Raw genomic sequence first — 57,671 nt, forward strand, 5'->3', positions numbered from 1 at the left:
CACCGACCTGCCGCTCGAGGACAAGGAGCGCGTCGAGGCATTGAAGGGCGCGTCGGCGCTCTATTATGGCTTCACGACGCCGTCGGGCATCATCAACCTGACGATGAAGCGGCCGACGCAGGATCCGCTGCTCGCGCTGAAGGTTTTTGGCAACAGCCACGGCCGGATCGGCGGGCATGTCGATTTCGGCGGCACGACCGGCATCCTCGGCTACCGCATCAACGCGGTGTACGACCGGCCGGATTCGGGCATCGATCATACGCGCGGAACGCGGACGTTGATCGCGGGGGCGTTCGACATCAAGCCCACCGACAATCTGACGATACAGCTCGACGGCGAACATATTTTCAAGAAAATCAACGAGCCCGGCATCTATCGCTTCATTTCGGTGCCGGCTGCGACGCCGACGAACCTCAATCCTGCGATCGCTATCCCGGACCTGATCGATCCCAGCACCAACTTCGGCCCCGACTGGGCATATAACCGCACCGAGTCGACCAACCTGCTCGGCAAGGCGATCTGGAAATTCAGCCCGGCGTGGGAAATCGTCGCGAGCGCCGGCATTTCGAAACTCGAGCGCGCGCGTCACTTCAACACGCTCGATCCGAATGTGATTAACACCAATCCGGCGACGGGCCCGGTCGGCGAATCCCCGCTGTCGATCAGCTATCAGCCGGTCGCGAAGTTCAAGAACCAGAACTACCGCATCGAGATCGCGGGTGCGCTCGATACGTTCGGTGTCGAGCATGAGCTGCTGATCGGCGGCTCGATCAACATTCGCGCGAACCGCTCGTCGGCCAGCACGGCGCAGACCTGTTTCTACAGCGCGACCGGCGCGCTGCTCGGTGCAGGCTTCCCGACGACGCCGATCCCGGCCGGCGCGACGCGCCAGACCTGCCGTCAGAGCATCACCGATCCGCACGATATCCCGCAACTCGGCGAACCGCTCGCGGCCGAGAACAATCCGACGCAGATCACCGACAAAGGGATATTCATATTCGACCGCATGAAGGTTACCGAATGGCTCCAGATCCTCGGCGGGGTCCGCATTTCGGACTATCAGGAGAAGCGCCTCGACACGGGTCTAAAGACCTTCTCGGCATCGCCGGTGTCGCTGTCGTTCGGTGGCGTGCTCAAGCCCGTGGAATCGGTGAGCATCTATGGCACCTATATCGAGGGGCTGGAATCGACCCCGGGCGCGCCCACCACTGCGGTCAACGCCAACGAGCAGCTCCCGCCGAGCGCCTCGACGCAATATGAAGGCGGCGTGAAGTGGGAACCGTGGCGTGGCTTCCTGTTCCAGGCGGCCTATTTCAACATCAAGCGCGATTCAGCCGTCCTCAACGGCGCGAACCGCTGGGTGAAGGACGGCCGTTCGACGTACAAGGGTGTCGAACTGAGCGCGACGGGTAACGTCACGCCCGACTGGTCGGTCTATGCCAGCGCGCTCTTCCTCGATGCCACCTATTCCTCGGGCGCGCCGACGATCCTGACGCCAACGATCTCGCCGACGATCGTCGGCAACCGGGTCGAGAATGCGCCGAAGCGCACCTTCTCGCTCGCGACCGAATATCGCTTCACCGACATGCTGCCGGGTTTCAGCATCAACGGCGCAGTCTATCACACCGGCAACCGGGCGATTAACTCGCGCAATCAGGCGTTCATCCCGGGGCACACCCTGTTCGACCTCGGCGCGGGCTATTCGACCGACATCGCCGGCGTCGACACGATTTTCCGAATCAGTGCGGAGAATATCACCGGCAAGCGTCACTGGGCGTCGACCGGCGGGCTGCTGCTGTCGCAGGCTGCGCCCTCGACGGTAAAATTCTCGATCGAGACCAAAATCTTCTAAGGCTCCTCCACTGCCGGGGTGGGGAGCATACCCATCCCGGCTTCATTCCAATATGGAATGATAATCTTCAAAAAACTCCAAATATATTGGAGTGTATATCCTTCAAACTTGACGTTTTGGAATTTAACATAGTCGTCGCACAGCCTTTGGAGAATGCGATGACCAGCCCGCTCATGAATGTTTACGCCCGCGCCCCGCTCGCTTTCGTCAAGGGGGAGGGGGCTTGGCTTTATGGCTCCGAAGGCGGCGAACCTTATCTCGATTGCGTCGCGGGCGTTGCGTCGAACGCGCTGGGACATTGCCACCCGGCACTCGTCGCGGCGCTGACGGAGCAGGGAAACAAGCTTTGGCATGTGTCGAATATGTTCGAAGTACCGGGGCAGGATGCGCTGGCTGCGCGGCTGACCACGGCAAGCTTTGCCGACACGGTCTTTTTCGCCAATACCGGGACCGAGGCCGTCGAGTGCGCGATCAAGGTGGCGCGCCGTTATCATGCGGTGCGGGGCGATGCGCAGCGGCAGACGATTATCGGCTTTCACGGCGCCTTCCATGGTCGCACATACGGGGCGCTTAACGCCGCGGGCAATGCGGCGCACCTCGACGGCTTCGGCGCGCCCATGCCGGGCTTCGTTCATCGGTCACCCGACGACTGGGCTGCGCTGGCTGCAGCGATCGGCGATCCGACGACCGCTGCCGTACTGATCGAGCCGGTGCAGGGCGAGGGCGGCGCTCGCGCGATGACGCAGAACTTCCTCGAAAGCCTGCGCGCCGCCTGCACCGCGGCGGGCGTCCTTTTGATCTATGACGAGGTGCAGAGCGGCATGGGGCGCACCGGCCAGCTCTTCGCGCATCAATGGTTCCCAGGAGCCGAACCCGACATCATGGCGGTTGCCAAGGCGCTGGGGTCGGGGCTCCCGGTCGCCGCCTGCCTTGCCACCGCCGAAGCCGCGTCGGGAATGGCGCCGGGCGGCCACGGATCGACCTTTGGCGGCAATCCGCTCGCGATGGCGGTGGCGATCGCGGCGTTCGACGAGATCGCCAAACCCGAAACGCTGGAACATGCGCGGGCGCTGTCGCAGCATCTGCGCGGCAGTCTTGCCGTGCTCGCAGCGCGCTGGCCGGACGTCATCACGGATGTGCGCGGCAAGGGCCTGTTGATCGCGCTGAAGCTCGTGCCGAACAACCGCGCCTTTATCGCCGCAGCGCGCGATCAGCGCCTGCTCGTTGCGGGCGGCGGCGACAATATCGTCCGCCTGTTGCCGCCGCTGACGATGAGCCTTGTCGAAGCCGACGAGGTGGTCGCGCGTCTCGACGCAACATGCGCGGCGATGATGGCAGCGGTCGAGGTCGCGGCATGAGCCAACCCTTCACCTCAATCGATCCGGCGAGCGGCGAAACCCTCTGGGAAGGCGTCGCGGCGTCGGCCGACGATTGCGCGCGCGCCGTCGCCGCGGCGCGAACAGCCTTTCCCGCTTGGGCTGGGCGGTCGGCGGAGGCACGTATCGCCGTCCTTCAGCGGTACGCGGCGGTGCTGGGCGAACGGCAGGCCGCGCTTGCCGAAGCTATCGCGCGCGAGACGGGCAAGCCCTTGTGGGAAGCGCAGACCGAGGTTGCGTCGATGATCGGCAAGGTGGCGATCTCGATCAAGGCGATGGCTGAACGTGCAGGTACGCGCGAAAGCGAAACCGCGTTCGGGCGCGCGCGGCTCGATCACCGTCCGCACGGCGTTATGGCAGTGCTCGGCCCGTATAATTTCCCCGGCCATCTGCCCAACGGCCATATCGTGCCGGCGCTGCTCGCGGGCAATGCGATCGTCTTCAAACCGTCCGAAGAAACGCCGCTGGTCGGGCAATTGCTTGTCGAGGCGTTGCACGCGGCGGGTGTTCCTCAGGATGCCGCGATCCTCGTCCAGGGCGGGCGTGACACTGGCGTGGCGCTGGTCGCGCGGGATATCGACGGGCTATTGTTCACCGGCTCGGCGGGCGCGGGCGCGCATTTCCGTCGCCTGTTCGCCGACCGGCCTGCGGTTATCCTCGCGCTGGAGCTTGGGGGCAACAACCCGCTGATCGCATGGGATGGGGATCCCGATGCGGCCGCTTCGATCATTGCCGGCTCGGCTTTCATCACGGCAGGGCAGCGCTGCTCGTGCGCCCGGCGCCTGATCGTTCCCGAGGGCGCGGCAGGCGGTGCTATCGTCGATGCCGTCGCTGCGCTCGCTGGTCGCCTTCGGATCGGCGCGTGGAACGAAACGCCCGAGCCTTTCATGGGACCCCTGATCTCGGGGGTCGCCGCCGAACGCGCGGCGGCACAGGTCGAAACCCTGGTTGGGCTGGGCGCGCGGGTCATCCGCGCATTCGACGGTGTTAACGGGCGTTCGGCGGCGTTTGTGCGCCCGGCGATCCTGGACGTCACGGGGTTCGATGTCCCCGACGAGGAGATTTTCGCGCCGGTGCTGCAGGTCCGCCGCGTCGCCGATTTCGATGCCGCGCTGGCTGCGGCCAATGCGACACGCTTCGGCCTGTCGGCCGGCCTCATCAGCGACGATGATGCTCTCTGGGCGCGCTTCCGCGTCGAAGCGCGCGCCGGTGTCGTGAACCGCAACCGCGCGACGACGGGCGCATCGTCGGACATGCCCTTCGGTGGCGTCGGCGACTCCGGCAATCACCGGCCGAGCGCTTATTATGCCGCCGATTATTGCGCCTGGCCGGTCGCGACCCTCGAAGCCGACCGTGCGGTCGACCAGCTGGCGACGCTCAAGGGCGTCGCCTGACGACTATTCTTCGTCGATGCGGGTGGTGACGCCGGTGGCGATCACCGTCCGCGTCGCGTCGATCGACGCATAGGTCCAGAAGATCACCAGCGGCTCGCTGCCCTCGAGGTTGAGGAAGCAATGCGGCACCTCGGGCGGGATCCAGCTCGTGACGCCGGGCGCGACGGGCGTTTCGACGCCGTCGATATGCACCTTGCCGACGCCCGACATCACGACGACGCTTTCCTCGCAATTGTGGATGTGCAGCGGCACCGCGGCGCCGGGCGCGATGTGCGTGATGCCGTTGAGCATCGATTTCGACCCGCGGCCAGCGGTGACCAGCGGCGTCGTGACGACGCCATTGCCGCGGTCCTTAACCGGCAACCCTTCGGGCACGAGGACTTGGGGCGCGCTCATGCGGCGTCCGCCACGCGGATCGTCTTCATATTGGTAAACTCCTTCATCCCGGCTTCGCCAAGTTCGCGACCATAGCCCGAGCGTTTGATCCCGCCGAAGGGCACGCGCGGGTCGGATGCGACCATCGCATTGACGAACACCGCCCCCGCATCGATCCGGCGTGCGAGTGTGCGGCCGCGGTCGGTGTCGGCGGTCCAGATCGAGGCGCCGAGGCCGAAGCTGGTGCGATTGGCGAGCGCGAGCGCTTCGTTGGCATCTGCCGCGCGAACGATCGCGGCGGCAGGGCCAAAGGTTTCCTCGTCGAACGCTGCCATGCCGGGCGCGACATGATCGAGCAGGGTTGCGGGATAATAGAAACCCGCACCGTCGGGCATTGTGCCGCCAGTGCGGAGCTTTGCGCCCCCGGCAATGCTGCGCTGGACCTGATCGTCGATCGCCGCGCGCAGATTGCCACGCGCGAGCGGCCCCAGTGTCGTTGTGGCATGGCGCGGATCGCCCAGCTTCAGCGCGGTGATGCCCGCAAGGAAGCGTTCGGCAAAAGCGTCGGCCACGCTCGCTTCGACGATAAAGCGCTTGGCGTTGACGCAGCTTTGCCCGGCATTGGTGAAGCGCGCCGTCACCGCAACCTGTGCAGCGCGGTCGAGGTCGGCGTCGGCGAGCACGACGAACGGGTCGGAGCCGCCGAGCTCGAGCACTTGCTTCTTGAGCGCCGCGCCAGCCTGTCCGGCGACAATCGCGCCGACTTCTGTCGACCCAGTCAGGGTAACCCCCGCGATGCGCGGGTCGGCAATGACATCTGCTACCGCAGCAGGCTCGACAAACAGGTTCGCGAACAGGCCTTCGGGAAAGCCCGCCTCTGCCACCAGTCGTTCGAGCGCGAGCGCCGATTGCGGGACATTGGCGGCATGCTTCAGGATCGCGCCATTGCCTGCGGCGAGCGCGGGGGCGAGGAAGCGGACGACCTGCCACAGCGGATAGTTCCACGGCATGATCGCGAGGATCACGCCGAGCGGCTCAAAGGCAAGGGTAGTGCCGGGGACTGCCGCGATTGGCGCGTCGGCGAGCATCGCGGGGGCATGTTCGGCGTAGAAATCGCAGTTCAGTGCGCATTTCTCGACCTCGGCCGTCGCCTCGGCGATCGGCTTGCCCATCTCGCTTGTGATCAGCGCGGCGAGCGCCTCCTTTTCGGCACGCAGCTTGGCCGCGAGGCGTGGAAGCAACGCCGCACGCTCTTCGGCGGGTTGCCACCGCCACGCCGCCTGCGCGCGCACGGCGCGTTCCAGCCGTGCGTCGATTTCGGCCGGACTGTGGACGTCGAAGCGCGCGAGCGTCTCGCCGGTCGCGGGATCGATAGTCGCGATCATAGCGCGGCGATCACGGCGTCGGTGAACCCGCGCGTATCGAGCGGCCCGCCGATGTCGCGCGTGCGTGTCGCGGGATTGGCGAGCGCGACCTCGGCCGCCGCCTCGATCCGCCGCGCGACGTGGCCCAGCGCCGCATCGCCGCGCTTGCGGCCGAGCCAGTCGAACAGCATCGCGGCCGACAGGATCAGGGAGGTCGGATTGGCGATGCCTTGCCCCGCAATATCAGGCGCCGAGCCATGCTGTGCCTGCGCGACGCAAATATCGTCGCTCGCGTTGATCGACCCGCCGAGACCGAGGCTGCCGCTGAGTTCTGAGGCTTCGTCGGACAATATGTCGCCGAACATGTTGGTGGTGACGATGACGTCGAAGCGGTCGGGGCTGCGGATCAGCAGCGCCGCCGCGGCGTCGACGATCACTTCGTCGAGCGTCACGTCGGGGAAGTCGGCCGCGACCGCGCGCACTTCGCGCAGAAACAACCCGTCGGTCAGCTTGAGCACATTCGCCTTGTGCACCGCGGTCACCTTGCGGCGGCGTTCGGCGGCCAGCTCGAAGGCCGCGCGGGCGACGCGGCGCACAGCCGGCGCGGTGATCTTGCGGATCGCAAAGGCGCTCTCGGGGTCTGGCATGAACTCGCCCGGCCCCATGTGCATCGACCGGTCGGCATAGAAACCCTCGGTATTCTCGCGCACGATCACCAAATCCATCGGCTTGCGCAGGATCGACAGCCCTTCGCGCGCGCGGCACGGGCGGATATTGGCGAAAAGATTGAAGTGGGTGCGCAGCTTCGCCGACGGATTGGGCTGCCCCGCAGGGTAATCATAGTGCGAAACCGGGCCGAGGATCACGCCATCTGCAGCAGGGATTGCGTCCAGCACCGCATCCGGAAGCGTGCTCCCCTGTGCCGCAAGGCTGGCAAGGCCGATGTCCACCGTTTCGAAGCGGATCGTGTCGCCGCCTGCGGCACGGGCGATGGCGAGCGTGGCTTCGGTGATTTCGGGACCGATGCCGTCGCCTGGAAGTGTGAGGATATGGGTCATAAACGCCTGTTGCACTCCCTTGGCTGTCATATCGCTGACACGGCGCGCCGTTTTTGCTTGAAAATTGCATTTTGTCGATTCAAGTCTTTGGTATGACCGAACGTTTGGCAGACCGGATCGCGCGCCAGATCGCCGACCATATCCGTGCCGAGGGGCTGGGCGAGGGCGATCATCTGGCCGCGCAGGCGCTTGCCGACCGCTTCCGCGTATCGCGCGCGCCGGTAACTGCGGCTTTGAAGACGCTCGCCGCGGCGGGCATCGTCGAGGCACAAGCCAATCGCGGCTTCTTCGTCAGGCGCGCGCCTGACAGTGCGGCGGCAGCGGGGCAAGGTGACGACCCGCTCTATGGTGCCATTATAGAGGCGCGCCTGTCGGGCACGCTGCCCGACCGGGCGAGCGAGAATGAAATGATGCGCCGCTTCGGCGCGACGCGCGCCCGGCTTCAGCGCGTGCTTGCACAGATCGCCGAGGAGGGTTGGGTCGAACGCCTCCCGGGGCACGGATGGCTGTTTCTTGCGACGCTCCATTCGGCCGAGGCTTATGAACAGGCCTATCGGTTCCGCGCGACGATCGAGACCGAGGCGCTCCTGCAGCCCGGATATCGTTTCGTTCCCGCCGAACTGGAGGCGTTGCGCGCCGCTCAGAACCGATTGCTGGAGGGTGGTATCGTCAGCCTGTCGCGCGCCGGCCTGTATGAAATTAATTCGGGGCTTCACGAGACGCTCGTCGCCTGGTCGGGCAACCGCTTCTTCCTCGACGCGATCCGGCGCGTTAATCGCCTCCGCCGGCTGATCGAATTTCGCGCGATCGCCGACCGCAGCCGTCTCGAGCAGCAGTGTCGTGAACATCTGGCGCTGCTCGACCTCATTGAGCGCGGTGACATGCTGCTCGCTACCGACTTCCTCCGTCGTCATATCGGTCAAGCGCTCGACCAGAAGGTCGGGCTGGTCGAATAATTGCATTTTGCATTGACAAAAGTCATGTATCGACCCAGCTGAGATCGGGTAAACCGACGAGGCGCAATCATGATTCTCGACACCGCAGGCCAGCCGCTTCGCATCATCGATCTTCCTGCCCGACTGGGTGCCCGTCTGGCGACGATGCCGGTGATCCACCGGCTGGTGGCTGAAAACCTGCTGCGTGCCGGGGGCGACGATGGCGCGGCGGCGTTCGCGGCGTGGATCGACGGTGGGCAGGCGGATGTCGAACTACCGTTCTACCCCGGCCGCATCATGATGCACGACACGACCTGCGTCCCTGCGCTCGTCGACCTCGCTGCGGCGCGCGATGTGCTTGCGGCCGAGGGCGGCGATCCGGCGCGGATCGATCCAGTGGTGCCGGTCGATGTCTCCACCGACCATTCGCTCGCGGTCGACCATTTCGCCGATCCCGATGCGGCGCGGCTCAACATGGCACGCGAGCGCGAGCGTAACGCCGAGCGGCTGCGGTTGATGAAATGGGCGAGCGGGGCGTTCGAAAAGCTGACCGTCCATCCCCCCGGCACCGGCATTATGCACACGCTGAACCTCGAACGGCTGGCGAGCATCGTGCGTGTCGAATCGCGCGACGGTGCCGATTGGGCGGTCCCCGACACGCTGATCGGAACCGACAGCCACACCCCGATGGTGAATGGCATCGGCGTGCTCGGTTGGGGCGTGGGCGGGCTGGAGGCCGAGGCGGCGATGCTCGGGCTGCCTGTGATTCTGCGCGTCCCTGAAGTCGTCGGCGTGCGGCTGGTCGGCGAACTGCCGGCCGATGTGTTCGGCACTGATCTTGCGCTGCTTGTCACGCAAAGGCTGCGCGCGCATGGGGTTGCCGGCCGCTTCGTAGAATTTTTCGGCCCCGGTATCGCGACGCTGTCGGCCGACACGCGCGCGGCGGTCGCCAATATGGCGCCTGAATATGGCGCGACGACCGGCTTTTTTCCGGTCGATGCGCGAACGATCGCCTATCTGCGCGAAACCGGTCGCCCGGCGGACGCGGTGCAATTGGTCGAGGACTATTGCCGCCGACAAGGCCTGTGGTTCGAGCCCGAAGCCGCGCCGGATTACTCCGAGGTGCTGACAATCGATCTTGCCGACGTCGTGCGCGGTGCCGCCGGGCCCTCGCGTCCGCAGGACTTGCGCGCCGCCGGTGACACTCTTGCCCATATTGCCGCGGGTATCGCTGCGGGCGACGTCCCCGCGGGCGCAGTCGCGATCGCCGCGATCACCAGCTGCACCAACACCAGCGACCCGCGGATGCTTGTCGCAGCAGGGTTGCTCGCGCGCAATGCCGTTGCTGCGGGGCTAACGGTCCCCGATTGGGTGAAGACCTCGCTCGCGCCCGGGTCGCCGGCGGCCGAAGCGTTGCTGCGCCGTGCCGGGCTGATGGGACCACTCGAAGAACTTGGTTTCGGGATCGTCGGCGTCGGCTGCACGACCTGCATCGGCAATTCGGGGGCGTTGGTGCCGAGGATGTATGAGGCCATTGCCGGAGGCGTGGTGCCCGTCGCGGTGCTTTCGGGCAATCGCAACTTCCCGGGGCGCGTCCATCCCGAGGTGCGCGAAAGCTTCCTCCTGTCGCCGCCGATGGTCGTCGCCTTCGCTATCGCCGGCGATGCGGCGCGGGACATTTTGTGCGATCCGATCGGTCGTCGTAGCGACGGCACGCCCGTCATACTCGACCAGATATGGCCCGATGCCGGGGAGATCGACCGCCTGCTCGCCGATGCGCGCGCGCCGGGCGATGTCCAGCTTCGCTATGATGCCGCCGAAGCGAACCCGACGTGGGCGGCGCTCGAGGCGCCGGACAGCGCCCTCTTCCCTTGGGATTCGGGATCGACCTATCTGCGTCCGCCGCCCTTCGTTCGGGCCGATGCGCGGCCCACGCTGGATGGAGCCTTGGCGCATCCGCTGCTTGTGCTCGGCGACGACATCACAACCGATCATATTTCGCCGGCGGGTGCAATTCCTGCGGGCACGCCGGCTGCACGCTATCTGATCGAGCGCGGCGAGACGCCGGGCGACCTCAATGTCTTCGCCGCGCGCCGCGGCAATTGGGAGGCGATGGTGCGCGGACTGTTCACCAACCCCTCGGTCGACAATCTGCTGCGCCCGGGGATCGCGCCGGGCCGCACAGTGCACGCGCCAAGCGGGACGGAGATGACCCTGTGGGATGCGGCCGAACTTTACGCCGCCGAAGGCACACCGCTCGTGATCGTCGCGGGCGACCGCTACGGCACCGGATCGTCGCGCGACTGGGCGGCGAAAGGGCCGCAGTTGCTCGGCGTGCGGGCGGTGATCGCATCGAGCTTCGAGCGCATCCATCGCAGCAATCTGATCAACATGGCGGTGCTGCCGCTGACCGTCGCGCGCGAAGACGCGCTGGCGCTGCGCGAATTATCGCCCGACGCGCTGATCTGCTTTCCCGGCGCAGTGCCGCTAGAGCCCGGCGCGCCGGTCGCCTTGCGTATCGAGGATCGCGGCGCGGTTCGGGATTATGCCGCGCGCCTCGCCGCCGATACGCAGGCCGAGTGTGACATATTGGCGCGCGGCGGAATGCTTCCCGCGCTTTTGCGACGCCTGCTTCCACAAATGGAGAAAGTCGGATGAAGAGGCTCTGCCTGTCGGTACTCGCCATGCTGCTCGCCGTACCCGTTGCTGCACAGCCGCCCGTCGAGGCCGAAATCGCCGAAAAGAGCGCGCGCGAGGATGTCTTTCCGCAAGCCGATGTCGCCTTTCCTAGCGATGTCGTCGCCTGGCCGCAGGTGGAGATTTCGAACCTCGACGGCTTCCGTCCCGTCCGCATGGATATTTACGCCCCCCGCGACCGCAGCAAGCCGCGCCCTGCGGTGCTGTGGATCCACGGCGGCGGCTGGAGCCGCGGCGATGCGAGGACATCGGGCGCCTATGCCAACTGGCCGGCGGTGCTCGCATCGCTCGCGGCGCGGGGCTTTGTCGTCGCCTCGCTCGATTATCGCCTCAGCGGCGAGGCGAAGTTTCCGGCGCAGATACAGGATGTGAAGGCGGCGATCCGGCATCTTCGCACACAGAACGGCGCGCTCGGTATTGACCCGTCCCGCGTCTATCTATGGGGCGGTTCGGCGGGCGGACATCTCGCCTCGCTTGCGGCGGTAACCTGCGGCGCCGCCGAATATGAGCCGCAGCCGTCGACTGGCCGACTTTCGCGAAGCCAGATCAATGCGCTCAAGGGCACCAAGGCGCCGCCGGCCGACGATTGCGTGCAGGGCGCAGCGCTCTGGTACGGCGTTTTCGATCTCGAGCATGTTCCCAGTGTTAATGTCACGGGCTTGCTTGGCTGCGATCCAGCGGTATGCCGCGACGTCGCGCGCGCGGCGAGCCCGCTGTACCGCATCGGCAAGAAGGTGCCGCCGATGCTGCTGATCCACGGGACGAAGGACGAGACGGTCGACGTATCGCAATCGAAAGCGATGACGACCGCACTGCAAGGCGCCGGGGCCAAGGCCGAATTACTGCTCATCCCCGACGTCGATCACGGCCTGACGGGAAGTACGTCCCAAGCTACGCGCGACGCGAGTCTGCTAGCGCTCAGGCGTACCTTCGCCTTTTTTGAATCATTAGCCGCGGGGCGCTGAGAAGCCTTCTTCCATCCGCGCGAGGCGCATCAGCAGCAGCGCCGACAGCTTGGCGCGTTCGACGAGCGAATCCACGATCATGAACTCGCGGTCCGAATGGATCGCGCCGCCGCGCACGCCGAGGGTGTCGACGACAGCAAGTCCGTGCGCGGCGAGATTGTTGCCGTCGCACGCACCGCCCGTCGCCTGCCATGCTATGTCGAGGTCGAGCGCGGCACCGCAGTCGCGAACGAGGTCGAACAATCGTTGCTGATGCGCGTCCATCGGCTTGGGCGGGCGCTGGATGCCGCCGTGCAACTTGATTTCGACATCGTGGCGCGCCGCGATTTCGTCGACCAGCCGGTTCAGCGTACCCAGCAGCCAGGGCTGATCCGCCGGGTCGGCGAGGCGGACGTTGAAGCGCAGCACCGCGCGATCGGGCACGATATTCTCGGGCCCGCCGCCGTCGATCCGCGCCGGATTGGCGGTAAGATCGGGGCGTGCGCCCGTCAGCGCGGCGATCCGTCCCGCAAGCGCCGCCGCAGCGACGATCGCATTGCGCCCGTCCTGCGGATTGCGCCCCGCATGCGCCGCGCGGCCGGTGATCGCGGCGGCGAAGTTGGCGCAGCCCTTGCGCGCGCCTGCCAGCACGCCTTCGGGGGTGGCAGAAGGCTCGTACGCTAGGCCAACGGTGCAGCGCTGCGCGACTTCGGCGAGGAGGGGTTCGGAGCCGACCGACGAGACTTCCTCGTCGGCGTTGACGATCACTTCGATTCCGAGACGATCGGCCAGAGAGATTTGCGACAGCGCTTCGATCGCGGTCAGCATCACGATGATGCCGCCCTTCATGTCGGCGACGCCGGGGCCACGCACGGTCCGTTCGTCGATCCAGTCGGGAGCCTGGAACGGATGCTCGACCCCGAACACTGTGTCCATATGTCCGACCAGCAGCACGCGGTTTGCGGCGCTCGCGGCATCGCGGCGGAAATGGAGGTTGCGACCGTGCTGCACCGGCTGGAGATCGCCGCGCGCATCGGGATAGGCAAAGGGCGCAGGGTCGCGAAGCTCAACCGTCCCGCCAAGCCGGTCCATCTCGCCGCCGATGAGGTCAGCCATATGACCGAGCCCCGCGAGGTTGAAACTCCCCGAATTGATCGCCGACCAGGCGAGCGTGCGTTCGAGCAGCACCGGACCGAGCGCATCGATCCAGGCGAGGGCGTCCGCTTCGTCGCGGCTGATGTCGGCTATGGACATGATTTTGTCCTAGGTTCGGCCGCTTTCACCTCGCTGTCGCGACAGCGACAGGACAGAATGTCAGCCCTAGAGGAAGGCGAAAGGAGCCATGATGAGCAACGCTTTGGATCGCGCGGTGGGCACCACCGCATTCGGCGCCGATGTCGCGGGTTATGCGGCGGGGCGGCTCGATTATCCGGGCGAAGTTTTCGCCATCCTTGTTGAACGTGGCGGCATGGCGCCGGGCGTGAGCGTCCTCGAAATCGGACCCGGAACAGGGCAGGCGACGCGTGAGTTATTGGGGGCTCGCGCGGCGCGTGTCGTGGCCGTCGAGCCCGATCCTGAACTGTCCGCGCATCTTCGCGAATGGGGCGAGGCACGGCTCGAAGTGGCGAACATGGCCTTTGGACCTGCCGTGCCCGGTGACGGAAGTTTCGACCTGATCGTCGCCGCGACCGCCTTCCATTGGCTCGAAGCCGGACCCGCGCTCGCCGACGTGCGGCGGCTGCTGAAACCCGGCGGCCATTTTGCGATGTGGTGGAACGTCTTTAGCGAGCCCGGCGAAGACCCGTTGTTCGACGCGCTGTTCGACGGGCTGGCGCGCCCGCCGTCGATGCTGTCGGACCAGCATTATTCGCTCGACGCCGCCGCGCGCACCGCCGATCTTGCCGCAGCCGGGCTGACCGCGATCGAGCATGTCATGCTGGAACGGCGCATCGCGATGACACCTGCGTCATTGCGCGCGCTCTTCGCGACCTTCTCGGCCGTCCGGCAGTTGCCGACGGAACAGCGCGAGGCGCGGCTGGACGCGGTGGAGGCGCAGGCGCTGCGCGAACGCGGCGACCAGTTCGAACGGATGTTCCAGACGCCGCTGTACATCGCGCGTTCGCCCGGCTGAGCCGCTCAGCCAATCGTCCGCAAGAACAGATCGAGCGCGATGTTGCGGCCGCACAATACGACCGCGACCTTGCGCCCGCGGTATTTTTCGGCCTGCTGGACAAGCCCCGCGAAGGCGACGCCCGCAGCGCCTTCGATCATCCAGCGTTCGGTTTCGGCAATGCGCTTCATCGCCGCCGCGATCTCCGCCTCGTCGACGACGATCCGCGTGTCGATCGCCTTCTGGCACGCGGGGAAGGTGATCGAGCCGGGCTCGATCGCGCCGAGCGTACCGTCGGACAGGGTCGGGAATTCCTGCGTCGGGACGATCTCGCCCGCCTCCAGCGCGCGCAGCATGCACGGCGACGCCTCGGGCCACACCCCGACGACCTCGATACCGGGGCGCAGCGTATGGAGTGCGGTCCCCGCGCCGCCCATCAGCCCGCCCGCGCCGACCGCGATAAACACCGCGTCGAGATCGGGGTCCTGTTCGGCGATCTCGATGCCGATCGTGCCTTGGCCCGCCATCACCGCCGGGTCGTTATAGGGCGAGATATAGGTGCGGCCCTGTTCCTCGCCCGCGCGCCGCGCCGCCAGCTCGGCGTCGCCCGCCGGGCCGTCGATCACCACGACTTCGGCGCCACGCGCCTTTATGCCGTCGACCTTCATCTGAAGCGCGTCATTGCCGACATAGACGGTCACCGGAACCCCGGCGAGCGCACCCGCGCGTGCGACCGCCATGCCGTGATTGCCGGTCGAAGCGGTCAGCACGCCGCGGCGCCGCGCTTCGTCGTCCAGCGTGCGGACCTTGTTGGTCGCGCCACGAATCTTGAACGACCCGGTCGGCTGCTGGAAATCGAGCTTGAGCGAGACGTCGCAGCCGAGCAGTTTCGACAGGACGGGGCTCGGCTCGAGCGGCGTGACCGAAACCTGTGGTCGGATCGCCGCGTGCGCCTCTAGGATCTGGTCGAAAAGGGGGGCCATGCTGCGCTCCATCGTTCAATTGCGTAATGGAACGAGCCTGCCCAATTCTTGGGCCCCAAGCCATCCCCCTTGGGAGGGGTCAATTGGCGCGGCGGCTCCGCGCGAACAATTCGGCGAGCGAGCCTACCTGCAGCTTGCGGAAAATCTGCTTGCGATGATCCTTGACCGTGTGGCGGCTGATGCCGAGCCGCAGCGCGATCGCTTCGCTCGAACAGCCCGCGACCATCAATTCATAAACGTCGCATTCGCGCGCCGACAGATGCTCATGCGCCGGGGCAGGGCGCGAAAAGCGGCCGTGTCGTTCGAAAGCAGCGGTTACCGGCGCCGAAAGCTCACCTAGGGCGCGCAGATCGCTGGAAGGCAGCGACGTGCGCGCACGTTCGCGATAAAAGCTGAGTTCGACGACGCCGCCCCACGCCGCGACATAGAGCCCGATCTCTTCGCACCGTTCGGGCCAGCCGAGCGTACGGAAACCCATTTCCTCGTCGCTGGTCCATACAAGATAGGTGTCGGTCCGGGTGCCGCCGTCGATCGCAAAATCGCTCGCGCGCACTGCGCCAAGCATCGGGACGGGGTGCACCATCGGACTCATGCCATGCGTGTGATGGACATAATTGGCGAGGCCCTCGCCAAAACCCGCAGGAGCGAAACCGTCGAACAACAGTTCGGCACGGGTATCGGCGCGGTGGAGCACGGCGGCCGCAAGGTCGAAGCCGATCGCCGTGCGCACGCTCTCGGCGGTGACGGCAATGAAGCCCTCTTCGCCGATCACGCCGATCATGTCGGTCAGTGCGGATTGCATCGTCACGGCCTCATCCCTCCACGGGGGGATGGACTATCGTGCGAAAGCTGACACGAACTTGTCGCGTAGCAGCAGGAAGGATGCCATGCGGATCGTCGAATTGCCCGAGATACTGGACGCGCTGGACGAGGCGGCGGCGCTTGCCGCGGTCGAGGACGGGTTTCGCCGCCTTCATCGCGGTGGCGTACAACTCGCCGAGGTCGCGCATCTCAATTTCGAGCATCCCCCCGGCGATTGCCACGTCAAAGGCGGTTATATCGCCGGCGACGACGTCTTCGTCTTCAAATTTGCAACAAGCTTCTATCGCAATCCCGAACAGGGTCTGTCGTCGAGCAACGGCTGCATGATCGTCGTGAGCGCGAAGACCGGCGAACAGCTTGCGATGCTTAAAGATCAGGGCATACTCACCGACACGCGCACCGCGATGGCGGGCGCAATCGCCGCGCGCGCGATCGTGCGCCCGGGGTCAAAGATACTGGGTGTCGTGGGCACGGGCATTCAGGCCAAGATGCAGGGCGAAATGATCGCGCGTCTGCTCGGTCTCGATGAAATACTTGTCTGTGGACGTAGTCCTGACAAGGCCTTGGCGCTCGCTAACGACCTGGGCGGTGAGGCGGTCGATCTGGCCGAACTGTGCGCCCGCGCCGATCTGATCGTCACCACGACGCCGTCAACGTCGCCCGTGCTGACGGCCGATATCGTGCGGCCGGGGACGAGGATCGTTGCGGTCGGCGCCGACACGCCGGGCAAACAGGAACTCGAAACCGCGCTGACCGCGAAGGCGCGACTGATCGTCGATTCCGCAGTGCAATGCGCCCATCATGGCGAGGCCGGCTGGCCGATCCGCGCGGGGCAGATTGCGCCCGAAACGCTCGTCGAACTCGGCGCGCTGCTCGAAAATCCGGTCGCATTTCCCGACGACGAGATCGTCGTCGCCGACCTCACGGGCGTCGCAGTGCAGGACATCGCGATCGCCAAGACGGTGTGGGAACGGCTCGCGAACTAAGGCGCGCAAACAAAAGGGGCGGCCGATCCGGACTCGATCGGCCGCCCCTTTTGTTTGCGCGCCCTGCGCCTTGTCAGCCGCGCAACGCCGCCGAGATGGCGACCAGCCCCGCTTCCATCTCCTCGCGCGTCGGCCAGCCATAGCCAAGGCGGAAATAGGTATCGGGCAGGTCGAACCAGTGGCCGGGCGCCACATAGGTGCCATGGTCATTGAGCAACCGCTCGTAGAAGGCCGCGACGCCGCCTGCGGGTTCGCTGCGCATCCGTACGAAGCCGACAACTCCGCCTGACGGCTCGTTCCATTCGAGCATATCCTCGCCCGCCATCCATTCGATCGCGCGCGCGCGGCGCTGCCCCATCTCGGCGAGTGTTTCGGCGAGGACCTTGTCCTTCTGCGACAGAAGCTGCTCGGCGATCCACTCGTCGACGACGCTGCCGCAGATCGCGATCTGCTCCTTCGCCGCGAGGAAAATCTCGTGCAGTTCGGGGTTCTGGACGATCAGCCAGCCCATGCGCGTGCCGGGAATGCCATAGGCCTTCGACAGCGACGACACGCTGATCACATGCCTGCCGAGCGTCGCGGCGAGCGGGGTCAGCGTGCCGAAGCACAGCTCGCGATAGGTTTCGTCGACCACCAGATAGGCGCCGGCTTCGGCGGCGATCTGCGCGAGGCGGCGGAGTTCCGCCTCGTCGGACAATATGCCGCTCGGGTTGTGCGGGTGGGTGATGCTGATGACCTTGGTCTTCGGCGTCACCGCGGCGGCAATCTGGTCGACGTCGGTACGAAAGCCGGTGTCGAAGGTCAGGTCGATATAGCTGATCTCGCACCCGATCGCGCGCGGGGTTTCGAGGTTGAGCCCGTAGTTCGGCCGCACGACGACGATATGGTCACCGGGCGAAAGCAGTGCCGTCGCGATGATGAACAGCGCCCCGGCGGCCCCCGTGGTGACGAGCACATCGTCGGCGGTCAGCCCCGCACCATCGCGCGCGATCAGCGCTCGCAGCGACGTGCTGCCACGATGCTCGGTATAGAGCAGGGTGAGGTCGGGCACGGTCAGTCCGAGATCGGACAACTTGCGGTCCGAAATCGAACTTTCGGCCAGATTGTTGCGGATATTTCCGTACCCGAACTCTTCGGGGGACTCGACCTCGATCGGAAGTCTTGCGTAACGCATGGCGGCTCACCTCGATAAATATGGAGCCCGGATCATGCTGGAACGGGCGGCATCGTGCCACCCCTCCTTCGGGGGATGCCTATTTGCGTCCGCGCATTCAGGCCGTGGCCTCGCGGCCGCGCATCTTGGTCGGCGCCATGCCGAAGCGGCGGGCAAAGGCGCGCGTAAAGCTCGCGTTGCTCATATAGCCGCAATTATAGCCGATGCTCGATATCGGAAGATCGCTCTGCGCCAGGAGCTGGCGCGCACGCTGCAGCCGCCGCTCGCTCACCGCCTCGGCGACGCTGCACTGGTAAAGCTCGCGAAAGCCCCGTGTCAGTTTGGCTTTGCTGAGGCCGCAGCGCCGCGCGACGCTGCCCACGGTGAGCTTTTCCTGCCACTTTTCGTTGACCAGTTGGTGCGCCGCGGCGACGCGCGTGATGTCGAGTTCGCTGAGCGAGGTGCTGCCGCCCACCTCGACCATGCGGTCGGCGGCGAGTTCGGCGAAAAGCTGGCAGAGCAATTCCTGGCTGCGCGCGCTGCGAAGCATGTCGTCGACTTCGCTGTTGCCCTCGACGGCGACCACCGCGCGGCCGAGCCCGCGAAGATTGGCGGGGAGATACCAGCGTCCATCCGCCTTGGGGCGGAGGCCGAACAAGCGGTCGCACGCCGCCCGACTGATAGCGAATACAACGAGATGATCGTCGGCGAGGCCGGCAATATCGCCGGGGAGGAGCATCGACACAGCAGGCTCGCCAATATCACCAAAGCCGAAGATGAGCGCGTCGGGCGGCAAAACCTCGGGGTCGCAGGGGCCGCGACCGACGAAGCTCGTAAACTCCGGAGAAATGCGAATGGATAGCTTGTTGGTCATCCTGTCATCCCAGCGAATCGGCGCATCAGTGGCGGCGTGCAGCGCTGTATGCAACCAAATCGACAACACCCAATGCGCAAAATTCTTTGCCGATCGTCTTGATCCATGATGCTGTCTGGCTTGATCGATGCGATAAATACGCAAATATATGCTAGATGAGAAAATCGAGTGAAAGGACGCAAATGCCGGCAACGCGCCAACCCATTCCAACCGGAAGCGATCGGCGGACCGCCGTCGACGGCAATCCCGGGATATTCCTGAGGGAGCTGCGGATTGAAAAGGGATGGACGCTTGCCGAGGTGAGCGAGCGCACCCGTATTCCGGTTTCAACTTTGTCAAAGATTGAAACCGGCAAGATGTCGCTCAATTATGAAAAGCTTCTGCGGCTGAGCCAGGGGCTCGACATTGACATCACGCAGCTGTTCGCGGCGGCGACGTCGGTCCCGGCCGCCACGCATACCGCCACCGGCCGGCGCAGCATCACGCCCGCCGGTGAGGGGCCGTCGATCAAGACGGCGACCTATAATTACACCTATCCGTCGGCGGATTTGCTCAACAAGACGCTCAATCCGATGATCATCGACATCAAGGTGCGCTCGATCGACGATTTCGGCGATCTGATGCGCCACTCGGGGGAGGAATATGTCCTCGTGCTCGAAGGCGAATGCGATTTTCACACCGACATGTACGCGCCATCGCGCCTGAAAACGGGCGATTCGGCCTATTTCGACGCGTCGATGGGGCATGGCTATGTTGCGGTGGGCGATGGACCATGCCGTATCCTGTCGGTCTGCTCGGCAACCGATGCCGACCTGAAGTCGGCGCTTCATCCGGTCGAAACCGAATAATCCTATAACCCTGACCCTGCGCTCCCGCTAATCGGCTCTCGCCGCCGATTCGGAAAATTCCGCCGTTCTGAAATTTGCCCGCGGCATCGCACCGCGGCTGCCCCGCCGCGTCCGCCATTGACAAATTTTCGTTCTGGATGCCTATGTCCGGAATTGAAAATATTTCAAAAACTGAAATTTCATCGACAAGGCCGGCAAATGGCTACGTCGAAAGGGGAGGGCGAATGCGGTTTATATGGTCTTGCGCAATGCTGGCTGCGGCGATGCTGGTCGGGGTCATGGCGCCATCGGTGACGCTGTCCGCCGCGCAAACGGCGCCCAAGCCGCTGGACGCGCGCGGCCCAAGCCCGTTGTCCGCCCCGGCGATGATCAAAAGCGACGTCGATGCGTGGCTCGATGGCTATATGCCCTATGCCCTCAAGCGCGGCGACGCGGCGGGTGCGGTGGTGGTGGTGGTCAAGGACGGCAAGGTGCTGACCCAGCGCGGTTTCGGTTACGCCGATGTCGGGAAGCGGCGGCCCGTCGATCCCGAAGCCACGCTTTTCCGGCAGGCCTCGGTGTCGAAGTTGATTACCTGGACGGCAGTGATGCGACTCGTCGAGCAGGGCAAGATCGATCTCGACAAGGACATCAATAGCTACCTCGATTTCAGGATTCCGCCTTTCGCCGGCAAGCCGGTGACGATGCGCAACCTGATGACGCACACCGGCGGCTTCGACGAGGTGCAGCGCGGGCTCAACAGCTATGATCCGAAAAAGATCCCGTCGCTCGGCGAGGCGCTGAAGCGCCAGGTTCCGTACCGGATCTACGCGCCGGGCACGACGCCGGCCTATTCGAACTACGGCACCTCGCTGGCGGGCTATATCGTCGAGCGCGTGTCGGGGCTCCCCTATGATGATTATGTCGAGCGCCACATCTTTGCGCCCGCAGGCATGACGCGATCGACCTTTCGCCAGCCGCTTCCCGCACGGCTGAAGCCCTCGATGGCGAGCGGCTATATGCTGGGCTCGGGCAAGCCGGGGCCGTTCGAACTCAGCAGCCTCGCGCCGTCGGGCGCGATGACCGCGTCGGGCGCCGACATGGCGCGCTTCATGATCGCGCATCTCGAGAAGGGCGGCCCGCTCCTGAAACCCGCGACCGCGGCGCAGATGCACGACACGATCCTTCGGCTGGTTCCGCCGCTCAACGGGATGGCGCTGGGATTTTACGAGCAGAATATCAACGGCCGCAAAGCGCTGTCGCACGCCGGCGACAGCCTCAATTTCCACAGCCAGCTCTGGATCTTCCCCGAGGAGAAGGTCGGCATCTATATGTCGATGAACGCCGCGGGGATGCAGAATGTGTCGGGGCCGATCCGCGCCTATCTGTTCGAAGCCTTCGCCGATCGCTACTTCCCGTTCGATGAGCGCGACGGCCGCGTTGATGCCGCAACCGCGCGCGAGCATGCGCGCATGATGGTCGGCACCTACAACAAGACCCGGCGGCTCGAAACGAGCTTCCTGAAAGCGATGGAACTGGCCGGGCAGACGAAAGTCTCCCTCGATGGTGACGGCGGCATACGGGTGAACGCCGCGCCGGGCATCGGCGGCCAGCCGCGCAAATGGGTCGAAATAGCCCCGTTTTTGTGGCGCGAAGCCGATGGTAAGATGCGTCTCGCCGCGAAGGTCGAAAATGGCCGCGTCGTGCGTTTCAGCGTCGATTCGGCGTCACCCTATATCGCGTTCGATCGCGTGCCCTGGTATCTGTCGACCGCCTGGCTCACGCCGGCGATGCTCGTCAGCCTCGGCGCGCTGCTGCTCACCGCGATCGCCTGGCCCGTAGGGGCGATTGTCCGTCGCCGGTACGGCGTGAAAGCAGACCTCGCGCCCGCCGCGCTCAGAAGTTACCGATTGACGCGCGGCTTTGCGGCCCTCGCCGTCGCGGTGATGGTCGCGTGGATCCTGTTCGTGTCGACGCTGGTCAGCGATTTCTCGTCGCTCAGCGGCGAACTCGACTGGGCGCTGGTGACGCTGCAGATCGCGACGCCGATCATATTCCTAGGCCTGCTCGCCAGCACGTTCTGGAACATCCGACACGTCTGGACGGGCAAGCGCGGGAGGTTCGCCAAATTCTGGAGCATCGTCTTGCTCGCCAGCGCCGTGGTCCTCCTGTGGATCGGCGCGGGCTTCCACCTGATCGGCTTCGGGACCCGCTTCTGACGGGGCAGGGCGGGGCGCTCGGCATAGCCGCCCCGCCTGCCGGCAAAAGAAAACTTCTCCAATCATATTGCTTTTATCAAAATTTGAAAATAATGTCCCAAACAGGTCAACAGGAGTGATTGCAGGATCGATACTGAGAAATCGGCCGATTCAGCCGCGCTTCCGAATTTGGTGAGAGACGTGAACATTCAAACTTCCCTCGATGTCGCTGGCGGTGCCTTGCAGCTTCCGCAGCCCTATTTGCTGTTCCTCGGCGACACGACGATCCGTGGTTATGCGAAGACCGCGTTCGGTCTTCGCGACTGGGCGCCCGAGAAATGCGTCGGCGAATATGCGCTGCGGGGTGCGACGGTCAGCGCCGGGCTGGAGCAGCTTGCACCGGCCGAAGCCAAGGCGCGCGGCGCGCGGTCGCTGCTCATCGGCGTCGCGAACAGCGGCGGCGTGATTCCCGAAAGCTGGATGCCGGCGCTCTTCGAAGCGCTCGAAGCGGGGCTCGATATTGTCAGCGGCATGCATATGCGGCTCGCCGATATGCCCGAACTCGCCGCGCGGGCCGAGCGCCTCGGTCGCCAGTTGATCGACGTGCGCCATCCGCCTGCCGGTCTGCCGGTCGGCACGGGCCGCAAGCGGAGCGGCAAGCGCCTGCTCACCGTCGGAACCGACTGTGCGCTCGGCAAGAAATATACGGCGCTTGCGCTCGCGCGTGCCTTTGCCGCGCGCGGCGTCGACGCCGATTTCCGCGCGACGGGACAGACGGGCATCATGATCGCCGGCGGCGGCGTGCCGATGGACGCGGTCGTCTCGGATTTCGAGGCGGGCGCGGCGGAGACGGTGAGCCCCGACGCCGCCGACGATCACTGGGATGTCGTGGAAGGGCAGGGCTCGCTGTTTCACCCCGCTTATGCCGCGGTATCGCTGGGCCTGCTCCACGGGAGCCAGCCTGACGTGATCGTCGTGTGCCATGAACCCGGTCGCGAAGAAATACTCGGATCTCCCGGCTACAGCTTGCCGAGCATCGAGGAAACGATCGATCTCAACCTGCGGCTGGGTAGCCGGACCAATCCGGCGATCCGTTGTGCAGGCGTGTCCTTCAACACCGCGCATCTGGGCGAGGAAGAGGCCATCGCCCTGATGGCGGCCGAAAGCGAACGGCTCGGCCTCCCGGTCGCAGACCCGATCCGCGGCGGCGAAGCCTTCGCCCGTCTCGTGGATAGCTGTCTCGCATGAGCGCAGCGGCCATCCCGGCAGCGTCGGCTGGATCCTCCTGGTTCCAGCGCTTCCTGTTGCCGGGTTTCGCCTTCAAGGCCGTCGTGATCGGTGGCGGTTACGCCACCGGGCGCGAGCTCGCGGAATTTTTCCTGCCGAGTGGGCCGTGGGGCGGACTGGCGGCGATGCTGCTGGCAATGGTGCTGTGGAGCATCATCTGCGCGGTGACCTTCTCGCTCGCCCGCGCGATGGGCGCGTTCGATTATCGCAGCTTTTTCGAAGGGCTTCTGGGGCGCGCGTGGATCCTGTTCGAGGTCGGTTATGTCCTGCTCGTGACGCTCGTGCTCGCAGTGTTCGGCGCCGCGGCGGGCGAGATTGGCGCGTCGATCTTCGGCTGGCCGCCGCTCGCGGGAACGGCATTCCTCGCCGCGTCGATTGCGCTCTTCGTGACCTTCGGCAATTCCTCGGTCGAGGGCCTGTTTAAATATGTCTCCTTCCTGCTCTACGGCGTCTACGCGCTGTTCATGGTCTTCGCGCTGAGCAGTTTTGGCGATGAGATTGCCGCGCGGTTCGCCATTCCCGCGCCGTCCGACGGCTGGATCCTCGGCGGCCTGACCTATACCGGATATAACGTCATCGGCGCGGTGGTGATCCTGCCGGTGATCCGCCATCTGACCAGCCAGCGCGACGCGGTGACCGCGGGCCTGATCGCCGGCCCGCTCGCGATGGCGCCCGCGATCCTCTTCTTCGCCGCGATGATCGCTTTCTATCCGGGCATCGTGAGCGAAACGCTGCCGTCCGATTTCATGCTGCGGCAACTCGAAATGCCGCTGTTCCACCTGCTCTTCCAGTTCATGATCTTCGCGGCCCTGCTCGAAAGCGGCGCGGGCTCGGTGCACGCGATCAACGAGCGCGTCGATGCGGCGCGCCGGGCGCGCGGCGGGGCGCCGCTAGGCAAGCGGGCGCGCGCCGGTATCGCGGGCGCGCTGCTTGTCGGCTGCATGTTCCTCGCCGACCGCTTCGGCCTCGTGACGCTGATCGCCAGCGGTTACCGCTTTCTCTCCTGGGTGTTCCTCGCGGTCTATGTCGCGCCATTGCTGACGGTCGGCCTGTACCGGCTGGTTCGCAGCCGGAAACAACAGCTTCAACCCGCCGTGCAGGGGAATGTGACGTGACGAAAGTGACTGGCTGGGCGCGGATCCGGCTCTGGGGGAAGCGTATGTTGCTCGGGCTGCTTCTGCTGCTGATCCTGCTCGTCGTGGTGGGCGCGATTTATGAGGCCCTCGGCCGAAAAAGCGCCGCGGCGAACTATCCCCCGCGCGGGCAGATGGTCGATATCGGCGGACGCAAGATGCACATCGACTGCCGCGGCACCGGATCGCCGACCGTCGTCTTCGAATCCGGCCTTGGTACGGGCGGGACGATCGACTGGACGCTGGTCCATGACGAGATTGCCGGCTTCACGCGCGCCTGTGCCTATGACCGCGCCGGAATCATGTGGAGCGATGCAAAGGATACGCCGCAGCGTGCGTCCGCCGTCGCGGACGATCTTCATGCGCTGCTGAAGGGCGCGGGCATCACCGGTCCGCTGGTGCTCGTCGGCCATTCGATCGGCGGGCCCTACACGCGCACCTATGTCGGCAAATATGGCGAGCAGGTCGCGGGGCTGGTGATGGTCGACGCATCGCATCCCGACCAGGTCGCGCGGCTTGGCAAGGCCGTGAAGGTCGATGCGCATCCGCGGCAGGCGGGGTGGATCATGCACACCGCCACGGCGCTGTCGTGGACGGGCATCGTGCGCCTCGCGATGGCGAATGCCGGGCAGGGGAAATTGCCGAAGGACGCGGCGGCACGGATGGCGGCCTATGCCAGCAAGTCGGTGCACGGTGCGACGTCCGAACTCGACGGCTTCGACCAGACGATGGACGACGCGCGCGCAGTCAAGAGTTTCGGAAACCGGCCGGTGATCGTGCTGACCGCTATGGCGCCGCTCAAGCCCGAAGAACTCAAGGGGTTGTCGTTGAAGGCATCGGACGGCGTGCGCTTCAAACAGGAATGGAAGGCGCTCAACGCCGAACAGGCGGCACTTTCGACGCGCGGCCGCCAGCAGGTCGTGCCCGACGCGGGCCATTATATCCAGATCGACCGGCCCGATCTGGTGATCGCCGCAGTCCGCGAGGTCGTGAGCGATGTGCGCGCCGACCAGATAGGCGCCGATAAAGGGACCACCCGGTAACGAAGGACGAAGATCGCGGGTCGTGGGGCCGCCGACAGGGAGAAGAATGATGAAGCGTAAGATCCTCTTGGGTGCGATGTCGATGCTGCCGTTGTTGCTCGCCGCGAACACCCCGGCGCCCGAATATGACATCGTGATCCGCGGCGGCCGCGTGCTCGATGGCGCGGGCAGCCCGTGGGTCAGCGCCGACGTCGCGGTCAAGGACGGCCGGGTTGTGCGGATCGGCCGCGTTGCCGGGCGCGGTACCAGGGAAATCGACGCGACGGGCCGCTATGTCTCGCCGGGCTTCATCGACATGATGGACCAGTCGGGGCGCGTGCTGGTCAAGAATGGCGCGGCCGAGAACAAGCTGTTGATGGGCGTCACCACCGTCATCGCGGGCGAAGGCGGACCGCCCGCCGAGGCGGCGGAGATTCCGGCGCATTTCAGCCAGCTCGAAAAACAGGGCATCTCGGTCAATTACGGCACTTACTATTCGGCAACGCAGGCGCGCGTGAAGGTGATGGGCGATGGTGCCGGATCGCCAACCCCGGCGCAGCTCGACGCGATGGGGCGCGAGGTCAAGATCGCGATGGACAATGGCGCGTTCGGCATCACCAGCGCGCTGATCTATCCGCCGAGCAGCTTCCAGACCACGTCGGACCTTGTTACGCTGGCGAAGGTCGCGGCGCAGTGCGACGGCTTTTACGCCACCCACATGCGCGACGAGAGCGAAGGCCTCGTCAAGGCGATCGAGGAAGCGATCGAGATCGGCGAGAAGGGCGGGGTCAAGGTCGAGATCTTTCACCTGAAGGCCGCCTATGCCCCCGGCTGGGGCAAGCTGATGCCGCAGGCGGTGGCGACGATCAACGCGGCGCGCGCGCGCGGCGTCGATGTCGCCGCGGACCTTTATCCCTATACCGCGGGCGGCACGGGGCTCGAGATCATCGCGCCGAGCTGGGTGTGGGCCGACGGCGTGCAGAAGGGGATCGAACGACTGCGCGATCCCAAGGTGCGCGAAAGGATGAAGAAGGAGGTCGCCGCGGGTTCGATGCCCGGCTGGTCGAACCTCGTCCACGCATCGGGCGGCTTCGCCAACGTTCGTCTGGCGAACGGGTTCAGCGAAAAATACAAGCCGTACCACGGCAAGAGCCTCGCCGAGATCGGCAAGGCGCTCAATCGCGATCCCGCCGATGTCGCGTGGGATATCTTGCTCGAAGGCCTGCCGAACCGCTCGGTCGCGCTCTATTTCATGATGAGCGAGCAGGACATCGAGACCGCGATCAAGCAGCCGTGGGTCAGCATCGGCAGCGATGCGGCGGCGTCGGAGAAGCTGGGCGAGATGGACGCGCTCGGCCTGCCGCACCCGCGCGCCTATGGCACCTTCCCGCGCATCATCGCCGAATATGTGAAGCGTCGTCCGGTGCTGTCGCTCGAGGATGCGGTGCGCAAGATGACTGGCTGGCCGGCGCAGCGCATGGGGCTCACCGACCGCGGGCTGATCCGCGACGGGATGCGCGCCGATATCGTCGTGTTCGACTTGGACAAGCTCGACGATGTCGCAAGCTGGGAAAAGCCCACCGCGTCGCCGACCGGGATCGAGACGGTGATCGTCAACGGCGTCGTCACGATCGCGAATGGCAAGCATACGGGGGCCAAGGCCGGGGCAGTGCTGCGCCATAGCTGCGGCGTCTGAAGATATGATGCGGATGATTTCGAGCCTTGTTCTCGCGCTTGCAGCCTCGGGACCGGCGCTTGCCGCCGCCCCGCCGATTGCGAAGCCCGAAGACCTCGGCACCGCGGTGTCGGCGCAGATCGCTTGTGCCAGCATCTTCGTCGCCGAACGCGCCGAGGCCGATGTGCTGCGCGACGATATCCATGCCTTTGCGCCGTTCATGACGGCGGTGACGCTGGCGGTCGACCGCGAGGCGCGGACGGTGACGGCATCAGCGCCGGGCGCGGCGACGCGCACCGCGCTGTTTCGCCCGGTTGCGGGGTGCACACTGCTGACCGGCGATGTTTCCACCGCCGCGCTCGATGCACAGTCGGCGAAGCTGAAGCCGACGCGCGGCAACGCGGCGAAACGCTGGCCGATCGGCGACGCGCCGGTGCCCAAGCTCCAGGCGGCCGCCGAAGCCAGGCTCGACCGCGTCGCGCTCGACAAGGCGGTGCGCGCGGCCTTCGACGAACAGAATAAGGGCGGCTATCCTGACACCCGCGCGATCGTCGTCGTGCAGGGCGGGGCGATCGTCGCCGAACGCTATGCGCCCGGCTTTGACCGCAATACCGAACTGCTCGGCTGGTCGGCGTCGAAGAGCATCATGGGAACTTTGGTCGGCCTGCTGGTCGATGACGGCGTTCTCAAACTCGACGAACCGGCACCGGTACCCGAGTGGAAGGGCGAAGGCGACCCGCGCGCGAAGATCACGCTGCGCCAGTTACTCACCATGTCGAGCGGCCTGACCTTCAGCGAAAGCTATGTGCCCGGCAATGACTCGATCAAGATGCTGTTCGAGGCGGGCGACATGGGCGCGATGGCGGCCGCGCTGCCGCTGAAGGATGCGCCGGGCACGAACTGGAGCTATTCGTCGGGCACGACCAATATCCTTTCGCGCATCGTGTTTCAGGCGACCGGCGGGACGCTTCAAGGCATGACGCGCTTTGCGCAAAAACGCCTGTTCGAGCCCACGGGCATGACCAGCGCGCTGATCGAGCCCGACGAGGCCGGCGTGCAGGTCGGCAGCTCCTACGCCTATGCCACCGCGCGCGACTGGGCGAGATATGGCCTGCTGCATCTCAACAAGGGCAAGGTCGGCGGCAAACAATTGCTCTCGAAACAATGGCTCGATTTCGCGGTCACGCCGACCAGCGCGGCGCCGCGGCCCGTCTATGGCGCGCAGCTTTGGCTCAACCAGCCCGAGCCTGCCGGCGAACGCCGCAAGCTCTACCCCGACCTCCCTGCCGACACCGTCATGGCGCGCGGGCACAGCTTCCAGATCGTCGCGGCGATCCCGTCGCAGGATACGGTGATCGTCCGCCTCGGTTGGACTCCCGAGGGGCAGACTTTCGACTGGAACAAATATCTCTCGCAGATCGCCGCGGCGCTCGCGCCCGCTGTGCCTGCTTCCTGAACAACCGAAGGATAGATTCGATGACGACGCTAACCCCTCTCTCGCTCGACCTCGCGATTGAATCGCTCCCGCTCGCCAAGCCATTCCGCATTTCGGGGCATGTCTTCACCGACACGCCGGTCGTGCTCGTCACGCTGTCCGACGGCACGTACAGCGGGCGCGGCGAGGCGTCGGGGGTCTATTATCTCGGCGACGACGTGCCCGCGATGACGGCCGCGATCGAAAGCGTGCGCGGCGCGGTCGAGGCCGGGATCACGCGCGACCAGCTACAGGCGCTGCTCCCCGCGGGCGGCGCGCGCAATGCGCTCGATTGCGCGCTGTGGGAGCTGGAAGCCCGGCGCAGCGGCGTGCCCGTCTGGGAGCTCGCCGGCCTCGCCGAACCGCGCCCGCTTCGCACGACCTTCACGCTCGGCGCCGACGATCCCGAGGTGATGGCCGAAGGCGCGCGCCATTATGCGCAAGCGCGCGCGCTCAAGCTCAAGCTCACCGGCGACCTCGACGTCGATATCGCCCGCGTACAGGCGGTGCGCGCGGCGCGGCCCGAATGCTGGATCGGGGTCGATGCCAATCAGGGCTTTGCGATCGGCGATCTCGATACGCTCGTCGCGGCGCTGGTCGCCGCCGACGTCAAACTGCTCGAACAGCCGCTCGCGCGCGGGCGCGAGGCCGATCTCACCGGCTATCAATGTCCGATCCCGATTGCGGCGGACGAAAGCGCGCTGACGCTGGCCGATGTCGACGAGCTCGTCGGCCGCTTCGACGTCGTGAACATCAAGCTCGATAAGTGCGGCGGCCTGACCGAGGGCCTCGCCATCGCCCAGCGCGCCCGCGAACTCGGGCTTGGTGTCATGGTCGGCAATATGGTCGGCTCCAGCCTCGCGATGGCGCCGTCGTTCATCGTCGGACAGCTCTGTGACATCGTCGATCTCGACGGCCCGATCTTCCTTGCGGACGATCGCAAGCCTTCGATCGAATATGTCGATGGCAACGCATGGTGCGGCGAGGCGATCTGGGGGCGCAAGCTCGGCTGATAACGATAACGGGACAGGGAGAGGCATGATGAAAAAGACGATATTCGCGGGGCTCGCACTGGTCGCGCTGGCCCAGCCGGTCGCGGCGCAAGAACCGACGACGACCTATATCCACGCCGGCCGCCTGCTCGCCGATCCGGCGAGCGGCCGGGTCGAAACGAACAAGACTATCGTCGTCGAAGGCGGCAAGGTCGCCGCGATCCGCGATGGTTTCGTCGGCGAGGGCAAGGTCGTCGATCTTCGCGACCAGTTCGTCATGCCGGGCCTCATCGACAGCCACGTTCATCTGACCTTTGAATCGAGCCCGACGAGCCGCCTCGATGCGGTGACCAAATCGACGGTCGATCAGGCGTTCGATGGCGTCGTCTTCGCCAAGCGCACCGTGCGCGCCGGGTTCACGACGGTGGTCGATCTCGGTTCCGATCCGCAGGCGATCAACGCGCTGCGCGATGCCACCGCGACAGGGAAGGTCATCGGGCCGCGGATCATCGCCGCGGGCGGGGTCGCGGCGCATGGCGGGCATGGTGACGTCCATGGCTATCGGCAGGAAATCATCGACCTGTTCCGTTCGCCGACGCTCTGCTCGGGCGCCGACGATTGCGCGCGCGCCGTCCGGCTGGCGGTGCAGCAGGGCGCCGACGTGATCAAGACCGCCTCGACCGGCGGCGTGATGTCGAACACCGCGGCGGGGCTCGGCCAGCAGATGAGCGACGCCGAATTGATCGCGATCGTCGACACCGCGCACCGTCTCGGCCGCAAGGTCGCCGCGCACGCGCATGGCACCGACGGGGTCAATGCCGCGCTGCGCGCCGGCGTCGATTCGGTCGAGCATGGTACCTATCTCGACGCGGAATCGATCCGGTTGTTCAAGGCGAAGGGCAGCTATCTCGTTCCCACGCTGCTCGCTGGTGACACCGTTGCGCGGCAGGCCGAAACCGCCGAGTGGATGCCCGCGCCGGTTCGCGCCAAGGCGCGCACGGTCGGACCGCTGATGGTCGATGCGCTGCGCCGCGCGCATAAGGGCGGGGTGCGCATCGCATTCGGGACCGACAGCGCGGTGTCGAAGCATGGCGAGAACGCCCGCGAATTCGCGCTGATGGTCAAGGCGGGGCTGACCCCGCTCGAGACGATCAAATCCGCGACCGTGTGGGCGGCAACACATGCCGGGCTTGAGGCCGAAATCGGCACGCTCGCCGCCGGCAAGTCGGCCGATATCGTCGCAGTGAAAGGCGACCCGCTGACTGACGTACGCACGCTCGAAACCATGGGCTTCGTCATGGCGCGCGGTGCCGTCGTGCGAGCGGCAGGGGAATGACGATGCGCTCGATCAAGCTGTTCGCGATGCTGCCGCTCGTCCTGATGCTCGGCACGGCGGCGACGAAGCCGGCGACGCCGCTGGCGCCCGCCATCGCGCCCAAGCCGGCGGTCGAGACGCAAAAGGCCCCATCGCCCGTTGCAGCGCCGCTCGCAGTATCGGCAACGCTGACGAAACAGGATGTCGATAGCTGGCTCGACGGCTTTGTGCCCTTCGCGCTCAAGCGCGGCGACCTCGCCGGCGCGGTGATCGTCGTGGTCAAGGACGGACAGGTGCTGACGCAGCGCGGCTTCGGTTATGCCGACGCCGCCAAGCGCACCCCGGTCGACCCCGCGCGCACGCTCTTCCGCCCCGGATCGGTGTCGAAGCTGTTCACCTGGACCGCGGTGATGCAGCAGGTCGAGGCGGGCAAGATCGACCTCGACGCCGACGTCAACACCTACCTCGATTTCAGGATCCCGCCGAAGGACGGCAAGCCCGCAACGATGCGCCAGCTGATGACGCATACCGCAGGGTTCGAGGAACATGGCAAGCTCACCATGTTCGAGGACAGGAAATTCCAGATCCCGCTCGGCGAGCTCGTGAAGGGCGGCATTCCGAACCGCATCTACACGCCGGGCACGACGCCCTCCTACTCGAACTATGGCACCGCGCTCGCCGGCTATATCGTCGAGCGCGTGACGAAAATGTCGTTCGACGATTATGTCGAACAGCGCATCTTCCAGCCGCTCGGCATGGCACAGTCGACTTTCAGGCAACCTCTTCCCAAGGCGTTTGCGCCGTGGATGGCGACGGGGTATCGCCAGCTTTCGGCCGGGCCGTCGAAGTTCGAAATCGTCGGTCCGTCGCCCGCAGGCGGTCTCTCCTCGACCGGCGCCGACATGGCGAAATTCATGATCGCGCACCTCAATCAGGGCGCAGGGCTGATGAAGCCTGAAACCGCGCGAATGATGCACGACACACCGATGACGATCCTGCCGCCGCTCAACCGGATGGAGCTCGGCTTTTTCGAAACCAACATCAACGGGCGGCAGGTGATCGCGCATCTGGGCGACACGCAGCTGTTCCACACCGCGCTCCATCTGTTCACGAACGAAAATGTCGGCATCTATATGTCGTTCAACGCGACGGGCGAGCAGGCGTCGGTAGGCCCCGTGCGCCGCGCCTTGTTCGAGGATTTTGCCGATCGCTATCTGCCCGGCAACGAAATGCCCGCAACGCGCGTCGACGCAAAAACCTCGGCGGAACATGCGCAGATGCTCGCCGGCAATTGGCTCAACAGCCGCCGCGCGGAAACCAATTTCTACGCGATTGCGTCGCTGCTCGGACAGGTGAAGATCAGCGTCGGTCCCAAGGGCGAACTCATCGTCCCCGCCGCGCGCGACCTCAATGGAAAGCCCGCGAAATGGGTCGAGACCGCGCCCTTCGTCTGGCACAATGCCGACGGCCACGGCCGGCTCGCCGCGCAGGTCGTGGACGGCAAAGTCGTGCGCTGGAGCATCGACGGCATCTCGCCCTTCATGGTGTTCGACCGCGCGCCGGCGCCCAAGTCGGCGGCATGGATCATGCCCGCGATGTATATCAGCCTCGGCGTGCTGCTGCTCACCCTGCTTCAGTGGCCGGCCTCGGCGCTGATCCGCCGTCATTACAAGGCGCCGCTGACGCTCGAACGCCGGTCGCTGCGTGTGTATCGCGGCGTCTGCGTGGCGTCGGGGCTGGTGCTCGCGCTCGTCGCAGCGTGGGTGATAAGCATGTCGACACTGAAAGCGCTGCCGTCCTACGATCCTTGGCTGTGGTTCCTCCAGATCGCGGGCCTGATCGTCCTCGTCGGCGGCGTCGTGCTGGCAGCTTGGGGTCTTCGCATCGTCCGTCAGGAGAAACGCGGCTGGTTTCGCACCCTCTGGGCGCTGCTGCTGCTCTTCGCGACGATCATGCCGCTGTATGTTGCGTGGACCTTCAGCCTGCTCGCGATGACGGTGAACTACTGACGCCAAGTTGGATGAGGAGGGGCTCGGCCGGGCCTCTCCGTCGGCGCGCTGCGCTGCCTCACCTCCTCGTCGCCGTGCGACGGGGAGGTTATTTTTATCCTCTTCATACGGCTCTCAAGCCGACGGCCGCCTCCGACCGTTTGCGGACATTGGCGCCTTTAGCTACGCATGTCGTATGGGCCAGAGTTACCGCACAGTTTTCGACCTTACGGGACAGCCCGAACTCATCCAACCAGCTTACTGGTTTATAGCGATCTTTCTTTGTGCGGGGATAATCTTCGCTGGGCTTGCTTGGATGGCAGTAAGGGAAAATTGGCACTCGCGCCGGTCACTGCCGTTTTTCGCAGCTGCTTGGATAATTTTCTGCACATTCATGGTGGTTGTGGATTTTCGCGACGCAGCAGCAATTCGGAATGCCGTTGAGGCTGGGAAGTTCCGAACTGTAGAAGGATGCTTGGATTACTTCCGCCCTGGCGCTCCGAATGGATCGAAGACCACCTCCGGCAATGAAGAATGGAGCATTCAAGGGCTCGTATTCAGCTACGGTGAAGGCGAGGTTCGCCCGGCTTTCCATTCGGTATCGACGGCGGGAGGGGAAGTTCGAGCAGACGCGCGAGTGCGAGTTTCATTTGTTGTAAGCCCGGCATATCGCCGACGTGAAATCGTCAAGCTTGAGCTTGCGCCGCACGCTTGTCCGATGGCGCGTAATGTAAAAATGTACGAGCGGCCCTAGGAAAACGTCCGCTTTCTACCCCAGAGCAGCCTTCTAGCCCCGATCCGGCGCAAAAAAAGGGCAGCGGTATCGGCGATACCGCTGCCCCCGGGACTAACTGTTATAAGGGCTTAGAAGTTCAGCTTCACGCCCCCCGAAACATAGCGCCCGATGACGTCATAGTTCGGGGTGATATAGGGGGTGAACGGCGGTTTGCGATCGAACAGATTGTTGACGTTGCCGAACAGCGTGAACGGCCCCGTCTTGAACTGCAGCCCGAGGTCGACATAGGTGCGGCTGCCGTTGCGGTTGTTCACGATCGGCTGCTGCGTCGGGCCGAGCTGCGTGTTGTAAAGGCCGCCGTCGACATAGCGCACGCGCAGGTTCGCGCCGAAAGAGTCATTGTCGAACGCGATCGTTCCCGAGCCGCGCCACTTCGGGGTCGAGAAGGCGGTTTCTCCGCCGACGACGCCCGCCACGTCGGTGCCGTTGATCCTCAGATGGAAGACATGATTGGCGAGAGCGCGGAAGGAGAGGGTGCCGTCGCCTAGGCTCGTCCGGTACGACGCCTCGATGTCGAGCCCTGCGGTGTTATAGTTGGCGAGGTTGCGGAAGGTGTTCGTCATCGACTCGATGCTGCCGTTCGGCAGGCGGGTGATGACGCCGCCGCATGTTCGGTCGGCCGGGTTCGCCGCATAGCATTGGCGCAGCAGATCCTGTGCGGTCACCGTCGTGATCACATTGTCGATGTCGATCTCATAATAGTCGACCGACAGGCGGACGCCCGGGATGTAGCTTGGCGAATAGGAGCCGCCGAGCGTCAGCGTGTGCGAGATTTCGGGGGTCAGGTTGCGATTGCCGCCGCCATACACCACCACATTGGCCTGCGGCGTGTTGACCGCGCCGCTTGAGTTCGGGAACGGATCGATGACATTGCCGATGTTCGTCGACCGGTTGAGGAAATATTCGGTGATGCTGGGCGAACGAATGTCGCGCGAATAGACAGCGCGCAGCAGCAGGTCGTTGACGACGCGCAGCGTTCCGCCGGTCTTCCACGACCAGATGCCGCCGCTGGTGCTGTAATCCGAATAGCGCGCGGCGCCGTTGATCTCGAGCTTGATCGCGTCCGCGATGTCGAGCAGCGGCACGTTCACTTCGGCGAAGGCTTCCTTGACGTTGAAGCTGCCGTTGGTCGCCGACGAATTGAGCGTGCCGAGCGCGTTCGCCAGCGACAGCGGATCGACATAGTTGGTGATCTGCTTTTCCCAGCGCGCGTCGGTGCCGATCGCGATGTCGACGGGGCCGGCCCAGGTCGAGAAGGGCTGTCCCGACAGGCTGGCGCCCACGGTGTCGAGCTTCGTGGTCGCAATCAGCTGCGATCCGCCGAACGCCCACTTTGCCGCAGCTGCCGAGATATTGCCGTTGCCGAACAGGTTGATCGGCACGCAATTGGGATCGTCATTGGCGGTCGATGCATCGACGTTGATCCGGCAGGTTGGCGTATTGCCCACCAGAACCGCGTCGACGCCATTGTTGAAGCGCGTCTTGATCCGCTGGTTGTTGAGGCTTTGGTTGATCCGGACCTCGCCGTGATCATAGTAGAATTTATAGCTCCAGCCGTCGCCGAATGTCCCGTCGAGGCCGATCGCGCCTTCGAGGTTACGGCGGTTGTACTTGAAGGTCAGCATCTTGTCGGGGCCGACATCGTCGAGCATGCGGCCAAGGATGAACGGGCCGGTGACGCCGGCCGCGGCGAGCGCGGTACGATTCGCCGCCGTCAGGAAGGCGTTGTCGGGCATGATCACGGCGGTCGGGGTTTCGGGGAAGAAACCGTAATTGCCTGTCATCCGGTGGTAGCTGAAATTGGCCCAGACCTTCAGCGAGTCGGTCACCTCGAAATCGGCGCGGGCGAAGCCGTTGATGCGTTCGTACGGCGTGCTGACCGCGACATAATCATAGATATTCTGGCCGCCGCCGCCGACGGTCGTCACGCCCTGCGTCACGCTGCCGAGCGGGAACGGGCCGATGTTGCCATCGGGGTTGAAGACGAGATTATAGGGTGCGCCGGTCAGGCCGAGGATCGAGCCGCCGTTGTAGAGCTGCGTCAGATTGGGGTCTTTGACGAGCTCGAGCCGGCCGTCGGGGCGCAGGAATACGCCCGATTCCAGCTTGGATCGGCTCTTGCGATCGAGGATGCCGCGTTCGTTCATATAGTCGGCGGCGACCATGAAATGGCCGCGCCCGTCGGCGAAATCGGTGCCCCACGCAATGTCGGCGCCATAACGCGCGCCATCGCCGCGCGACGATACGCCGGCCTGTGCGCCCATGCGCCAACCGGTGAAATCATCGTCGAGAATGATATTGACCACTCCCGCGACGGCGCCCGAGCCCCAAGCCGCCGAAGCGCCGCCAGTGACGACGTCGATACGCTTGACCAGGCTTTGCGGCACGGTGTTGAGATCGGCGGCGCCCGAGAAGCGATGCCCGTTGAGCAATGTCAGCGTGCGGACCGCGCCGAGCCCGCGCATGTCGGCGGTCGAAACGCCGCTGGCGGTGTTGCCGGTCGTCGTCGTCGGGCTCGACGTGGGGCGAAACTGGGGCGTGTCGTTCAGGACCTGCGCGATGCTGGGGCGGTTGCCGAGCGCCAATTCGGCCTCGCCGATCACGGTCGTCGGGGTGGGCGCGTCGAAACCTTCGCGCTGAATGCGCGAGCCGCTAACCACGATTTCCTGGTCCGAAACGCCCTCGGCCGCGGCGTCGACCGACTGCGCATAGGCTGGGTTCAGACTGACCAGCATCGACAATGCGGTGCCTGCATACCAGCCGGATTGAACGAATTTCATAACTATCCCCTTCGCCTGTGGACGACAGATTCTGCTGCCCGATGTTCGCTTATGTTTTACCGCGAGGCTCATCTGGTCCTCCGGTTTGCGATTTTTTATAAAGTCGGATTTTTTTGAAAAATCAACCCCAATCGAGACATAATTTTCAATTATGGAAAATGTATGGCTTTAGGGATGCGGGTTTGGCCCGATAACCGCATGAATCAGGACGTTTAAACCATGTTTCAAATTGCAGCTATCGCCAACCATGGTCGCAGCGGCCGCGCCGCTACGGCGGGCCGAGAGCGCGATCGCTTTAGGGGGCTTGCTAGCGGCCTTCGTCTTATGACGGATCGACGACTTGGGGTGCCGTCGCGCAGGATGTTTCCGGAATCTCGCAAATCGTCCAGCCGCCACCCATCGCCTGGAAGAGCTGGATGCGCGCCGAGAGTGCGTCGGCGTGGAGCTGGATCAGCGACAGCTCGGAGCCCAGCAGGCCGCGCTGGGCATCAAGCTGTTCCAGATAGGGCGAATAGCCTTCGCGATAGCGGTTGGTCGCGAGGCGGAGGCCCTCGGCCAGCGCATTGCGCTGCGACTGGGCGAAGGCGATCTGGGCATCGATCAGACGGACAGCTGCCAGCGCATCCTCGACCTCGCGAAACGCGGTGAGCGCGGTGCGGCGATAGGCGAAGGCGGCCTGGTCGCGCTGCGCGCCTGCGGCATCGGCCTGCGCCGTTAGTCGTCCGCCCTGAAAGATGGGCGCCAATATGCTGCCGCCCACCGACCAGATCGTAATCGGGTCGCCGAGCAGCGTAGAAAAGGCCGCACCGGCGGCCGAGGTAAGGCGTAGCTGCGGCAGGAAACGCTTGCGCGCCGCCGAGAGGTTCTTGTCGGACGCTGCGAGCTGATATTCGGCTTGCGCCACGTCGGGCCGACGGCGCAGCAGCTCGGACGGCAGGCCGTCCGGGACAAGCGGCACGGTCAGCCGGTCGAGCGCCTCGCCGCGCTCGATGGCGCGCGGGCTGTCGCCGACCAGCAGGCTTAACGCGTCTTCGGTTCGAGCGATGGCGAGTTCGATTTGCGGCACGATCTGCGCCGTAGCGTCATATTCTGCCTGCGCCTGTTCGAGTTCGAGCTTCGGCGAATAGCCCGATCCGACCCGCGACTTGGCGATGCGGAGCGATTCCGATCGCGCGCTCACTGTTTCGCGCGCGACCTCCAACCGCGCGTCGAGGCCGCGCAAGACCACATAATTGCCCGCTACCGCCGCGGCGATCGACAGTTGGATCGTGTCGTGCGCGGCCTCGCTCGCAAGATATAGATCGCGCGCGGCCGATTGCTGGTCGGCGAGGCGGCCGAACAGATCGACCTCATAGGCGACCTGAAGTTGAGGCTGCGCGAAATTCTGCTCGACGGGCTGACCGAAGGCGTTAACCGATCGCGACCTACCGCCGCCGAGCGTTGCGTCGATTGCCGGCAGCGTCTGCGCCCGAGCGAGCGCGACATTGGCGCGCGCCTCGCGGACGCGTGCTGCGGCGACGCCAATATCGCTGTTGTTCGCGAGCGCCGCGTCGACCAGCGCGGTGAGAGTCGGATCGCCGAAGGACCGCCACCAGTCGCGCTGCAGCGCCGCGCTGGGGCCGGCGTCGGTCCGCCACGCGAGCGGCGGCGCGACGGGCGCCACTGTCGTTGTCGCAACCTGGGGCCCGGCGCAGGCCGTGAGCGCCGCTGTCAGAGCCGAAGCGAGTGCGAGGCGCGATATTTTCACCGGCGCGCCCCGCCGCTCGTGTCGATACGGACCTCGACCGACATGCCGGGCCGCAGCCGCTTCGCCGCCGATTGCCCCTTGTCGATTGCAATCCGCACCGCGATCCGCTGCGCCACCTTCACAAAATTGCCGGTAGCATTGTCGGCCTTCAGCACCGCGAATTCGGAGCCTGCGGCGGGTGACAGATTCTCGATCCGCCCGGTCAGTTCGGCGCCGCCGAGCGCGTCGACGCTGAACCGCGCCCGCTGGCCGATCGCCATCTTGCCGGTCTGCGCTTCCTTGAAGTTGGCGATGACCCACACATTGTGTGGGACGACCGACAGCAGTTGCGTGCCTGCGGTGACATAAGCCCCCAAACGCACGCCGACTTCGGATAATTGGCCGTCGGCGGGCGCGCGGATGATCGTGTTGTCGAGGTCAATCTGGGCGAGGCGGAGCTGCGCCTTCGCCGAAGCGACCGCGGCTTCGAGACCGGCGCGCGCGACGACGACCGTTCGGACGTCCTGCGTGCCGATCGAGCGGCTCGCACGCGCCTGCTGCAACGATGCCTGCGCCGCGAGCAGCGCTGCGCGGGTCTGGTCGAGCTCGCGGGTCGAGATCGAGCCGTCTGCGGCGAGCGTGCGCGCGCGGCGCATGTCGGCCTCGGCGCGCGTCAGCTGCGCCTGCGCGTTGGCGATACCGGCATTCTGGCTGTCGGTGGCGACCTCGCGCGACCGCTGCGCCTGCGCCGAATTGGCGAGCGCGGCCTGCTGCGCCGCGACATTCGCCTCGGCCTGCGCAACGCGTGCGCGGTAGATGCGGTCGTCGATCGTCGCGAGCACCTGGCCCACCTTGACCTCGGCAAAATCCTGCACCGGAACGCTGGTGACATAGCCGCTGACCTGCGGGCTGATGATCGTCACACGCCCGCGGACATAGGCGTTATCGGTCCGTTCCGCCCTGCCGGCAAAGGGTGGCAGGTCCCACGCATAGAGGATCGCGAGCACCGCCACGACCGCGGCGACGACGATGACGATCACGGTCGTGCGGGTCTTGTCCGGAGGGCGCCACGCCGACGGCTGTGCGTCGACCTGCGGATCGGCCGGCGGCGCGGTTTCGGGCGGCGGGGCTGCCGCTGCGGGTCCGGGTTTCGGCGTGTTCGCCTTTGGCTCGTCGCTCATATCATTGCCCCTGTTGAGCCTGCGCCTGTGCCTGCGCTTGCAGGCGCTGTACCAATAATATCACCGGTGACGGTTCGTTTCGCCGTCGGATGCCTCGGCTAATCATGAAGCCCCATATCGTCGTCAGGATCGCGAGTACCCCGACCAGCAGGAATACGTCATTATACGCAAGGATATTGGCCTCGCGCGTGACTTGCTGGCTGAGCAACGCCCCCCCCTCCGCGCTGCGCAGCACCGGATCGCCGACCGTCCCGGCCACGACGCGGCTGCCGGCACCGAGCCGCGCCGCGACGAGCGGATCGCTGGCGACGATATTCTGGACCAGTTCGTGCGAGTGATATTTTTCGCGAACCGTCTGGAAGGTTCCGAGCAGGGTGCCGCCCGCGAGCCCGCCGATGCTCTGGCTCATGCTGAACAATACGACAAAGCTGATGAAATTCTTGCCGCCCGCAAGCAGGGTCCGCGCGATGCCGATCACCATCGCCTGGGCGAGGAAGAGCAAAGACGCGAAACCGATCAGCGCCTGGCTGAGGTAGAAATGGCCGGGGCGGGTGAGGTTGGTCGAATTGGCGTCCATGAAGGATCCGATCACGATCAAGATGACCGCGATGATGATCGGCCGCGTCAGATTGTCCGGGCGGAAGGTCAAAACCGCAGTAGCCAGACCGGCGATCGATGCAAAAACGACGATCAGGTTCAGCGTGACCAATTGGTCGTTGATCAGTCCGACAGCATTCAGAAAGCCGATCGAACCGAACGCCTGTTCGGACAGCAGGATACGCACCGATGCGGCGACCGCTATCAGTCGCATCATCTCGCGTGTACCGAGCCAGCGGGTGTTTATCAGGGGATTTCTACGATGATGTTCGACGAGGATCGCGGCGGCGATCAGCGCGACGCTGGCGGCGAGCGACCAGCCGATCCACTGCCGTTCGGTCCACCACTGGATTCGGCCCTGCGAGAGGACGGCGACCAGCAGCCACAGTCCTGGCGCGAGCAAGCCGAATGTCAGGAAGTCGAGCGGTTCGAACACTTTCTCGCGCTCGCTCGGCGGCAGCGGCTGCGCCATCACCGCGGCGAGCGTCGCCAGCGCCAACCCGAATTCGAACCAGTATAGATTGTGCCAGTCGCCCCAGATGAGGAGCCCCGGCGACAGCACGCGCGCGAGCGGCGTCGCGATCTGCGGGATACAGATGCCGATCATCACGGCGGCGAGGCGCTTCGATGCCGGAAGCGCCTGGAAGAAATAGAGGATGGTGAGGGTCGACAGGCCGCTCGCCGCGATCCCGCTCATCGCCCGCACCGCGACCGACGTCCAGAAATCGTGGATGAACAGGTGCATCAGCGTCGTCACCGCATAGGCGACGAGCGTGTAGCGGATGAACGGCTGCAGCCCGAATTGCTGGCGATATTTGACCAGCAGCAGGTTCGCGGTGACGTTGGTCATGAAATAGGCGGCGGTCAGCCACGCCGCCTCGTCGCTGTTCAGCCCGAGCGTTCCTTGCGCGAAATTGAGATTGACCGTGACCAGCGCATTGCCGAGACCGCCGGTGATCCCGATCAGGCAGCCGATCAGGAAATGGCGCACCATGCGCGAGGTCGGATGATCGGGATTGGCGGGCGATCCCGGAAGCGTTGGCCGTTCGTGCGGCTTGAAGACATATTCCGCCATGGCGCGCTATGCTGGCTTCGCAGTCACGGGCGCGGCGCGAGCGGGTTCGTGACCGTCATGATCGCAGCACCCAAAGGGCGGCGGCGAGTCGGTTCGATAAACATGATTTTCTTTACCGCATCGAGGGCAGGGTTGCAGCCTCTTAGGTGTCGGTCTTCCCTCAGATTCTCAGCTGGAATACGTCTTCCAAAGCCACGCAGCGCTGGCCAGGTCCTGCACGATCGAGCCGAGCGATTTATAGATGGTGACGTCCAATGCCGTCAGGCGGCCCGGCGCTGCCCCCGAAAAGACATGCCCGACCTCGGGCAGGACATGTGCTTCGGTGATGACCCCGGCGTCGCGCGCGCGCAGATATTCCGCGCCCTGCGCGAGCACCCCTTCGCGATGATCGGGCACGAAGCGTGCGCGCGCGACCAGCGCGATGTCGATCTCGGACGGGCCGGCACGGCTTGAGCCGACCGCATTTATATGCACGCCGTCCGCGATATGTCCGTTGAGCAGGATCGGCTCGGCTGCGCCGGTCAGCGTGCAGATGATGTCAGCGCCCACCGCAGCCTCGGCCACCGAAGCGGCCACCTGCGCTGTGAGGCCCAAATCGCGCGTGACTCGGTCGGCAAGCTCCTCCGCCTTTTCGGGCGCGCGACCCCAGATCCGTACGTCGGTGAGCGATCGCACATAGCGGATGGCGGCGACATGGTGCCATGCCTGCTCGCCCGTCCCTATGATCGCAAGGCGGCTGGCCGCAGGGCGGGCGAGCGCGTCGGTCGCCGCCGCCGAAGCGGCGGCGGTGCGGATCGCGGTGACCTCGCTGGCGTCGATCACGCACACCGGCGCCCCGCTCACACGATCGAACAGGATGATGACGCCCTGATGCGAGCTACCATGCGCTGCGGCCGCAGGAAAAATGCTGATGATCTTCGCCCCGAAGCCCGCGCCGTCGAGTGCACCCGGCATGACCCCGAATAGATCGCCGCCGTCGAGGTCGATGATGCCGCGCAGCAATTGCCGGCTGCGTCCTTCGGCGAGCGCGATCATCGCGCCGCGCATCAGGTCGATGCATATCCGGTGGTCGAGCCGCTCGCGGACTTCCTCGGCATCGATGAAGCGGATCGGATCAGCCACCCCAGACGCTTTCCGCATGGCGCAGGAAATTGAGCCCCATGATCTTCTCGATCCGGCGGCTCGAATAGCCGCGCGCGGCGAGCAACGCGATCAGTTTGCGGAACTGGTCGGGCCCGCGCAGGTCGACGACGAAGAGATAGGTGTCGGGCCGCTCGCCCGAAGCGCTGATCCCCGCCGCGCGACGCTCGGCAATCTCCTTTGCCAGCACGGCTTCATACGCGCGAAGATCGTCGATTTGGCCTACGGTGCCGTCGGTGCCGATTCCGACATGATCCTCGCCGCAGATATTCACCGCATGATCGATATGCGCCACGACGTCTTCGGCGCGGGCGTGGCCCGAGATGTTGAGGAAGGGCATGAAATAGATGCCGATAAAGCCGCCCCTTTCGGCAACGAGCCGCAACTCGGCGTCGGTCTTGTTGCGCGGCAGGTCGGTGACTGCGCGGCAACCGGTGTGGTTGATCGAGACCGGCGCGTTCGACACGCGCGCGGCTTCAACGCAGGTTTTTTCGCCGCTGTGCGACAGGTCGACGATCATCTTCTGTGCGTTGAGCCGCTCGACCACTTCGCGTCCGAACGGGGTGAGTCCGCGATTGTCGGGTGCCATCGATCCGTCGCCGAGCTGGTTCGCGGGATTATAGGTGATCTGGAAGATGCGCACGCCCATGTTGGCGAAGATGTCGACGCGGGCGGCGTCCTTGCCCATCATCGCGCCATTCTGAAAGCCATAGATGATCCCGATCTTCTTTTCGGCCTTGGCGCGGCGGATGTCGGCCGCGCTCAAAATCTTGAGCAGATCGCGCGGATAGCGGCGCAGCAGCATGTCCATCTCGGCGACGTCGGCGACGCTCTTTTCGAAGGGGTCAGCCGGTCCCGCGACATAGCCGAGGGTGCAGTTGATCGCGGTGATGCCCGACGCGTGGGCTTCGGCCAGCACGCGTGGTGAAAAGGGATCGGGCGCATCGCGCACATTGGGATCGGCGAGGCCGCCCAGCGCATTTACGATAACCCATTTGCGACCGTCGGGCGCCGCGGCATGTGCCGTAGCGGGCAGGAGAGATGTCGCAGCCAGTCCCGCTGCACCCGCGAGCATCGCGCGGCGTTCAATCGTCATTGCCAAGTTCCTTCGCCGTCGGGGCGATATAGTCGGCGCGCCGATATTGGCAGCCGCGCTTCACGGTCATTTCGATGCGTTCGATATTGTCGATGTCGGCGAGCGGGTCAGCGGCCAGCACGACGAAGTTCGCGAGCTTGCCGGGCTCGATCGACCCCATATCCTTGTCCTGCCCCGCCGCACGCGCGCCGACGAGCGTCGCCGAATGGATGACCGCGAGCGGCGGCATGCCGACGTCATGCGCGAGATAGCGAAGCTCGGCGTGGACTTCGGGCCATGCGTCGCCGGCGGGATTGGCGAAATCGGTGCCGGTCGAAATCGGCAGGCCGGCGCGCCACGCCTGCTGCGTCAGGCGGATCGTCTGGGCGCCGGTGCAGCGCAATGGTTTGGCTTTCGGATCGGCCTTGCGCGCGGCCTCGAACTTCACGAACAGGCTGCCGGTCGCGTCAAGGATCGTACCGTGTTTCCGCATCGCGTCGAAAAGGCGGGCGACGACCGGATCGTCGCCGGTCGGCGCGAGCAGCGCCTCGTTGACCGGAGTGCGGTCCTGATAGGCCGCGAGCATGTCGGGCTGCGCTTCATAGCCGAGATAACAGACATGGCTGACCGAATCGACGCCCGCTGCGATCACCTCGGCTGGGCGGGCAGGGAAGACTGCACTGTGCGCCCAGATCATCATCTTCTGCCGGTGTGCCTCGGCGGTGATTGCCTTGACGCGCTCGGCGGGCAGATTGGCGTAGATTTTGATCGCGCTCGCCGATGTGCCGCGTGCGAGTGTGATTGCGGTGCGAAGATCGGTTCCTTTGTCGATCGCCTGCATCCATGGCGCCGTGCCCGGGGTGAAACCCCGACTGACGGCGAGGACGCGCGGATCCTCGAAAAAGGACGGCCCTGCCATCAGCGCGGCGTAATAAATATCGGGCGCGGGAATCTCGCCGATCAAGGACGCACGCGAAAGCTCGCCTACCGCGCGCAGATCGTCCGCCATGTCGCGCACTGCGGTGACCCCGCCATAAAGGTTTCGGCGCAAGATCGCTTCGGCGCGGGCGCGGTTCGGCGGGGTGGCGAGATGCACGTGGCTGTCGATGAGTCCCGGGATCACGAAGCGTCCGGTCAGGTCGACCCGGCGCGCGGTCACGGCGCGCTCTGCCAGCGTGTCATGTGCGCCGATCGCCACGATCCGTTCGCCGTCGATCAGAATGTCCTGCCCGGCGCGTGAGGGGCCGCCCGTGCCGTCGATGACCGACGCATTGGTGTAAAGCACCTGCTCGGCCGCGTGCGAGGGTGCCCACGCCATCAGCAATGCGGCAATGCCAAGCGACTGAAAGGCAGCGACGAGCGCCAACGGGCGTGAGCGGACCGATGTCATGCGCTCGTGGCTAGCGCCCTCATTTCATGTCCGCAATCGCCCCGCACCCGCCACCGGAGAAAAGCGGAGCTGCGGACATGTTTCTGCTATTTCGTCAGAAGTTGTATTTCAGCGTCACCCGCGCGTTTCGCGGCTCGCCATATACGAAGCCGGGGAACCAGACGTTGCCGCTGAAAAAGCGCTTGTCGAAGAGATTGTCGACATTGACCTGCAGCGACAGGGCCTCGGTCAGGTCGTAGCGCGCCATGATATTGGCGATGGCATAGGCGGGTTGGCCGATCCGCTCCTCGACGTTCGACCCCGGATTGACGGCGGTCACCGGCGGACGGCTTTCCCATTTCAACGCGCCGCCGACACTCAGGCCGTCGAACATGCCGGTAAAATCGTACCGGGTCGCAAAGTTGAACACGCGGCGCGGCTGATGCGCGAGTACATGCGCTCCCTCAGCGTCCTTCGCGCTATAATCGCTCCAGCCGGCGCTGACGTCCCATTGCGGGGTGATCTTCCCGACGACTTCCAGTTCATAGCCCTTGGCGACGGTCCCCTTCATGCCGCGATAGGCCTGAATAGGCGTGCCAGGGATCAGGCCGTCGGCGACCGCCAGATTGTCCTGTTCGATCCGATAGACCGAGACCGTCGCAAGCAACTGACCATCGAGCAGCAGTGCTTTCAGACCGGCTTCATAATTGGTGCCTTCGAGCGGATCGATCAGCTTGTTGTTGCGGTCGCGCAGGTCGCCCTGTGGCTTGAAGATGTTGGTGTAGCTTGCATAGGCGGACAGATTGTCCGTCAGGTTGTAGACCAGCCCGACATAAGGCGTGATCTGGCCCTTGTACGAGAGGGTGTAGGGTGAACTGTACAGGCTCTCATGCTCTTCGCGCTTGTAATAGCTGACGCGGCCGCCGCCGATGAGCTTCAGCCCGCCGATCAGGCTGATCCGCGTCGAGGCGTACACCGCCGCCTGCGTCGTGTTGCCGAAACCGGACATGTCATATCGCTCGCCCCATTCAGGCTCGGCGAGCCGGCCGTCGAAGCTGTTGAAGTCGGTGATCGGGTCGATCGCGATCGGATCGCGGTTCGTCCAGCCGTTGTCGACGCGGCTCGCCATCGCGCCGAACGCGAGGTCGTGCTGGCCGCCCAGCAAGTTGAAGCTACCGCTGGCCTGGACGCTGCCATGCCATTGCTCGGGGTCGGTCTTGTACCAGTAACCCGACGTGTTCACGCCCGCGCCGGTAATGCGATCGGGCAGGCCGTCGAGCCACAGCAGTTTCGAATTTTCGAGTCCCTTGTGATAACCGATGTCGCCGCGAATTTCCCAATCGCCGCCCAATTTGTGCTTGAGGGTGGCAAAGGCCGAAATCTCGGTGGTGTTCCAGAGCCCCCAGTCGGCGCCGGTGGTCTTCGATCGCCGCCAGTCGGTGCGCGTGCCGTCGGTATACCAATAGGGCAGCTGGGCCCACATGATCCCGTCGCGCTCGTCGCGCTGGTAGCTTGCACCGATCGACAGCGTCGTGCGGTCGCCCAGATCGGCGTCGATCACGCCATAGAGAAGGAGGCCCTTCTTCTTTTCGAGGTCGACGAAACTGTCCTGCGTATAGGCCTGCGCGACCGCGCGTGCGCGCACCGTGCCAGCGGCGTTGAGCGGCGACTGGACATCGAGCGTTGCGGCGAAGCGATCCCACGATCCGGCCTCGACGCTGATGTTGCCCGCAAAGTCGCCTGCCGTCGCATGTTTGCGGATCAGGTTGACGACCGCCGACGGGTCGCCGGCGCCCTGCATCAGGCCGGCGGCACCGCGCACCAGGTCGACGCGCTCATATTGCGCGGTGCTGGTCTCGCCAAAGCCGACATTGCCATTTTCGAAAGGCGCGCCGTCGAGCTGGAAATTCTGCACCTCGAAACCGCGCGCGGTGATCGCGCTGCGCCCGCGGTCGATGTCCTTCTTGGAAATGCCGACGGTAAAGTCGAGCGCATCGTTGATCGTGTTGAACCCCTGGTCCTGGATCTGCTGTTGCGTAATCACGCTGATCGTTTGCGGCGTTTCAAGCGGGGAGAGCGGAAGCCCGGTTGCGGCGGTGGGCTGGTCGGTCCGGCCATAGGCGGTCACGACGATGGCATCGCCCGGTTCTTCGTCGGCCGCCGTCGGCGGCGCATCTTGCTGCGCCTGGGCGAATGTCGCGGTATACAGAAGCGCCGATCCGGTCAGCAGCAAACGAATGGAACGGCGCATCTTTTCCCCCTTTTGTCGGCGGCCCGGCCGCGTCGGTAAAGCGCCACTAATGAGAGTAACTCGCATTTGCAACATCGTTTAGGGCTGTTTTCGCGACATGGACGCGTCGAAGGCTTTCCGCGGGACAAATATCACGACAGGCCACAACCCGCCCGCGTCGCATCGACCCGGCGCGACGCTTGTTCTGCAGCGCATTATTATGTTACCCCTTCATCACGAATCCGAAATTTTCTGAGCCGACGCGGTCATAAATCGCGCGGTACGACTGCCTGATCTTTCCCGTGGGCGTCCGCGCCCATTGGCAAACAGAAACAGAAACGGAGGACCGCGGTGCAAACTCCCGAAGAATATGAGCTGTCCCGGCGCGGTGTGCTGGTTGGCGGCGCGGCGTCGGTTGCGACGGTGACGCTCGTTCCGATCGGCGCGGCGACGGCTGCCAGTCCGGCCGCTGCGGCGCCGCCGACCGTCAAAGTGGCGTTCAACGTCAATGGTCAGGCGCAAGAGCTCGAGCTCGATACGCGCACCTCGCTGCTCGATGCGTTGCGCGAGCATCTGCACCTGACCGGCACCAAGAAGGGTTGCGACCACGGCCAGTGCGGCGCGTGCACCGTGATCGTCGACGGGCGGCGGATCAACAGCTGCCTGACATTGGCGGTGATGCACGATGGCGACAATATCACGACGATCGAGGGGCTCGGCACTCCCGACAAGATGCACGCGATGCAGGACGCCTTTGTGACGCACGACGGTTTTCAATGCGGCTATTGTACGCCGGGTCAGATTTGCTCGGCGGTCGCGGTGCTCGACGAGATCAAGGCCGGCATCCCGAGCCATGTGACGGCCGACCTGACTGCCGCGCCGCAAGTCACCAACATGGAGATCCGTGAGCGGATGAGCGGCAATATCTGCCGCTGCGGTGCCTATCCCAATATCGTTGCGGCGATCAGCGAAGTGGCGGGAGTGAAGGCATGAAAAGCTTCACCTATGAACGGGTCGACACGCCGGCCGCCGCCACGGCCGCCTTCGCGCGGACCAAGGGTTCGCGTTATATCGCCGGCGGCACCAACCTTCTCGACCTGATGAAGCTCGAGATCGAGACGCCGGGCCATCTGATCGACATCAGCCGCCTCGCGCTCGACAAGATCGAGCCGACCGCCGATGGCGGCCTGCGCATCGGGGCGATGGTGCGCAACACCGACCTCGCGTCCGACGCGCGCGTTCGCCGCGACTATGGCCTCGTCTCGCGCGCGCTCGTCGCGGGGGCATCGGGGCAACTCCGCAACAAGGCGACGATGGGGGGCAACATCCTCCAGCGCACACGCTGCCCCTATTTTTACGACACGAACCAGCCGTGCAACAAACGCCAGCCGGGTAGCGGCTGCGCGGCGATCGGCGGCTTCAACCGCATCCTCGCTGTCCTTGGCGCCAGCGACGCGTGCATCGCGACACAGCCGAGCGATGTCGGCGTGGCGCTGCGCGCGCTCGACGCCAGCGTCGAAACGGTCGATGTGGCGGGCAAGACGCGTGCGATCTCCTACGCCGATTTCTATCGCGCGCCGGGCAAGACCCCGCATCTCGAAACCGCGCTGGCGCCGGGCGAGTTGATCACCGCGGTGACGCTGCCCAAGCCGATCGGCGGCACGCACATCTATCACAAGGTGCGCGACCGGGCGTCCTATGCCTTTGCGCTGATATCGGTCGGCGCCGTCGTGCAAAGGGACGGCACCGGGCGTGTCGCGCTCGGCGGCGTCGCCTACAAACCCTGGCGTGTCGAGGCGGCCGAGGCCGAGCTGCCGCGCGGCGCCAAGGCGGTGGCCGCGAAGCTGCTCGCGGGTGCGAAGACCACCCACGAAAATGCCTATAAGCTGCCACTGGTCGAGCGCACGCTCGCCGGCGTACTGGCGCAAGCGAAAGGCTGAACCGATGAAATTCGACACGCCCGCCACCACCAATCCGATCGATCAGCTGAAGGTCGTCGGCAAACCCACCAACCGGATCGAAGGGCCGCTCAAGGTGACGGGCACAGCGCCCTATGCCTATGAGCATCAGGACTTCGCGAAAACGCAGGCCTATGGCTATGTCGTCGGGTCGGCGATTGCCAAGGGCAAGATCGCGTCGATGAACCTCGACGAAGCCCGCGCCGCGCCAGGCGTGCTCGCGATCGTCACCGCCGCCAATGCCGGCAAGCTCGGCAAGGGCGATTTCAACAATGCGACGTTGCTCGGCGGACCCGATATCGAACATTATCATCAAGCCGTCGCGCTCGTCGTCGCCGAAAGTTTCGAACAGGCGCGCGCCGCCGCGTCGCTCGTCCGTATCGACTACACTCGCGGCAAGGGCGCATTCGACCTCTCTGCCACCGTTGAAACGGCGGGCAAGGCGCCCGTGCTCTATGGCAATCAGCCCGATACGGCGGTGGGCGATTTCGGCGCCGCCTTTGCTGCCGCGCCGGTGCAACTCGACGCGCGCTATTCGACCCCCGACCATGCCCATGCGATGATGGAGCCCCATGCGTCGATCGCGGCGTGGGAAGGCGACAAGCTGACGGTGTGGACGGCGAACCAGATGATCGCCTGGTCGGCGGGCGACGTCGCGAAGACGCTCGGCCTGCCCAAGGAAAATGTCCGGCTGCTGTCGCCCTATGTCGGCGGCGGTTTTGGCGGCAAGCTCTATGTCCGCGCCGATGCGATCCTCGCCGCGCTCGGCGCCAAGGCGGCGAAGCGTCCGGTCAAGGTCGCGTTGCACCGCGCGCTGATGATCAACAACACGCCGCACCGGCCGGCGACGATCCAGCGCATCCGGCTGGGCGCGACGCCCGACGGCAAGCTGACCGCGATCGGTCACGAAAGCTGGTCGGGCGACGTCAACGCCGCCAAGCCCGAGGGGGCGGTCGCGCAGACGCGCCTGCTCTACGCGGTCGCCAATCGCATGACCGCGATGCGCATCGCCGCGCTCGACCTTGCCGAGGGTAACGACATGCGCGCGCCGGGCGAGGCGCCCGGCATGATGGCGCTCGAGGTCGCGATGGACGAGATGGCGGAAAAGCTCGGACTCGACCCGATCCAGTTCCGCATCCTCAACGATACGCAGGTCGATCCCGAAGTGCCGACCCGGCCCTTCACCCAGCGCCAGCTCAACAAATGCCTGCAAATGGGCGCCGAGAAATTCGGCTGGGCAAAGCGCGGCAAACCGGGCGTGACGCGCGATGGCAAATGGCTCGTCGGCATGGGCGTCGCGGCGGCGTTCCGCAACAATCTCAACGCCAATTCGGGGGCGCGCGTCCGGCTTTCTAATGCGGGTATCGTCACGGTCGAAACCGACATGACCGACATCGGCACCGGCAGCTACACGATCATCGCGCAGACCGCCGCCGAAATGATGGGCGTACCGCTCGACAAGGTGGTGGTGAAACTGGGCGATTCCAGCTTCCCCGTTTCCTCGGGCTCGGGCGGGCAGTGGGGCGCCAACAGCTCGACTGCGGGCGTCTACGCCGCTTGCACGAAACTCCGCGAAGCGGCGGCGCAAAAGCTGGGGCTCAACCCTGCGGAAGCCGTGTTCGCCGAAGGAAAGATCAAGGCGGGGCGGCGCAGCTTGGCGCTTGCCGATGCTGCAAAGGACGGCGAACTCGTTGCCGAAGATGTCATCGAATTCGGCAAGCTCGCCGAAAAGGAACAGCAATCGACCTTCGGCGCGCATTTCGTTGAGGTCGGCGTGGATATCGCGACAGGCGAAATCCGCATCCGCCGCATGCTCGCAGTGTGCGCCGCGGGACGCATCCTCAACCCGAAAGCAGCGCGCAGCCAGGTCATCGGCGGGATGACGATGGGGGCGGGCGCGGCGCTGATGGAGGAACTCGCGGTCGACAAACGCTTCGGCTTCTTCGTCAATCACGACCTTGCTGGATATGAAGTGCCGGTCCACGCCGACATCCCCTATCAGGAAGTGATCTTCCTCGACGAAACCGATCCGAACACCTCGCCGATGAAGGCAAAGGGCGTCGGCGAGCTCGGCATTTGCGGCGTCGCCGCAGCGGTTGCGAACGCGGTATACAACGCGACGGGCGCGCGCGTGCGTAACTATCCGATCACGCTGGACAAATTCATCGACAAATTGCCGGAGATGACGTGATCGCGATGCGCCGCGATCAGCGGGCGGGCAGATCGCCCGGCCGGTCGATATCCAGCAGTTCGTCGGCGGCTGCGTGCACGAGTGCCGCGCCCGCGAGCAAGGCTTTGCCACCCCGATCGCCTTCGCCAGTAAGCAGCTTGTTGAACAGCGCGCTGGCAAACAGCGCCGGGGGCATCGCCGTGTCGCCATCAGATGAGGCGACCACGGGAGCGGTCGAAGGATCGAAACGCGCCAGCAACTCGCGCAAATGGCTGGTGCTGACGAAGGGCATATCGGCGAGACAGATTAGTGCCGCGACCTCCGGACCCAGCGCCGCCTCGGCAATGCCTCGCGACAAGGAGTGTGACAAGCCGCGTTCGGGGTACGGGTTGACGGCAATTTCAAAACCTTCCGCCGCGAGCTGCTGCGCGAGAACGCCATCGCGGTTGGGGCAGACGGCGATCCGCCGCCCCGGCGCGAGTTCGACGATCCGCCGCGCGGCGTGCAGCGCCAGCGGTTCGCCCGCGAGCGACGCCAGCAGCTTGTCCTCGGTGCCGAACCGTTGCGACGTCCCCGCGGCGAGCAGGACGGCGGCGATGTTCGCGGCTTCGACCATGGCTCTTGCCCCTTCCGCCACTCTTTACGCCCCTTTCAGGGCAAACGACGAATGATAGCAACTACGCCGACCGACATATTGCGCTTTGTCCTGATGCGGACCGAGGAGGGCATTGCGACGATCCTCGTCACGCTCACTTCGATCGAAGGATCGTCGCCGCGCGCGATCGGTGCGCAGATGGCAGTGGCGGAGGACGGGCGATATGTCGGGTCCTTCTCCGGAGGCTGCATCGAGGCGGCGGTCGTTGCCGAGGCGATCGGCACGCTCGCCGACGGGCGTGCCAAGCTCGTGCGGTTCGGCGTGGGATCGCCCTATCTCGACATCCGGCTCCCGTGCGGCGGCGGGATCGACCTTTTGTTCAACCCCGGCCCCGATCCGGATGCGATCGCGGCGGTGCTGTTGCGGCATGACCGGCGCGAGGCGGCGGCATTGCGGCTATCGGACGATGGCGTGTTTTTGGACGCTGTGTCCGACGGTGATTGCGTGGGCTGGCGTGATGAGGGTTTCCGCCTTTGCTATGCACCGACGCTCCGCGTCGTCGCGATCGGGCAGGGCGAAGAACTCACCGCGCTGGCGCGGCTGGCGGCGAGCTTCGGCGCCGATATCGCCGTACTTTCGCCCGACGAACGCGCCTTGGCGGACCTGGCTGCCGAAGGATTCGACACCGTTCGGCTTACCGCGCGCACGTCGCTGCCGCCGGTGCGTACCGATGCGTGGACCGCGATCCTCTCGGTGTTTCACGACCGCGATTGGGAGGAAGAGCTACTGCCGTTAGCATTGCGTCTTCCCAGCTTTTACATCGGGGCGATCGGGAGCCGGCGAACGCAGCATATCCGGCTCGATATCTTGCGGGCAGCCGGGGTGCCGGAGGATTTGCGCCGAAAGCTGCGCACCTCGGTCGGCTTGATACCCGCGACCCGCGACCCCGCGACGCTGGCGCTGTCGGCGCTATCGCAGATCGTGCAGGAATATCACCGCATCGGCAGTGGAACCCTGGGTTCGAATGAGGTGGCCGATCGCTACGCCGGAAACGGCGATCTGATGGGTCAAGCGCTTCAGGCCTGATTAGTCCGGGCGGGGGGCCGCTTGATATCGGTTGTCGAGATTGATCGCGCGTCGCTCGTCGATGTCCGCACGACGAACCTCACCTTGTTTTCGCAAGATAAGGCTGCGGTTATAATAAGCGCGAGCCGATTGCGGTGCATGCCGGATCGCACGGTCGAGATCGGCGATCGCGCGCGTGCTTTCGCCCTGGCGATCATAAGCGAGACCGCGATTGAGGTAGGCGACCGAAAGGTCGGGCGCGACGGCAATTGCCTGATCGAACGCGATGATCGCCTCGTCCAGTTCGCCCTCCCACGCATGCTTCAGCCCGTCGGAAAGATGCGCGTCGGCTTGCGCGCGGACGTCCTTCGCGCCCTTGTTCGCCAGCTTCTTGCATTTGGATAGCGTCCGGCTGGGGTCATTGACTGTACAGGCGTTCCAGTCACCACGCCGCGGCGGCTTCGATATACGCGTGCCGGTGACGACGACGGAATCACTCTCGGACACCCTGTCGGCGGACACTGCCGAAACAGGGCTTGCGGCTTCGAGCGAGGGGCGCGGGGCTGCTCGCCCTTGAACGACAATAGGAGCGGCTTCTTCGGCCTTTGCGGTAGCTGCCGCCGGTGCAAAAATTTCAGCCTGCGCCAATTCGACCCGCTTCGCCGGTGGCGCAGCCGGGGCGGGAGGGGGCGCGGCGGTGTTCGGCTCGACGCGATCAGCTTCTTCGGACGGTACCATCGCGATCGAGGCTGTGGCTGGAACGTCGGCCGTGTCGGGCGTAGCGACCCGGCCCGCTTCGCGAGGGGTCGGTGAAGCCCGTTCGTCGGCTGCGGGCGCGCCCGGATTGAGCGTCGTCCAGGCAAAGGGCAGGCTAATCGCGGCAACCAGCGCCGCAGTCGCGAGCAGCCCGGCCTGAGGGCCACGAAGCGATTTCCACCATGGCGTCCTGATCTGTGGCGGGGGGCGCTTTGCAACAGGCGTTCCGTCGAAGCGTGCGAGCGCCTCGGCAATGGCCGCCTCGCGCCGTTTGGGCGCGGGCGGCGGAGCTGGTGGCAGAAGGGCATTGAGATCATCGTCGCCGGTCATCGCCAGGCCTTATACGCACAATTGGACGCCCGTCGAACAACTCGATCGAAATGCCAAAGCGTCAGAGCGGATGCGGCGGCGCTCGTTCGGATACGCCGCCGCACCATGTTACCGCTCCAGCTTCGCCATCGATCCGGCCGTCTTCGCGGCGCGAACCATCTGCGTCAGCTCCATGCGATAGCCGAAATCGTCGGTGCCGCGCGAGGCGCCGACGATCTGGAGCACATCGTCATAGGTCATCGATCCACTATACTTTCCGCCGCGGAGCAGTTCGGCAAAGGCCGCCACCCCGGTCGCAAAGCGCGCATCTTGCGGCGCGTCGGCGAAGCGTGCGAATTCGACGCGGCGGTCGATCGGTGTCGAAATCAGCTGGCTGCGGTCCGATCTCGGCAGTTTGTAGCGAATTTTCACGAAGCCATATTCGCTCGCCGATGCCGCGGCCATGCGTGGGGCGGGCTTGCTGTAGCGCAGGTCGCCCATCGTGCGCGGCCCGCCGACGGGGACGATCTCGTAGATCGCGGTGACCGTCTGCCCCGACCCGACATCGCCTGCATCGACCTTGTCATTGTCGAAATCGTCGCGGTTCAGCATCCGCGTTTCATAGCCGATGAGCCGATATTCGGCGACGGTCGCTGGGTTGAACTCGACCTGGATTTTCACGTCCTTCGCGATCGGGAACAGGGTCGAGGAAGCTTCATCGACCAGCGTTTTGCGCGCTTCGCCGAGCGTGTCGATATAGGCGGCGGCACCATTGCCGTTCTGCGCCAGCGTCTGCATCAGCGCGTCGTTGTAATTGCCCATGCCGAAGCCGAGCACCGACAGGAATATGCCTTTGCCGCGCTCGCGCTCGATATAACCCTTCAGTTCGTTCTGGTCGGTGATGCCGACGTTGAAGTCGCCGTCGGTGGCGAGCACGACGCGGTTGACGCCGTTCGAGTCGAGATTGCGCCCGGCCAGCGCATAGGCCTGACGAATGCCCTCGGCGCCCGCAGTGCTGCCACCCGCGCCAAGCTGGTCGATCACCGCGAGGATCTTGTCCTTCTGGCTCGCCGGTGTCGGCTCGAGCGCCGTCCCCGCGCTGCCCGCATAGGTCACGATCGACACGCGGTCGTTGGGCCCCAACTGGTCGAGCAGCAGGCCGAGCGATTTCTTGACGAGCGGCAGCTTGTTCGGCGCATTCATCGATCCCGACGTGTCGATCAGGAAGACGAGGTTCGCGCGCGGCCGCGTCGCGCGCTCGATCGCATAGCCCTTGATGCCGATGCGAACGAGCTTGCGGCCCGCCGTGAACGGGCTGGGAAAGACGGCGACATTCGAGGAGAAGGGCTGCTGCGCGCTGCGCGGCGCGGCATAGTCATAGGGGAAATAGTTGATCAGCTCTTCGGTCCGCACCGCCGCCGGCTGCGGCAGGGCATTGTTGTTCAGCGATGCGCGAACGAAGGAATAGGACGCGGTATCGACATCGATCGAAAAGGTCGACACGGGCTCGTCCTGCGCGATCTTGAAAGCATTTTCCTGCGTCGAGGTGAATTTGTCGCGGCCGACATCCTGATAATAAGACATCATCCGGTCGGGAATCGGCGCGCGAATGGCGCTGCCCGTCACGACCATTTTCTGGACTTGCGCAGGCGGCGGCGGGGGCGATGCGACGCTTTCCGAACCGATCACGGAGACCGCCAACGGCGTGTCCATGGCGCGCGCGGCGACACGCTGTCCCGTGACGACGATGTCGGAAGAATCCGCTTCAAACTCGGCCTTCGGGGTCGTGGCCTCCGACGACGGCGATGCGATGTCGGGCGCGGCCGATTGCGAGCAGGCGGTGACGAGCGTGATCGACAGGCCTGCGGTAAGCGTCAGATAGAAACGGGACATGCTATGTCTCCCTGGCAACAGCGGCGCACAATCGCCCGCATGTCCCTGGGACGCCCCGGCGCGGGAAATCCTTGGCGGCGTGTTGAAAAAATTTTCCCGGAGCTTTGCGATCAATCGTCGGCTCCCGAATTTGCCGCGAGCTGTCGCCGGATTTCGTGCATCCGCCACGACACGGTTGCCTCGGCGATGCCAAGGATCAGCGCGGCTTCGGCGTGGGTGAGCTGTTGTCCGGCGACCAGCACGGCGGTGTCGCGAAGATCGGGTTTGAGCTTTGCGATGGCGCTTTCGATCCAGAGCGCGTCATAAAGGTCGCGCCCGTCGGGCTCTCGCGACAGCCCGACCATGACGCTCAGCCGCCCGGTGAAGCGCGTCAGTGCCGACCGCCGCCGGTGGAAATCGCGGCACGCATTATAGACGATGCTGCATAGCCATGTCGTGAATTTGGCATCGCCGCGGAAGGCGGAGAGCTTTTCCGCGAGAATGCAGCAGACGTCCTGCGCGATATCGTCGGCGTCGGCGCGCGATCCCGTCAGCTGCCACGCGAGCCCGTGGATGCGCTCATAGTGGCGCCGCAGCAGCGCAGCGAACGCGTCACGGTCACCGGCGATGGCCGCGGCGAGGATATCGGCTTCGTCGGCGTCGGCCATGCGTCAGCATCTGTCGGCGGACAGAAGGTCGCTCACCGGCCCAATTGATCCCCCGTGTCCTGCCATCAGGGCGGGTTGTGCCTCATTCGCCGCGCGAAGGCCATCGCTGACTTTGGCGGTGCGCGGCTATGCTTCGGCGTCGCGCTTATCGAGGTGGGGTGAGCCCAGCGACCATTCTTCGGCTTGAAAGGGATCGGCGGCGGGGCGTCCGAAATAATAGCCTTGCGCCTGTGGACAGCCCTCGTCGAGGAGCATCTGGCGCTGCTCTTGCGTCTCTACCCCTTCGGCGACGATCGGCATATTAAAGCTCCGGCCGAGGCCGATGATCGCCCGCACGATCGATCGCGCCGCCTCGTCGTCCGAGATCGAGGCGACGAAGCTTTTGTCGATCTTGATCTTGTCGAACGGGAAGGCCTTGAGATTGCTGAGCGACGAATAGCCGGTACCGAAATCGTCCATCGCGATCCGCACCCCAAGCGCGCGGATCTCGTGGAGCGCCTTCAGGGCGCTGTGCCGGTTGCGCAGAAAAGCGGTTTCGGTAATTTCGAGCTCGAGCCGATGCGCCTCGAGCCCCGATTGCGACAGCGCGTCGCGCACGACTGCGGGCAGGTTCGGCACCTGAAACTGGATCGTCGATACGTTGACCGCGACCGAAACATTCTTGGGCCAGGTCGCCGCCGCTCGGCAGGCTTCGCGGAGAACCCATTCGCCGATCGGAACGATCGCGCCGATTTCCTCGGCGACCGGGATGAAATCGTCGGGCGCGATCTCGCCGCGTTCGGGATGGTTCCAGCGGAGCAGGGCTTCATAGCCGATCACCGAGGCGAAGGCGGTCGCAACGAGCGGCTGGTACATGACATATAGCTGATCGCGGGCGATCGCGTGCCGCAGGTCATGCTCGAGCGCGCGGCGTTCCTGCGCGAGCTCGTCCATCTCCTGATCGAAGAAAGCCGCGTTGCCCCTGCCATTGTTCTTCGCGCGGTAGAGCGCGGTGTCGGCATTGCGCTGCAGTATTTCGGCATTGGTGCCGTCCTGCGGAAAGAGCGCGACGCCGATGCTGACCCCGACCGCCATCGGGTCGCGCGCGACGTCCATCTCGACCGCCAGCGTATCGAGGATACGCGCCGAGAGCCTGCGCGCGTCGTCCGGATCCGAAACGCCCGTCTGGATCACGAGGAATTCGTCGCCGCCGATGCGCGCGATGACGTCGTCGGCGCGCACCACTGACCGCAGGATGTCGGCGATCCGGCACAGGATCTGGTCGCCCGCACCATGGCCGTATAAGTCGTTCACCGCTTTGAACCGGTCGAGATCGAGCGCGAGCAGGGCAAAGGGTTTTTTCGCGCCGATCGCCGCATCGAGTGCCCGGCCGAAATGCGCGCGGTTCGACAGATCGGTCAGCGCGTCATGCGACGCAAGATGCTCGATCGCCCGCTGCGCGCGTTTCCGGTCCGACAGGTCGCGGATCGCGAGAA

Annotated in this window: 44 protein-coding genes (2 of these 44 running past the window's edge); 23 read left to right on the forward strand and 21 right to left on the reverse strand. The window is 65.1% G+C overall.

The window, feature by feature from the left end:
• The 3 genes from GGC65_RS22220 to astD form a co-directional block, all read left to right on the forward strand.
• Nucleotides 1-1,852: the 3' portion of a TonB-dependent siderophore receptor gene (locus GGC65_RS22220; RefSeq protein ID WP_192649144.1), read on the forward strand. Its footprint begins 404 nt before the window's first position; 1,852 of the gene's 2,256 nt are visible here — the last part of the coding sequence; its start codon lies beyond the left edge, outside the window; it ends in the stop codon at nucleotides 1,850-1,852.
• Nucleotides 1,853-2,010: 158 nt separating this feature from the next.
• Nucleotides 2,011-3,210, forward strand: a complete 1,200-nt coding sequence (locus GGC65_RS22225; protein ID WP_225940961.1) for an aspartate aminotransferase family protein — start codon at nucleotides 2,011-2,013, stop codon at nucleotides 3,208-3,210.
• Nucleotides 3,207-4,622, forward strand: a complete 1,416-nt coding sequence (astD, locus tag GGC65_RS22230; protein WP_192649145.1) for a succinylglutamate-semialdehyde dehydrogenase — start codon at nucleotides 3,207-3,209, stop codon at nucleotides 4,620-4,622. Before GGC65_RS22225 ends, astD begins: the two co-directional genes overlap by 4 nt.
• A 3-nt stretch (nucleotides 4,623-4,625) precedes the next feature.
• Here the strand turns inward: astD and GGC65_RS22235 are convergent, their stop codons facing one another.
• From GGC65_RS22235 to GGC65_RS22245, 3 genes are read right to left on the reverse strand one after another with little or no spacing between them, the layout of a single operon-like run.
• On the reverse strand, nucleotides 4,626-5,018 hold the full coding sequence (locus GGC65_RS22235; RefSeq protein WP_192649146.1) for a cupin domain-containing protein: 393 nt from the start codon (nucleotides 5,016-5,018) through the stop codon (nucleotides 4,626-4,628).
• Nucleotides 5,015-6,382, reverse strand: coding sequence for an NAD-dependent succinate-semialdehyde dehydrogenase (locus GGC65_RS22240; RefSeq protein WP_192649147.1), 1,368 nt, complete (start codon nucleotides 6,380-6,382; stop codon nucleotides 5,015-5,017). Before GGC65_RS22240 ends, GGC65_RS22235 begins: the two co-directional genes overlap by 4 nt.
• Nucleotides 6,379-7,419 (reverse strand): isocitrate/isopropylmalate dehydrogenase family protein, encoded by a 1,041-nt coding sequence (locus GGC65_RS22245; RefSeq protein WP_192649148.1) that lies wholly within the window; start codon nucleotides 7,417-7,419, stop codon nucleotides 6,379-6,381. Before GGC65_RS22245 ends, GGC65_RS22240 begins: the two co-directional genes overlap by 4 nt.
• 92 nt (nucleotides 7,420-7,511) lie before the next feature.
• Between GGC65_RS22245 and GGC65_RS22250 the strand changes: the two genes are divergently transcribed.
• From GGC65_RS22250 to GGC65_RS22260, 3 genes are all read left to right on the forward strand, one after another.
• Complete coding sequence (locus tag GGC65_RS22250; protein ID WP_192649149.1) at nucleotides 7,512-8,375, forward strand: GntR family transcriptional regulator; 864 nt, start codon at nucleotides 7,512-7,514, stop codon at nucleotides 8,373-8,375.
• Between the two features lie 69 nt (nucleotides 8,376-8,444).
• Nucleotides 8,445-11,012 carry an aconitate hydratase AcnA gene (gene acnA, locus GGC65_RS22255; protein WP_192649150.1) on the forward strand — a complete coding sequence of 856 codons (2,568 nt, stop codon included), beginning with the start codon at nucleotides 8,445-8,447 and terminating at the stop codon, nucleotides 11,010-11,012.
• Nucleotides 11,009-12,016 (forward strand): alpha/beta hydrolase, encoded by a 1,008-nt coding sequence (locus GGC65_RS22260; protein WP_192649151.1) that lies wholly within the window; start codon nucleotides 11,009-11,011, stop codon nucleotides 12,014-12,016. Before acnA ends, GGC65_RS22260 begins: the two co-directional genes overlap by 4 nt.
• Here the strand turns inward: GGC65_RS22260 and GGC65_RS22265 are convergent.
• Nucleotides 11,999-13,249 (reverse strand): hydrolase, encoded by a 1,251-nt coding sequence (locus GGC65_RS22265; RefSeq protein WP_192649152.1) that lies wholly within the window; start codon nucleotides 13,247-13,249, stop codon nucleotides 11,999-12,001. The two genes, GGC65_RS22260 and GGC65_RS22265, sit on opposite strands and share 18 nt — an antisense overlap.
• A gap of 91 nt (nucleotides 13,250-13,340) precedes the next feature.
• On the opposite strand from GGC65_RS22265, the gene GGC65_RS22270 reads away from it, so the two are divergent.
• Entirely contained in the window at nucleotides 13,341-14,126 is a 786-nt protein-coding gene (locus GGC65_RS22270; protein ID WP_192649153.1) for a class I SAM-dependent methyltransferase, read from the forward strand.
• 5 nt (nucleotides 14,127-14,131) lie between these two features.
• On the opposite strand, the gene GGC65_RS22275 is transcribed toward GGC65_RS22270, so the two are convergent.
• Together GGC65_RS22275 and GGC65_RS22280 are read right to left on the reverse strand one after the other, a co-directional pair.
• Complete coding sequence (locus tag GGC65_RS22275) at nucleotides 14,132-15,088, reverse strand: threonine/serine dehydratase (protein ID WP_192649154.1); 957 nt, start codon at nucleotides 15,086-15,088, stop codon at nucleotides 14,132-14,134.
• Nucleotides 15,089-15,167: 79 nt separating this feature from the next.
• Nucleotides 15,168-15,890 carry a helix-turn-helix domain-containing protein gene (locus tag GGC65_RS22280; RefSeq protein WP_225941291.1) on the reverse strand — a complete coding sequence of 241 codons (723 nt, stop codon included), beginning with the start codon at nucleotides 15,888-15,890 and terminating at the stop codon, nucleotides 15,168-15,170.
• An 85-nt stretch (nucleotides 15,891-15,975) separates the two neighbouring features.
• Between GGC65_RS22280 and GGC65_RS22285 the strand changes: the two genes are divergently transcribed.
• Entirely contained in the window at nucleotides 15,976-16,896 is a 921-nt protein-coding gene (locus GGC65_RS22285) for an ornithine cyclodeaminase family protein (RefSeq protein WP_192649156.1), read from the forward strand.
• 73 nt (nucleotides 16,897-16,969) lie between these two features.
• Here GGC65_RS22285 and GGC65_RS22290 read toward each other — a convergent pair whose 3' ends face one another.
• Both GGC65_RS22290 and GGC65_RS22295 read right to left on the reverse strand, forming a co-directional pair.
• Nucleotides 16,970-18,070, reverse strand: a complete 1,101-nt coding sequence (locus GGC65_RS22290; RefSeq protein WP_192649157.1) for a pyridoxal phosphate-dependent aminotransferase — start codon at nucleotides 18,068-18,070, stop codon at nucleotides 16,970-16,972.
• Between the two features lie 97 nt (nucleotides 18,071-18,167).
• Nucleotides 18,168-18,923 (reverse strand): helix-turn-helix transcriptional regulator, encoded by a 756-nt coding sequence (locus GGC65_RS22295; RefSeq protein ID WP_192649158.1) that lies wholly within the window; start codon nucleotides 18,921-18,923, stop codon nucleotides 18,168-18,170.
• Between the two features lie 182 nt (nucleotides 18,924-19,105).
• On the opposite strand from GGC65_RS22295, the gene GGC65_RS22300 reads away from it, so the two are divergent.
• From GGC65_RS22300 to GGC65_RS22350, 11 genes are all read left to right on the forward strand, one after another.
• Nucleotides 19,106-19,771: a helix-turn-helix domain-containing protein gene (locus GGC65_RS22300; RefSeq protein ID WP_192649159.1), complete on the forward strand. Its 666-nt coding sequence runs from the start codon at nucleotides 19,106-19,108 to the stop codon at nucleotides 19,769-19,771.
• 248 nt (nucleotides 19,772-20,019) lie between these two features.
• Nucleotides 20,020-21,969, forward strand: coding sequence for a serine hydrolase domain-containing protein (locus GGC65_RS22305; protein ID WP_225940962.1), 1,950 nt, complete (start codon nucleotides 20,020-20,022; stop codon nucleotides 21,967-21,969).
• Nucleotides 21,970-22,149: 180 nt separating this feature from the next.
• Complete coding sequence (locus GGC65_RS22310) at nucleotides 22,150-23,196, forward strand: DUF1611 domain-containing protein (protein WP_318780220.1); 1,047 nt, start codon at nucleotides 22,150-22,152, stop codon at nucleotides 23,194-23,196.
• A complete protein-coding gene (locus GGC65_RS22315; RefSeq protein ID WP_192649161.1) occupies nucleotides 23,193-24,350 on the forward strand; it encodes a hypothetical protein in 1,158 nt (385 codons plus the stop codon). The genes GGC65_RS22310 and GGC65_RS22315 overlap by 4 nt, the downstream gene beginning before the upstream one ends.
• Nucleotides 24,347-25,411, forward strand: a complete 1,065-nt coding sequence (locus GGC65_RS22320; protein ID WP_192649162.1) for an alpha/beta fold hydrolase — start codon at nucleotides 24,347-24,349, stop codon at nucleotides 25,409-25,411. The genes GGC65_RS22315 and GGC65_RS22320 overlap by 4 nt, the downstream gene beginning before the upstream one ends.
• Nucleotides 25,412-25,460: 49 nt before the next feature.
• Nucleotides 25,461-27,086 (forward strand): N-acyl-D-amino-acid deacylase family protein, encoded by a 1,626-nt coding sequence (locus tag GGC65_RS22325; protein WP_192649163.1) that lies wholly within the window; start codon nucleotides 25,461-25,463, stop codon nucleotides 27,084-27,086.
• A gap of 4 nt (nucleotides 27,087-27,090) precedes the next feature.
• A complete protein-coding gene (locus GGC65_RS22330) occupies nucleotides 27,091-28,521 on the forward strand; it encodes a serine hydrolase domain-containing protein (protein ID WP_192649164.1) in 1,431 nt (476 codons plus the stop codon).
• Nucleotides 28,522-28,541: 20 nt separating this feature from the next.
• Nucleotides 28,542-29,552 carry a dipeptide epimerase gene (locus tag GGC65_RS22335; RefSeq protein WP_192649165.1) on the forward strand — a complete coding sequence of 337 codons (1,011 nt, stop codon included), beginning with the start codon at nucleotides 28,542-28,544 and terminating at the stop codon, nucleotides 29,550-29,552.
• Nucleotides 29,553-29,580: 28 nt separating this feature from the next.
• Nucleotides 29,581-30,867 (forward strand): metal-dependent hydrolase family protein, encoded by a 1,287-nt coding sequence (locus tag GGC65_RS22340; RefSeq protein ID WP_192649166.1) that lies wholly within the window; start codon nucleotides 29,581-29,583, stop codon nucleotides 30,865-30,867.
• A 2-nt stretch (nucleotides 30,868-30,869) separates the two neighbouring features.
• Nucleotides 30,870-32,855 (forward strand): serine hydrolase domain-containing protein, encoded by a 1,986-nt coding sequence (locus tag GGC65_RS22345; RefSeq protein ID WP_192649685.1) that lies wholly within the window; start codon nucleotides 30,870-30,872, stop codon nucleotides 32,853-32,855.
• 175 nt (nucleotides 32,856-33,030) lie between these two features.
• Entirely contained in the window at nucleotides 33,031-33,588 is a 558-nt protein-coding gene (locus tag GGC65_RS22350; protein WP_192649167.1) for a hypothetical protein, read from the forward strand.
• A gap of 110 nt (nucleotides 33,589-33,698) precedes the next feature.
• Here the strand turns inward: GGC65_RS22350 and GGC65_RS22355 are convergent, their stop codons facing one another.
• The 8 genes from GGC65_RS22355 to GGC65_RS22390 form a co-directional block, all read right to left on the reverse strand.
• Nucleotides 33,699-36,410, reverse strand: coding sequence for a TonB-dependent receptor plug domain-containing protein (locus tag GGC65_RS22355; RefSeq protein ID WP_192649168.1), 2,712 nt, complete (start codon nucleotides 36,408-36,410; stop codon nucleotides 33,699-33,701).
• Between the two features lie 322 nt (nucleotides 36,411-36,732).
• Nucleotides 36,733-38,157, reverse strand: coding sequence for an efflux transporter outer membrane subunit (locus tag GGC65_RS22360; protein ID WP_318780221.1), 1,425 nt, complete (start codon nucleotides 38,155-38,157; stop codon nucleotides 36,733-36,735).
• Nucleotides 38,154-39,317, reverse strand: coding sequence for an HlyD family secretion protein (locus tag GGC65_RS22365; RefSeq protein ID WP_192649169.1), 1,164 nt, complete (start codon nucleotides 39,315-39,317; stop codon nucleotides 38,154-38,156). Before GGC65_RS22365 ends, GGC65_RS22360 begins: the two co-directional genes overlap by 4 nt.
• Nucleotide 39,318: 1 nt before the next feature.
• A complete protein-coding gene (locus GGC65_RS22370; RefSeq protein ID WP_192649170.1) occupies nucleotides 39,319-40,989 on the reverse strand; it encodes an MFS transporter in 1,671 nt (556 codons plus the stop codon).
• 168 nt (nucleotides 40,990-41,157) lie between these two features.
• A complete protein-coding gene (locus tag GGC65_RS22375) occupies nucleotides 41,158-42,111 on the reverse strand; it encodes an ornithine cyclodeaminase family protein (protein WP_318780222.1) in 954 nt (317 codons plus the stop codon).
• Nucleotides 42,104-43,225: a dipeptidase gene (locus GGC65_RS22380; protein ID WP_192649171.1), complete on the reverse strand. Its 1,122-nt coding sequence runs from the start codon at nucleotides 43,223-43,225 to the stop codon at nucleotides 42,104-42,106. Before GGC65_RS22380 ends, GGC65_RS22375 begins: the two co-directional genes overlap by 8 nt.
• Complete coding sequence (locus tag GGC65_RS22385; RefSeq protein ID WP_192649172.1) at nucleotides 43,215-44,594, reverse strand: amidohydrolase family protein; 1,380 nt, start codon at nucleotides 44,592-44,594, stop codon at nucleotides 43,215-43,217. The genes GGC65_RS22380 and GGC65_RS22385 overlap by 11 nt, the downstream gene beginning before the upstream one ends.
• Before the next feature lie 94 nt (nucleotides 44,595-44,688).
• The gene (locus GGC65_RS22390; protein WP_192649173.1) at nucleotides 44,689-46,824 is read right to left on the reverse strand and encodes a TonB-dependent siderophore receptor; all 2,136 of its coding nucleotides are present in this window, start codon (nucleotides 46,822-46,824) and stop codon (nucleotides 44,689-44,691) included.
• 330 nt (nucleotides 46,825-47,154) lie between these two features.
• Between GGC65_RS22390 and paoA the strand changes: the two genes are divergently transcribed.
• Genes paoA through paoC form a run of 3 tightly spaced genes read left to right on the forward strand, consistent with a single transcriptional unit; the run spans nucleotide 47,155 to nucleotide 50,952 of the window.
• Entirely contained in the window at nucleotides 47,155-47,796 is a 642-nt protein-coding gene (gene paoA, locus GGC65_RS22395) for an aldehyde dehydrogenase iron-sulfur subunit PaoA (protein WP_192649174.1), read from the forward strand.
• Nucleotides 47,793-48,743 (forward strand): FAD binding domain-containing protein, encoded by a 951-nt coding sequence (locus GGC65_RS22400; protein WP_192649175.1) that lies wholly within the window; start codon nucleotides 47,793-47,795, stop codon nucleotides 48,741-48,743. Before paoA ends, GGC65_RS22400 begins: the two co-directional genes overlap by 4 nt.
• 4 nt (nucleotides 48,744-48,747) lie before the next feature.
• Complete coding sequence (gene paoC / locus GGC65_RS22405; RefSeq protein ID WP_192649176.1) at nucleotides 48,748-50,952, forward strand: aldehyde oxidoreductase molybdenum-binding subunit PaoC; 2,205 nt, start codon at nucleotides 48,748-48,750, stop codon at nucleotides 50,950-50,952.
• A 16-nt stretch (nucleotides 50,953-50,968) separates the two neighbouring features.
• Here paoC and GGC65_RS22410 read toward each other — a convergent pair whose 3' ends face one another.
• Nucleotides 50,969-51,547 (reverse strand): nucleotidyltransferase family protein, encoded by a 579-nt coding sequence (locus GGC65_RS22410; RefSeq protein WP_192649177.1) that lies wholly within the window; start codon nucleotides 51,545-51,547, stop codon nucleotides 50,969-50,971.
• Nucleotides 51,548-51,598: 51 nt separating this feature from the next.
• Between GGC65_RS22410 and GGC65_RS22415 the strand changes: the two genes are divergently transcribed.
• Nucleotides 51,599-52,612, forward strand: a complete 1,014-nt coding sequence (locus tag GGC65_RS22415) for an XdhC family protein (protein WP_192649178.1) — start codon at nucleotides 51,599-51,601, stop codon at nucleotides 52,610-52,612.
• Here GGC65_RS22415 and GGC65_RS22420 read toward each other — a convergent pair whose 3' ends face one another.
• The 4 genes from GGC65_RS22420 to GGC65_RS22435 all read right to left on the reverse strand — a co-directional run.
• On the reverse strand, nucleotides 52,613-53,677 hold the full coding sequence (locus GGC65_RS22420; RefSeq protein WP_192649179.1) for a tetratricopeptide repeat protein: 1,065 nt from the start codon (nucleotides 53,675-53,677) through the stop codon (nucleotides 52,613-52,615).
• A 108-nt stretch (nucleotides 53,678-53,785) separates the two neighbouring features.
• Nucleotides 53,786-55,549: a vWA domain-containing protein gene (locus GGC65_RS22425; protein ID WP_192649180.1), complete on the reverse strand. Its 1,764-nt coding sequence runs from the start codon at nucleotides 55,547-55,549 to the stop codon at nucleotides 53,786-53,788.
• A 110-nt stretch (nucleotides 55,550-55,659) separates the two neighbouring features.
• Nucleotides 55,660-56,196: an RNA polymerase sigma factor gene (locus GGC65_RS22430; protein ID WP_192649181.1), complete on the reverse strand. Its 537-nt coding sequence runs from the start codon at nucleotides 56,194-56,196 to the stop codon at nucleotides 55,660-55,662.
• A 126-nt stretch (nucleotides 56,197-56,322) separates the two neighbouring features.
• Nucleotides 56,323-57,671: the 3' portion of an EAL domain-containing protein gene (locus GGC65_RS22435; protein ID WP_192649182.1), read on the reverse strand. 1,009 nt of this gene lie beyond the right edge of the window; 1,349 of the gene's 2,358 nt are visible here — the last part of the coding sequence; its start codon lies off the right edge, out of view; the stop codon is at nucleotides 56,323-56,325.

The sequence above is a fragment of the Sphingopyxis sp. OAS728 genome (assembly GCF_014873485.1).
Taxonomy (GTDB): domain Bacteria; phylum Pseudomonadota; class Alphaproteobacteria; order Sphingomonadales; family Sphingomonadaceae; genus Sphingopyxis.

Coding starts and splice junctions, on each gene's coding strand:
- GGC65_RS22225 (WP_225940961.1), top strand. CDS start 2,011: ATGACCAGCCCGCTCATGAATGTTTACGCCCGCGCCCCGCTCGCTTTC.
- astD (WP_192649145.1), top strand. CDS start 3,207: ATGAGCCAACCCTTCACCTCAATCGATCCGGCGAGCGGCGAAACCCTC.
- GGC65_RS22235 (WP_192649146.1), bottom strand. CDS start 5,018: ATGAGCGCGCCCCAAGTCCTCGTGCCCGAAGGGTTGCCGGTTAAGGAC.
- GGC65_RS22240 (WP_192649147.1), bottom strand. CDS start 6,382: ATGATCGCGACTATCGATCCCGCGACCGGCGAGACGCTCGCGCGCTTC.
- GGC65_RS22245 (WP_192649148.1), bottom strand. CDS start 7,419: ATGACCCATATCCTCACACTTCCAGGCGACGGCATCGGTCCCGAAATC.
- GGC65_RS22250 (WP_192649149.1), top strand. CDS start 7,512: ATGACCGAACGTTTGGCAGACCGGATCGCGCGCCAGATCGCCGACCAT.
- acnA (WP_192649150.1), top strand. CDS start 8,445: ATGATTCTCGACACCGCAGGCCAGCCGCTTCGCATCATCGATCTTCCT.
- GGC65_RS22260 (WP_192649151.1), top strand. CDS start 11,009: ATGAAGAGGCTCTGCCTGTCGGTACTCGCCATGCTGCTCGCCGTACCC.
- GGC65_RS22265 (WP_192649152.1), bottom strand. CDS start 13,249: ATGTCCATAGCCGACATCAGCCGCGACGAAGCGGACGCCCTCGCCTGG.
- GGC65_RS22270 (WP_192649153.1), top strand. CDS start 13,341: ATGAGCAACGCTTTGGATCGCGCGGTGGGCACCACCGCATTCGGCGCC.
- GGC65_RS22275 (WP_192649154.1), bottom strand. CDS start 15,088: ATGGCCCCCCTTTTCGACCAGATCCTAGAGGCGCACGCGGCGATCCGA.
- GGC65_RS22280 (WP_225941291.1), bottom strand. CDS start 15,890: ATGCAATCCGCACTGACCGACATGATCGGCGTGATCGGCGAAGAGGGC.
- GGC65_RS22285 (WP_192649156.1), top strand. CDS start 15,976: ATGCGGATCGTCGAATTGCCCGAGATACTGGACGCGCTGGACGAGGCG.
- GGC65_RS22290 (WP_192649157.1), bottom strand. CDS start 18,070: ATGCGTTACGCAAGACTTCCGATCGAGGTCGAGTCCCCCGAAGAGTTC.
- GGC65_RS22295 (WP_192649158.1), bottom strand. CDS start 18,923: ATGACCAACAAGCTATCCATTCGCATTTCTCCGGAGTTTACGAGCTTC.
- GGC65_RS22300 (WP_192649159.1), top strand. CDS start 19,106: ATGCCGGCAACGCGCCAACCCATTCCAACCGGAAGCGATCGGCGGACC.
- GGC65_RS22305 (WP_225940962.1), top strand. CDS start 20,020: ATGCTGGCTGCGGCGATGCTGGTCGGGGTCATGGCGCCATCGGTGACG.
- GGC65_RS22315 (WP_192649161.1), top strand. CDS start 23,193: ATGAGCGCAGCGGCCATCCCGGCAGCGTCGGCTGGATCCTCCTGGTTC.
- GGC65_RS22325 (WP_192649163.1), top strand. CDS start 25,461: ATGAAGCGTAAGATCCTCTTGGGTGCGATGTCGATGCTGCCGTTGTTG.
- GGC65_RS22330 (WP_192649164.1), top strand. CDS start 27,091: ATGATGCGGATGATTTCGAGCCTTGTTCTCGCGCTTGCAGCCTCGGGA.
- GGC65_RS22335 (WP_192649165.1), top strand. CDS start 28,542: ATGACGACGCTAACCCCTCTCTCGCTCGACCTCGCGATTGAATCGCTC.
- GGC65_RS22340 (WP_192649166.1), top strand. CDS start 29,581: ATGAAAAAGACGATATTCGCGGGGCTCGCACTGGTCGCGCTGGCCCAG.
- GGC65_RS22345 (WP_192649685.1), top strand. CDS start 30,870: ATGCGCTCGATCAAGCTGTTCGCGATGCTGCCGCTCGTCCTGATGCTC.
- GGC65_RS22350 (WP_192649167.1), top strand. CDS start 33,031: ATGGGCCAGAGTTACCGCACAGTTTTCGACCTTACGGGACAGCCCGAA.
- GGC65_RS22355 (WP_192649168.1), bottom strand. CDS start 36,410: ATGAAATTCGTTCAATCCGGCTGGTATGCAGGCACCGCATTGTCGATG.
- GGC65_RS22365 (WP_192649169.1), bottom strand. CDS start 39,317: ATGAGCGACGAGCCAAAGGCGAACACGCCGAAACCCGGACCCGCAGCG.
- GGC65_RS22370 (WP_192649170.1), bottom strand. CDS start 40,989: ATGGCGGAATATGTCTTCAAGCCGCACGAACGGCCAACGCTTCCGGGA.
- GGC65_RS22380 (WP_192649171.1), bottom strand. CDS start 43,225: ATGACGATTGAACGCCGCGCGATGCTCGCGGGTGCAGCGGGACTGGCT.
- GGC65_RS22385 (WP_192649172.1), bottom strand. CDS start 44,594: ATGACATCGGTCCGCTCACGCCCGTTGGCGCTCGTCGCTGCCTTTCAG.
- GGC65_RS22390 (WP_192649173.1), bottom strand. CDS start 46,824: ATGCGCCGTTCCATTCGTTTGCTGCTGACCGGATCGGCGCTTCTGTAT.
- GGC65_RS22400 (WP_192649175.1), top strand. CDS start 47,793: ATGAAAAGCTTCACCTATGAACGGGTCGACACGCCGGCCGCCGCCACG.
- paoC (WP_192649176.1), top strand. CDS start 48,748: ATGAAATTCGACACGCCCGCCACCACCAATCCGATCGATCAGCTGAAG.
- GGC65_RS22410 (WP_192649177.1), bottom strand. CDS start 51,547: ATGGTCGAAGCCGCGAACATCGCCGCCGTCCTGCTCGCCGCGGGGACG.
- GGC65_RS22415 (WP_192649178.1), top strand. CDS start 51,599: ATGATAGCAACTACGCCGACCGACATATTGCGCTTTGTCCTGATGCGG.
- GGC65_RS22420 (WP_192649179.1), bottom strand. CDS start 53,677: ATGACCGGCGACGATGATCTCAATGCCCTTCTGCCACCAGCTCCGCCG.
- GGC65_RS22425 (WP_192649180.1), bottom strand. CDS start 55,549: ATGTCCCGTTTCTATCTGACGCTTACCGCAGGCCTGTCGATCACGCTC.
- GGC65_RS22430 (WP_192649181.1), bottom strand. CDS start 56,196: ATGGCCGACGCCGACGAAGCCGATATCCTCGCCGCGGCCATCGCCGGT.